This window comes from Enterobacter sp. CPE_E1241 (assembly GCF_045618265.1).
In the GTDB taxonomy this organism is placed as follows: Bacteria; Pseudomonadota; Gammaproteobacteria; order Enterobacterales; family Enterobacteriaceae; genus Enterobacter; species Enterobacter adelaidei.
On the sequence record NZ_JBIWYV010000001.1, the window covers coordinates 1,823,242 to 1,880,079 of the forward strand.

Below are 56,838 nucleotides of genomic sequence, written 5' to 3' on the forward strand. Positions count from 1 at the left end.
TCTTATGTCTCCGGGTTGTTGACGCTAGCCCTGGCTGTGGTGACTGTCGTCGGGATGCTGGCAGCACCCTGGGTGATTATGGTAACCGCGCCTGGTTTTGCCGATACGGCAGATAAATTTGCCCTCACCTCACAGCTTCTGCGCATTACCTTCCCTTATATTCTGTTGATCTCGCTGGCCTCGCTGGTGGGGGCAATACTGAACACCTGGAACCGTTTCTCCGTTCCGGCATTTGCGCCGACGTTTCTTAACGTCAGCATGATCGGCTTTGCCCTGTTCGCCGCACCGCATTTCAATCCGCCGGTACTGGCGCTGGCATGGGCGGTGACCGTGGGTGGCGTGCTGCAGCTGGCTTATCAGCTGCCGCATCTAAAAAAAATAGGCATGCTGGTGCTGCCGCGTATCAATCTCAAAGATGCCGGTGCAATGCGTGTTATTAAGCAGATGGGACCTGCGATCCTTGGCGTCTCCGTCAGCCAGATCTCGCTTATTATCAATACCATTTTTGCTTCTTTCCTGGTGTCCGGCTCGGTCTCCTGGATGTACTACGCTGACCGTCTGATGGAGTTTCCGTCCGGGGTGCTGGGGGTAGCGCTGGGGACAATCCTGCTGCCGTCGCTGTCGAAGAGTTTTGCCAGTGGCAATCACGATGAGTACTGTCGGTTGATGGACTGGGGGTTACGTCTTTGCTTCCTGCTGGCGCTGCCAAGCGCGGTGGCGCTGGGTATTCTGGCCAAACCGCTGACGGTCTCGCTCTTCCAGTACGGGAAATTCACCGCGTTTGATGCCGCCATGACGCAGCGCGCCCTGGTTGCCTACTCGGTTGGTTTGATGGGGCTGATCGTCGTCAAGGTGCTGGCCCCGGGCTTCTACTCGCGTCAGGACATCAAAACACCGGTGAAAATTGCGATTGTGACGCTGATTATGACCCAGCTGATGAACCTGGCGTTTATTGGTCCGCTGAAGCATGCGGGCTTGTCATTGTCTATCGGTCTGGCCGCTTGTCTGAATGCCGGGCTGTTGTACTGGCAACTCCGCAAGCAGGATATCTTCACGCCGCAGCCGGGTTGGTCACGTTTCCTTGTGCGACTGATCGTCGCGGTGCTGGTGATGTCTGCAGCGCTGCTCGGCATGATGTACGTGATGCCGGAGTGGTCCCAGGGAACCATGCCATACCGTCTGATGCGGCTGATGGCCGTGGTGGTGGTTGGCGTGGTGGCTTACTTTGCCACGCTCGCCGTGTTGGGGTTCAAGGTGAAAGAATTCACCCGTCGTACGGCATAAACGCCAAAAGGGGAGTTCACCTTATGGTGCTCCCCACTGCATGATTTGTCGCTGCTGCTTCAAATCGAAATCTTTTTTACACCCGCAATACGTGCAGTAGCAGTCTGACCATCCGCACCGTACAGTCCGGTTTCTTTATGCGGTTTCAACACCTCAAGCGCTTGCTGATTACGCTCTATCTGACCTTCAAGCAGCCAGCCGTTATGCTGGTTAAGATCGCGCAGGTGTCGCGTTTTTTCAGTAATGGTCTGCCAACGCTCAACAATATCGTCATTTGCACTGCGCTTAGGATCTTGCTCAGCGCGGCGTTGTTGCTCCAGATAATCCAGCGTTGCCAGAAGCGAACTCTTGTCTTCAGTAATCCGCTGCAACGCGCTGCCGTTAATGTGACCGGAAGAGAGATGCTGTTGCTCTGCGTCCATTACCGTTTTCAGGTCGTTCAGGACAACCGTCATTTGATCCAGTATTTCTGACAGTCGACTCATACGGTTAGTTACTCTGTAAGAAACTCTGTGCTTCCTGAATCAGGGCATCAGCGATTTTGCTGGTGTCCATTTTCAGTTCACCGTTACGAATTGCCGCTTTCAGCGTTTCAACACGTTCCATATTGATATCGTTGCTGCCTGGCTGCATCAGTTTTGCCTGAGCATCACTCAGGGTTACGCTGGTGCTGTTAGACGTTGACGGTTTTTCCAGACGCGCTTTCTGCGCTGGCGTGTCATTCGTTTCGCGAGGTTGTACAGCGCTTACCGGCTTCAGGGCTGATGTACGATCAATGCTCATAGTGTTGTCCTCATCGAGGGTTCGCGGCGTTTGCGCCTGACATCATCATTAGTTGAATATTTATCGGCAAGCGGCGCGAAATCTTTAAAAAGATTATAGGTTAATCAGAATATTCCCATCAGAATCGACGGTTCCGCTAACCACCTGGCCTGAGGTCATTCTGACGCGGACGTTTTGTGCCACCGCAGCATTGTTTAACGCTTTCCCTTCGCTGTTGATACTAAAGCCATCTCCGTTGGCCACCACCATCACCTGCTGACCTGCTTTTATCCGCCATGCCTGGCGCAACATTGAGAGCTGTATCGGCTGGCCTGGGGCGACATCGCGCAGACTGACAGCGTCCTGCGCCTGGTTAATTTCCAGCATCGTGCGTGGCGGCAACTGATCCAGACGGCCGCGTTTTAACGTCACGCTGTTTGTCTGCAGCACGCTGCCGCGCGCAATGGGCACGGCGGCGACAACATAATTGCCCGTCGCCTGAACTGCAACCTGTAAATAGCGTTTTTCGTTGGCGCAGCGTGCCAGCACGTTCACATTCCCCCAGAGCTTTGTGAACCCCACCACGCTGAATGAAGGCTGATCACACGTAGGGTAGAGATTCGGTGGCGTGCGTACGGTAACAGTGACGTCATCGCTAAAACCCGCCAGCTTTTCAGCGAAAAAAGCCGTCAGTTGATCCTGTAAGCCTTCAGCCTGCACCAGAGGGCTAAACAGCAAGAAAGTTGCCACCAGACCACGTTTTAACGTTTGCATCGCAAGTTCCACCGTTTCCAGAATTGAGTGAATTCTACCTGCAGTGGTTTTGCATCAACGGAATAAATAGCGACGCATTTTGCGCTTATTCCGTCGATAGGGGAGACCGGGTGAGATTTAAGCTGTGAACTGAAATTTTGCCATCAGCGGAGGAGACATGCTCGATAAACTCGACGCCGCGTTACGTTTTCAGCAGGAAGCGCTCAATTTACGCGCCCAGCGGCAGGAGATTTTAGCCGCCAACATCGCCAACGCCGATACCCCAGGGTATCAGGCGCGCGATATTGATTTTTCCAGTGAACTCAAAAAGGTGATGGAGCGTGGACGTGCCGAAGGAACGGGTGTTGCACTCGCCATGACATCCTCGCGCCATATTCCTGCTCAGGCGATGACCGCGCCAACGACCGATTTACTCTATCGCATTCCCGATCAGCCTTCACTCGACGGCAACACCGTGGATATGGACCGGGAGCGTACGCAGTTTGCCGATAACAGCCTGAAATACCAGACGGGACTGACCCTACTCGGCGGACAAATCAAAGGCATGATGAACGTCCTGCAGGGGGGCAACTGATAGATGGCCTTGCTGAATATTTTTGATATCGCCGGTTCGGCGTTAACCGCGCAGTCCAAACGTCTGAACGTGGCTGCCAGTAACCTGGCGAACGCCGACAGCGTGACTGGACCAGACGGCCAGCCTTATCGTGCCAAACAGGTTGTCTTCCAGGTTGATGCGGCGCCTGGCGCGGCAACGGGCGGCGTGAAAGTGTCTGATGTGGTAGAGAGCCAGGCACCGGATAAGCTGGTGTTTGAGCCCGGCAACCCACTCGCGGATGCTAACGGATACGTGAAAATGCCTAACGTGGATGTGGTGGGTGAGATGGTGAACTCCATGTCGGCTTCCCGTAGTTACCAGGCCAACGTCGAAGTGCTTAATACCGTGAAGAGCATGATGCTCAAAACACTCACTCTCGGCCAGTAAAGGAGACATGCATGTCCATCGCCGTAAATGTGAATGATCCTACGAACTCGGGTGTTAACAACACAAAGAGTACGACGGGTTCTAACTCCCTCACCGGGAGCAATGCCGCCGATCTTCAGGGCAGCTTTCTGACGCTGCTGGTGGCGCAGCTTAAGAACCAGGATCCCACTAACCCGATGCAGAACAACGAACTGACCACGCAGCTTGCGCAGATCAGCACCGTTAGCGGCATTGAGAAACTGAACACCACCCTCGGTTCCGTCTCTGGTCAGATTGGTAGCAGCCAGTCTCTGCAGGCCGCGAGCCTGATTGGTCATGGGGTAATGATCCCGGGCACCACCATTCTGGCGGGCTCCAGCACCACCGAAGGCAACACCACAACGACCACCACACCGTTTGGTGTTGAGCTCCAGCAGGCGGCTGAGAAGGTCACCGCCACGATCACGGATTCCACTGGCGCGGTTGTCCGTACCATTGATATCGGCGAGCTGAAGGCGGGCGTTCACACCTTTACCTGGGACGGCACCCTGACCGACGGTACTAAAGCACCAAACGGTTCCTACAAAGTGGCAATCAGCGCCAGCAACGGGACAACCCAGCTGGTGGCGCAGCCGCTGCAGTTCGCGCTGGTCCAGGGCGTAATTAAAGGAAGCGACGGCAACAAACTGGATTTGGGTACCTCAGGTACCACCACACTCGACGAAGTTCGGCAGATTATCTAAGCCTTAACACTTATCAGGAGTAAGTCATGGCCTTTTCTCAAGCGGTCAGCGGCCTGAATGCTGCGGCCACCAACCTGGACGTCATTGGCAACAACATCGCCAACTCCGCGACCTATGGTTTTAAATCCGGTTCTGCTTCCTTTGCAGACATGTTTGCCGGTTCCAAAGTCGGCCTGGGCGTCAAAGTTGCGGGCATCACTCAGGACTTTACCGACGGCACCACCACCAACACCGGTCGTGGTCTGGACGTCGCCATCAGCCAGAACGGTTTCTTCCGTATGGTTGATTCCAACGGCTCTGTGTTCTACAGCCGTAACGGCCAGTTCAAGCTGGACGAAAACCGCACGCTGGTTAACATGCAGGGCATGCAGCTGACGGGCTACCCGGTAGCGGGTACGCCGCCAACCGTTCAGACCGGTGCGAACCCACAGGCGATTACTATCCCGAATACCCTGATGGCGGCGAAATCGACCACCACCGCGACGCAGCAGATCAACCTAAACTCAACCGATCCTGTTCAAACTGCCCCGTTCGATGCGACTAACCCGGATACCTACAACAAAAAAGGGACCGTGACCGTCTTCGACAGCCAGGGTAACGCCCATAACATGTATGTCTACTACGTTAAGACAGCCAACAATAAATGGGATCTTTACACTCAGGACGGCAGCGTTGCGGGTTCTACAGCAGCGAAAGCGGCGCAGATGAACTTTGATGCGAACGGTAACCTGGCGGGTGTCTATAACTACGACGCTGCGGGTGTGCTGAGCGCAACGCCAAACGCAACCCCTGCAATCAACATCACCACCGGTTCTGTCAGCGGTGCGACGGCGGCGACTTTCTCCCTGAGCTTCCAGAACTCCATGCAGCAGAACACCGGTGCGAACAGCGTGGTGGCAACCAATCAGAACGGCTACAAGCCTGGCGACCTGGTGAGCTACCAGATCAACGACGATGGCACCGTGGTGGGTAGTTACTCTAACGAACAGTCTCAGGTTCTGGGTCAGATCGTACTGGCAAACTTTGCCAACAACGAAGGTCTGAAATCGGAAGGTGATAACGTCTGGTCTGCCAGCCAGTCCTCCGGCGTGGCGCTGCTGGGTACCGCGGGTACCGGTAACTTCGGCAAGCTGACCAACGGCGCGCTGGAAGCCTCCAACGTGGATATGAGTAAAGAACTGGTGAACATGATCGTCGCGCAGCGTAACTATCAGTCGAACGCGCAGACCATCAAAACCCAGGACCAGATCCTCAACACGCTGGTTAACCTGCGTTAAGCGGCTAACGGGAAAGCGCAATGGATCACGCAATATATACCGCGATGGGCGCGGCAAGTCAGACGCTCAACCAGCAAGCCGTTACGGCCAGCAACCTGGCAAACGCCTCGACACCGGGTTTTCGTGCCCAGCTTAATGCGCTGCGCGCGGTGCCGGTAGAAGGACTGTCTCTGCCAACACGTACGCTGGTCACGGCATCTACCCCTGGCGCAGATATGACGCCAGGGCAGATGGATTACACGTCACGCCCGCTGGATGTTGCCCTGCAGCAGGACGGCTGGCTGGCGGTGCAAACGGCAGACGGCAGCGAAGGCTATACCCGTAACGGCAATATCCAGGTGAGCGCGACGGGCCAACTGACGATTCAGGGTCATCCGGTGATGGGGGAAGCGGGTCCGCTGACCGTGCCGGAAGGCTCGGAGCTGACTATCGCCGCGGACGGCACCATTTCGGCGCTGAACCCGGGCGATCCGGCCAATACCGTTGCGCCCGTTGGTCGTCTGAAGCTGGTTAAGGCGGAAGGCAAAGAGGTGCAGCGCGGCGATGACGGCATGTTCCGTCTGACCCAGGCGGCTCAGGCGACGCGTGGTGCCACGTTACAGGCCGATCCGAGCATCCGCGTGATGTCCGGCGTTCTGGAAGGCAGCAACGTTAAGCCGGTAGCCGCCATGAGCGACATGATTGCCAGCGCCCGTCGTTTTGAAATGCAGATGAAGATCATCAGCAGCGTGGATGAAAACGCGGGCAAGGCTAACCAACTTCTGGCTATGAGTTAACAGGACTCCTTATGATCAGTTCTTTATGGATCGCGAAAACTGGCCTGGACGCCCAGCAAACCAATATGGACGTGATTGCCAACAACCTGGCAAACGTGAGCACCAATGGTTTCAAGCGTCAGCGCGCCGTTTTCGAAGATTTGCTTTATCAAACCATCCGCCAGCCGGGTGCACAGTCTTCTGAACAGACGACGCTGCCGTCGGGTTTGCAGATCGGTACCGGCGTTCGTCCGGTAGCCACCGAGCGTCTGCACAGCCAGGGCAACCTGTCTCAGACCAACAACAGTAAAGACGTGGCGATCAAAGGCCAAGGCTTCTTCCAGGTGCAGCTGCCTGACGGTACCTCTGCCTATACCCGCGACGGTTCGTTCCAGGTCGATCAGAACGGCCAGCTGGTCACGGCGGGCGGCTTCCAGGTTCAGCCTGCGATTACCATCCCGGCGAACGCCCTGAGCATCACCATCGGACGTGACGGTGTGGTCAGCGTGACCCAGCAGGGACAGGCCGCGCCGGTTCAGGTCGGGCAGCTCAACCTGACCACCTTCATGAACGATACTGGTCTGGAAAGCATTGGTGAGAACCTCTACACCGAGACGCAATCCTCCGGTACGCCAAATGAGAGCACCCCGGGCCTGAACGGCGCGGGCCTGCTGTATCAGGGCTATGTTGAAACCTCCAACGTGAACGTGGCGGAAGAGCTGGTGAATATGATCCAGGTCCAGCGCGCGTATGAAATTAACAGTAAAGCAGTGTCGACGACCGACCAGATGCTGCAGAAACTGACGCAACTCTAAGGTGTAGCCCGGTGCGGTAAACGCCGCGCCGGCTCCCTGTTTTCGAAGATGAAGGCAATGCAAAAAAACGCGGCGTTTCGTTATCCGATACTGACTGTTCTGGCTGTCACCCTCAGCGGGTGTGCCTGGATCCCGTCTAAACCTTTGGTCCAGGGTGCGACGACTGCCCAACCCGTTCCTGGCCCCGCGCCAGTGGTAAACGGCTCCATTTTCCAGACCGCGCAGCCGATTAATTACGGCTATCAGCCGCTGTTTGAAGATCGCCGCCCGCGTAACGTCGGCGATACATTGACCATTGTGCTGCAGGAAAACGTCAGCGCGAGCAAGAGCTCGTCGGCGAACGCCAGCCGCGATGGCAAAACTAATTTTGGCTTCGATACCGTGCCACGCTATCTCGAAGGGTTGTTCGGCAACGCGCGTGCTGATGTGAACGCGTCCGGCGGCAATACCTTTAACGGTAAAGGCGGCGCGAACGCCAGCAACACCTTCAGCGGCACGCTGACGGTCACGGTTGACCAGGTTCTGGTTAACGGCAACTTGCACGTTGTGGGTGAAAAACAGATCGCCATCAACCAGGGCACTGAATTCATTCGTTTCTCGGGCGTGGTTAACCCTCGCACGATCAGCGGCACCAACACCGTTCCGTCCACCCAGGTGGCGGATGCGCGCATTGAGTACGTCGGTAACGGCTACATCAACGAAGCGCAAAATATGGGTTGGCTGCAGCGCTTCTTCCTTAATTTATCGCCGATGTAAGCGAGGTGACCCATGTTTAAATCGATCTTCGCCGTGGCGCTGGCGCTGGTGGCAACGTTTGCCCAGGCTGACCGTATTCGCGATCTCACCAGCGTTCAGGGCGTACGCGAAAACTCCCTGATTGGCTATGGCCTGGTGGTCGGTCTGGATGGCACGGGTGACCAGACTACCCAGACGCCTTTCACCACTCAGAGTTTAAACAACATGCTTTCCCAGCTCGGTATTACGGTCCCGGCGGGAACCAACATGCAGCTGAAAAATGTGGCCGCCGTTATGGTTACCGCGTCCTACCCGGCGTTTGCGCGTCAGGGACAGACCATTGACGTGGTGGTCTCCTCAATGGGTAACGCCAAAAGCCTGCGTGGCGGTACGCTGCTGATGACTCCGCTGAAAGGCGTTGACAGCCAGGTCTATGCGCTGGCGCAGGGGAACATTCTGGTTGGCGGTGCGGGTGCATCCGCAGGCGGAAGCAGCGTGCAGGTGAACCAGTTGAACGGCGGACGTATCACTAACGGTGCCATCATTGAGCGTGAGTTGCCGACTCAGTTTGGCGCAGGCAACACCATCAACCTGCAGCTCAATAACGAAGACTTCACCATGGCGCAGCAAATTGCCGATACCATCAACCGCAGCCGCGGTTACGGTAATGCAACGGCACTGGATGCGCGCACCGTGCAGATCCGTACCTCAACGGGTAGCAGCAACCAGGTGCGCATGCTGGCAGATATCCAGAATATGGAAGTGAATGTTCCAGTGCAGGATGCGAAGGTGATCATTAACTCCCGTACGGGCTCGGTGGTGATGAACCGGGAAGTTTCTCTGGACAGTTGTGCCGTGGCGCAGGGTAACCTCTCCGTGACGGTGAACCGCTCCGCGAACGTGAGTCAGCCAAATACGCCATTTGGTGGTGGCCAGACGGTGGTGACACCGCAAACGCAGATTGATCTGCGCCAGAGCGGCGGGTCGTTGCAGAGCGTTCGCTCCAGCGCCAACCTGAACAGCGTGGTGCGTGCTCTGAACGCCCTGGGTGCAACGCCGATGGATCTGATGTCCATCCTGCAATCCATGCAAAGCGCGGGCTGTCTGCGCGCCAAACTGGAAATCATCTAATGCTGACCGATAGCAAACTGTTGACCAGTGCCGCCTGGGACGCCCAGTCGCTCAACGAACTGAAAACCAAAGCAGGTAAAGACCCGGCGGCGAATATCCGCCCGGTTGCCCGCCAGGTGGAAGGGATGTTTGTACAGATGATGTTGAAAAGCATGCGTGAAACCCTGCCGAAAGACGGGATGTTCAGCAGCGATTCAACGCGTCTTTACACCAGCATGTATGACCAGCAGATTGCGCAGCAGATGACTGCCGGTAAAGGTCTCGGTCTGGCTGACATGATTGTGAAACAGACCGACGCCGCGCAAGGTATTCAGCCGCAAGAGCAGACGCAGCAAGTGCCGATGAAGTTCGACCTGGAAACGGTGACCAGTTATCAGAACCAGGCGCTGACGCAGATGGTGCGTAAGGCGATCCCGAAAACAACGGGGGGCGGTGATGAACCCGTCTCCGGTGACAGCAAAGACTTCCTGGCGCAGCTTTCTCTGCCTGCGCGACTTGCCAGTGAACAGAGCGGTGTTCCACACCACCTGATTCTGGCACAGGCCGCGCTGGAGTCGGGCTGGGGTCAGCGCCAGATCCGCAAGGAGAACGGTGAGCCGAGCTTTAACATCTTCGGCGTGAAGGCGACTTCCGGCTGGAAGGGACCAACCACGGAGATCACGACCACCGAATACGAGAACGGTGCGGCGGTGAAGGTCAAAGCAAAATTCCGCGTTTACAGCTCTTATCTGGAAGCGTTGTCCGATTATGTCGGCCTGCTGAGCCGAAATCCGCGTTATACCGCCGTTACCCAGGCGGCGACGGCGGAGCAGGGGGCTCAGGCTCTGCAAAATGCAGGTTATGCGACCGATCCGAACTATGCGCGTAAGCTCACCAGCATGATCCAGCAGCTGAAATCCATGGGCGAGAAGGTCAGCAAAGCCTATAGCACAGATATTGAAAATCTGTTCTGAAAGTTCTCAAGTCCCGGTGGAGGTTGCCGATAACCTTCATCAGGACTCGTGTCTGAACGTATAAAAGGAACCCCCATGTCCAGTTTGATTAACAGCGCCATGAGTGGCCTCAGTGCTGCGCAGTCGGCACTCAATACCGTCAGTAATAATATTTCAAGCTATAACGTGGCAGGTTACACCCGCCAGACCACGGTGCTGGGCGCGTCTAACAGCACGCTGACCGGCGGTGGCTGGGTGGGTAACGGGGTTTATGTCTCCGGTGTCCAGCGTGAGTATGACGCTTTCATCACCAACCAGTTGCGTGCCGCGCAAACGCAGAGCAGCGGCCTGACGACGCGCTATCAGCAGATGTCAAAAATCGACGATGTGCTGTCCGATACGACCAACTCGCTCTCTACGACGTTGCAGGACTTCTTCAAGAGTCTGCAAACGCTGGTAAGTAACGCGGAAGATCCGGCTGCACGCCAGACGGTGCTGGGAAAAGCAGATGGTCTGGTCAATCAGTTTAAAACCAACGATCAGTATCTCCGCGATCAGGATTCTCAGGTAAATACTGCAATTTCGACCAGCGTTTCTCAGATCAACAACTACGCCAAACAGATTGCGAATCTGAACGATCAGATTTCCCGTCTGACTGGTGTTGGTGCGGGTGCATCCCCTAACGATCTGCTCGACCAGCGCGATCAGCTCGTCAGTGAGCTGAACAAAATCGTAGGTGTGGAAGTTTCTGTTCAGGATGGTGGCACGTTTAACATCTCTTTCGGCAACGGTTACAGCCTGGTGCAGGGCAGCAAAGCCAACCAGCTGGCGGCCGTTAAGTCCAGCGCAGATCCGGCTCGTACGACCGTGGCTTACGTCGACGACGTTGCGGGTAATATTGAGATCCCGGAAAAAATGATTACGACCGGCTCTTTAGGTGGTTTGCTGACATTCCGTAATGAAGATCTGGATAAAGCCCGTAACACACTGAACCAAATGGCACTGGCCTTTGCCGATGCAATGAACACGCAGCATGAAGCCGGTTTTGATGCAAATGGTGATGCGGGCGGTAAGCTGTTCGACTTCGGTTCTCCGGCGGTTCTGTCCAATAGCAAGAATGGCGGTTCGGCCGTTGTTACAGCTTCTGTAACGGACAGCAAACAAGTCCAGGCGACAGACTATAAACTGCAATTTAATGGCACCGACTGGACGGTCACCCGTACCTCCGATAAAACCAGCTTTACGATGAGCCCGGATGCAAGCGGCAATCTGTCGTTTGACGGTCTTAACGTCAATGTGAGCGGCACAGCAAACACCAAAGACAGTTTCATTGTGAAGCCTGTTTCCAACGTCATCATGAACATGGATCTGGCAATCAGTGACGAGTCCAAACTGGCGATGGCATCTGTGCAGAACGGCGGTGAGAGTGACAACCGTAACGGTCAAAAACTGCTTGATCTGCAAAACGCCAAAGTGGTGGGTGGAAACAAAACATTCAACGATGCATACGCTTCTCTCGTCAGTACCGTCGGGAGCTCAACGGCGTCACTGAAAGTGAGCAGCCAGACGAAAGCGAATGTGGAAACACAGTTAACTAAGCAGCAGCAGTCCATCTCAGGGGTAAACCTCGACGAAGAGTATGGCAATTTGCAGCGTTATCAGCAGTATTACCTGGCCAATGCACAGGTTCTACAAACTGCCAGTACGCTCTTCGATGCAATTATCAATATTCGCTAAGGTTGAGGTGAAAAATGCGTATTAGCACCCAGATGATGTACGATCAGAACATGCGGGGGATCACCGACTCTCAAAGCAAGTGGCTGAACTACGGCGAGCAAATGTCCACCGGAAAGCGCGTCAATCGTCCGTCGGACGATCCTATCGCGGCGTCGCAGGCAATTGTTCTGTCTCAGGCTCAGGCCCAGAATAGCCAATTCGATCTTGCGCGTACCTTTGCAACGCAGAAAGTATCACTTGAGGAGAGTGTCCTTTCTCAGGTTACAACGGCCATTCAGAGCGCTCAGGAAAAAGTTGTTTATGCGAGGAACGGGACATTAAGTGACAGCGATCGGGCATCGCTGGCGACGGATCTGCAAGGGATCCGCGATCAGCTTATGAACCTGGCCAACAGCACTGACGGTAATGGACGATATATCTTCGCAGGTTATAAGACGGATAATGTCGCGTTTGACCAAACCAGCGGCGATTATATCGGTGGTACTACCCCGATTAACCAGCAGGTGGATTCTGCGCGAAACATGCAGATCAGCCACACTGGCACAGAGGTTTTCGCCACGTTTACCAGCAATGCAACACCGGAGCCGGGTGGTGGAACGCCGGAAAAGAATTTGTTCAAGATACTGGATAATGCTATCACCTCGTTGAACACACCCGTCGGTGACGATCAAACTAAGGTGGATCAGGAGAATGCAGCTATTGATGCTGCAAACCGGGGGTTGCGTAACTCACTTGATAATGTATTAACCGTGCGGGCCGATTTGGGTACCAAGCTTAACGAACTGGATAAACTGAACACGCTGAGTAATGACCGTTCGCTCTCTCAAACTTCGCAAATGAGCGATCTTGTGGACGTTGACTGGAATGCGGCAATTTCCTCTTACACCATGCAGCAGGCGGCCTTGCAGGCGTCTTATAAAGCGTTTAGCGATATGCAGGGCATGTCTCTGTTCCAGCTGAACAAATAACATCTTGACCTCTTGGAACATGTCTTGAAACTGGGCATGTTTTAATGCCCAATCCTTCTGGATTGGGCATTTTTTTATGCAACTTCTGCTGGTGTGGAGGCGACTCGAGCGCTTTCAACCAGACGGATCCCCAGCGCAATGACGCCACAGACGGTTGCCAGAGCGGCCACGCCCGTCCAGCCTGCCAGCGAGTAAATATTACTGCCTAAGGCGGAACCCAGTGCCATGCCGATAAAGATAACGGTAAAGAGCAGAGCATTAAGGCGTCCCCGGGCCTGTGGTTCAAGGCTGTAGACCAGATTCTGATGGGCCACCAGACTGGACTGCAGACCCAGATCGAACCCAACGGCGGAGACAGCGATCAGAATCAGCTGCCCGTGAATTCCCAAAGCAGGCATCAGGAACATAAGGGCAAACGAGACGGTCACAAGTAATGCGCCAAGCTGTGTGACTTTTCCGGCTCCCAGTTTATCTGCCAGCCCACCCGCCAGCGGGGCGGCTAATGCACCTGCTGCACCCGCAATACCAAAACCACCGGCTACGGCACTACCCAGGTGATAACGCTCCAGAAGCATAACCGCCAGCGTGGACCAGAAGGCGCTAAAGGCAATCGAGAGAAAACCCTGTGCCAGCGCTGCACGGCGCAATGCCGGATAACGACGCCACAGATGTTCCATAGAACGCATCAGCGCGGGGTAGCTCAGCGTGGAGTGAATGGCGAAACGGGGAAGTACAATCCACATCATCACCCCGATAAACGCAATGCTCACCGCAGCCAGTTGGTACATGACGCGCCAGCCAAAGGCTTCTCCCACCACGCCGCTAACAGTTCTCGACAACAAGATGCCCATCAGTAGCCCCGTCATTACCGTACCCACGGTTTTACCCAGCTTCCCTTCCGGCGCGAGAATAGCCGCCGCCGGAACGATATCTTGTGCCATGGTGGCGGCCATGCCGATAAGTAAACTTGCCAGCAACAAGGAATGGAGTTGCCCGGTCAGGCTACAGCCCAGCAGGAACAGCGCCAGCGCCGCACTTTTAATCAGGATTAACGTCCTGCGGTCATGACGATCGCCCAGTGGAAGCAGGAACAGAATGCCGAGCGCATAACCTGCCTGAGTTAAGGTTGGTACTAACCCCATGCCTTCAATGCTCAGATGAAGATCGGCACCCATTAGCGGAAGAAGGGGCTGTGCGTAATAGATGGATGCCACGCTAAAGCCAGCGCCCAGCGCCAGCATGAAAATTACCCAGCGGCTGGCTGCGTGGGGGGAAGTCGTTGTGTTCATAAGATGTTCCTCATTCGTCGTGTGGGGCTATTTTTTATCAGTCTGCCTTGCGAGGGTAGCCAGCCCGGTGGTAAAACGCTTATACGTTAAACGTATGTCAGGGAGGTGTATGAAACGAGTTGAGCGTTTAGACAGAGTGGAATTGATGCGAACGTTTGTTCGTATCGTTGAAACCGGGTCGTTATCAGCAGCGGCAAGGCAGCTTTCAACCACTCAGGCCACGGTTAGCCGACGTTTGCAGTCTCTGGAGACCCTGCTGGGGGCTCGCTTGCTGCTGCGTACAACCCATGCGACCCGACTTACTGACGATGGTGAGCGCTGCTATCAACACGCCCGGCGCGTGATTGACAGCTGGCTGGCACTTGAGGATGAAGTCGGACAGGCTGAAGATGAACCGGTGGGGGTATTACGGGTGCGTGCACCGCACGCTTTCGGGCAGGATCAGTTTCTGAAGCCATTAACCGAATTTTTGCATCGTTATCCGCAGTTGTCCGTTGAGTGGATGTTGCATGACAGGTCGGTAGATTTCCTGAGTGACAACATTGATTGCGCGATCCGAGTAGGGGCTTAGGTCGATCCGGCGACGGTATCAGTGCAACTGGCAGAGGTGCCGCGCTCCGTCGTGGCATCCCCGGTACTGCTGGCGCGTTTTCCGGAGGTCAAAACGCCAGAGGATTTGCAGGCACTTCCCTGGATCGCCATCAGTACCTTTTATCAGCGACATATAGAGTTATTTGACGGCTCGGCACAACCAATGCGTATCGCCATTACGCCGCGTCTCAGTACTGACAGTTTGTACGTGGCGCGCAATACGGTATTAACCGGGCTGGGTGTCGCGATGGTCTCCAGCTGGACGGTGAAAGAGGATATTGAGGAAGGGCGCCTGATTCATCTTCTTCCTGAGTGGCAACCTGCGGCTCTGCCAGTCCATCTGGTTTATCCCTGGTCGCGATACTATCCGGCGCGTTTACGTCGTTTTCTTGAGATGATGAAGCAGGTGATGCCGGACATTGCCGGAATGAGAAAGCCTGTAAACAAGCAATAAAAAAGCCGACCCGGAGGTCGGCTTTTTACTTGATGCCGTTACTCGACAGAGCGCGGGCGAGTCGCCGGTGCAGTCGCCTGATGCGTTGCACTGTGACCACCTGCTGAGCCTTTGCCTTCGAAGTTGAAAGCAGGGCGTACCCAGTCACTGTGACGCGGAGTTTCAGGCACGTACTCAGGTGCCGGAGCGCGCGTCATAGGAGCTGTCGCCACGTGGGCAGAAGCTGGCGCAGACACAACCGGCTCCGGTTTCACCTCAGGTGCTTTCACTTCTTCGGCTGCACGAACAGGTTCAGCGACAATCTCAACATCCTGAACCACATTTTCAGTGACGGTTTCGGCCACGATTTCAGCGGAATCTTCAACAGCAGCTGCAGGTTGTACTTCTTCCACAACCTCTTCTGCCACTACGGTATCTTCTTCAGCGATCAGCTGCGGTGCAGCATCAACCGGGGTGGCAATCACTTCCGGATGCGTGGTTTCTACCGTCACGGCATGCGGGGTTTCAACCTCAATAGCTTGCGGTTCAACCACGATGGCTGCTTCAGCTACGGCTTCTTCCACTGCTGCGACTGGCGCAATCAACTCTTCTGTCACCACCTGTTGTTCCACAACCTGCTCCGGACGAGCGACCGGGTAGCGGATCCAGACTTTACCGGATGCCATTTCAGGTGATGCGCATGCCACGGCTAATGGCATTGGAGACTGAGCAGGGTAACGCTCGTCACGATAACGACGGCGACGCTGCCCGCTGACGCGCAGATGGCGTGGAGAACGACGTGAACGGCGAGGCATACCGGCATTATCGCGGTTTTCACCGTTTTCATCCTGCTCAACCGTGTTTTCTACCACAGCAGGCAGGTCAACTTTTGCCAGTTGGGTACCGGTTGCGCTCTCGCTTGTTTCAGCGGCGACTATGGCTGACTCTTCGGTAGCTTCGGTGGCGAAGCGAACTTTCTGAGTAAGCTGGCGCTGCTTGCGACGCGGCATAACCTGAGTCCGTTCTTCCTGCTCACTGTCCTGCTGTTCAACAGGCTCTTCGCGGTTCAGGTTTTTGACTTCCTGCTGCGCCTGACGTTTCTCGTCGTTACGACGACGGTTACGCTCGCGACGTGGCTGCTGGTCGTCACGCTGTTTGCTCTTCTCAGACTCATCGCCCGCCTGCTGGCGAATTTCACGATCTTCAACATTTTGCTGTTGTTTCTCGCGACGGTTGCGACGGTTGTCTTCGCGTTGTTCACGGCCTTCACCGTTGTCTGAACGGTTGTCACGACGCTCGCTGCGGTCATTACGGTCGTTGCGGTCATTACGATCGCGGCGATTGTTCTGACGCTTACGACGGTCCTGCTGACGCTCAGGCTTGGTCGCTTTAGGCTCTTCTTTCGGTTGCTCTGGTTGAGCTTCCTCGCCGGCAAACATTTTCTTCAACGCGCCAAAGAAGCGGCTCAGAAGACCTGGTTGATCCGGTTGGGTTTTTTCCACTGTGGCTGCTGATTTCTGTGCCGCAGGTTTTGCAGCAGGTTTTTCCAGCGCCGTTTCAGGTGGTGCTTCAGGCATGATAAAGGTGGCTAACGCAGGTTGCTCAGGCAATTTGCGCTCGGCAGGCTCTTCATCGGAAGGCAGAGCCATCTCTTCTTCATGCAGCTTCGGCAGCAGGTAGCTGAGCGTGGTTGTCTCTTCGCCTTTACGGACACGCAGCACGTGATAGTGCGGGGTTTCCATCTGATCGTTTGGCACGATAATGCAGCGAACACCACCTTGACGTGCTTCGATGGCACTAACCGCTGCACGTTTTTCGTTCAGCAGGTAGGACGCAATTGGCACAGGCACAATGGCATGAACCTCTTTGGTGTTCTCTTTCAGCGCTTCTTCTTCGATCAGACGCAGGATAGAGAGGGACAGAGATTCGTTATCACGGACGGTACCGGTGCCGGAGCAGCGCGGGCAGACGTGATGGCTGGATTCACCCAGTGACGGGCTCAGACGCTGACGGGACATCTCCAGCAAACCGAAACGCGAGATATGGCTAATCTGGATGCGCGCACGGTCCTGACGCACCGCTTCACGCAGACGGTTTTCAACCGCGCGCTGGTGACGAACCGGGGTCATGTCGATGAAGTCGATAACAATCAGACCACCCAGGTCGCGCAGGCGGAGCTGGCGGGCGATTTCATCAGCGGCTTCAAGGTTGGTATTGAAGGCAGTCTCTTCGATGTCGCCGCCGCGTGTTGCACGCGCGGAGTTGATATCGATAGCGGTCAGCGCTTCAGTGGTATCAATAACGATAGAACCACCGGATGGCAGACGCACTTCACGCTGGAACGCTGACTCAATCTGGGATTCAATCTGATAGTGGCTGAACAGCGGGATTTCACCGGTGTACAGTTTGATTTTGCTGGTGAAATCCGGACGACCCAATGCGGCAATGTGCTGGCGCGCCAGCTCAAGCACTTTCGGGTTATCGATCAGAATCTCACCGATGTCCTGACGCAGGTAATCACGGAAGGCACGCACGATAACGTTGCTTTCCTGGTGGATCAGGAATGGAGCAGGGCGGCTTTCCGCTGCTTTCTGGATGGCTTCCCAGTGCTTCAGACGGAAACTCAGGTCCCACTGCAATGCTTCGGCTGATTTACCTACGCCTGCAGTACGCACGATAAGCCCCATGCCATCAGGCAATTCGAGACTAGCCAGCGCTTCTTTCAGCTCGGTACGGTCATCACCTTCGATACGGCGAGAGATACCACCCGCGCGCGGGTTGTTTGGCATCAGAACCAGATAGCTCCCTGCCAGGCTGATAAAGGTAGTCAGTGCGGCGCCTTTATTGCCACGCTCTTCTTTATCAATCTGAACGATAACTTCCTGACCTTCACGCAGAACATCTTTGATGTTTGGACGGCCATGGGAGTTGTAGTTTGCAGGGAAATATTCGCGGGCGATTTCTTTCAGAGGGAGAAAACCGTGACGCTCAGCACCGTAATCGACAAATGCAGCTTCAAGGCTTGGTTCAATGCGGGTGATTTTACCTTTGTAAATGTTCGCTTTTTTCTGTTCGTGTCCAGGACTTTCGATATCCAGATCGTACAGGCGCTGCCCATCCACAAGGGCGACACGCAACTCTTCTTGCTGAGTTGCGTTGATTAACATTCTTTTCATCGTAACTTACTCGTTATTCTTACATTGACGACAAAGCTGCGGGCAAGGTGACGCTTTCCGGGGTATGAACCGATGGCCTCGTGTCTATTCACGTCGCCAACCTCACGGTTGTCGCTCGCTTAAGAGGCGCAGAGTGTCGGTTGCCTGTATTTCATACGGAAACACAGCGCAATTATCAGGGGAATTGCCTGGGTAGAACTCTCCAGAGAACAATCCTTATACCGGGAAGTACTGCAACCCGCAGCCCGCTAACTGCCTGAAAGATCAATACGTCTTACGCCATTGCTGCGTGGATGATCGGTCAGACAAAATTGGTCATTCCGTCAACATCCTTACAAAACCTGGATTAAACACGGAAAACGGATTCATTATTCCACTGCTCGCCGGGTTATAGCAAGATGACTTTTACCAATTATCACCCGGTTACTCACAGTTTCTTCACTTCTGAATGGTGATTGGTTTAATAACCACCAAATCGGTTGCGTGAAACGGGGGGACAGGCCGGATAAAAGTAAATATAAGCATAGAAAAATGAGTGGCGCTAATGGCTGACGATATTTAGAATCGCCAACCATGAAAACAGAGACTCCAGCCGTAAAAATGGTTGCCATCGCCGAAGATGAAGCGGGGCAACGTATCGACAACTTTTTGCGCACTCAACTGAAAGGTGTGCCAAAGAGTATGATCTACCGTATCTTGCGTAAGGGTGAGGTGCGGGTTAATAAAAAGCGCGTGAAACCTGAGTATAAGCTCGAAGCTGGCGATGAAGTGCGTATTCCGCCAGTGCGCGTTGCAGAACGTGAAGAAGAGGTCGTTTCACCTAAGCTACAAAAAGTCGCGGCCCTGAGCGATGTGATCCTTTATGAGGATGACTACATTCTGGTGCTAAATAAACCGTCAGGTACTGCTGTTCATGGTGGTAGCGGTCTGAGCTTCGGCGTGATTGAAGGGCTGCGAGCCCTGCGTCCGGAGGCGCGTTTCCTCGAACTGGTGCACCGCCTTGACCGTGACACGTCCGGCGTACTGCTGGTGGCGAAAAAACGCTCTGCACTACGTTCTTTACATGAGCAATTGCGTGAAAAAGGGATGCAGAAAGATTATCTGGCGCTGGTTCGCGGTCAGTGGCAGTCCCATGTGAAAGTGGTGCAGGCGCCATTGCTGAAAAACATTCTGCAAAGCGGCGAGCGTATTGTCCGCGTGAGCCAGGAAGGGAAACCGTCAGAGACGCGTTTCAAAGTCGAAGAGCGCTATGAGTTTGCCACACTGGTGCGCTGCAGTCCGGTGACCGGTCGTACCCACCAGATCCGCGTGCATACCCAGTTTGCAGGCCATCCTATCGCGTTTGATGATCGCTATGGCGATCGGGAGTTCGATAAGCAGCTGGCGGGCACGGGGCTGTCTCGTCTGTTCCTGCATGCGGCAGCGCTGAAGTTTACTCATCCAAATACGGGCGAAACCATCCGTATTGAAGCACCGCTGGATGACCAGTTAAAGCGCTGTCTGAAGGTTCTGCGCGGCTGATTTTGCCTGGTGCCCTCTCTCTGTGGGGGGCACCAGGACGCAATGGTTTTATCACGACGTCAGCGGATTACACGCTTCTCGCCTTAACATCTGACACAAGGCAATCAGCGGTAACCCAACCAGCGTGTTCGGGTCTCGACCTTCGAGTTTGTCGAACAGCGCAATCCCCAATCCTTCACTTTTAAAGCTCCCCGCACAGTTCAGCGGTCGCTCACGACGCACATAATCCACAATCTCTTGCTCGCTGAGATGGCGGAAGTGCACATCGAAAGGCTCGCACTCCGTTTGCAGATGGCCAGAGGCCGAGTTGTACAGCGCCAGGCCCGTATAAAAGGTGACGATATTACCGCGTGCGCTCATCAACTGCTGAATGGCATTCTCTTCGGTATGAGGTTTCCCGGTGATAACGCCGTCAAGCACGCAAACCTGATCGGAGCCTATAATCAAATGCGAAGGATAATGTGCGGCGAGCGATTGTGCTTTCTCCTTAGCAAGACGCGTCACCAGATGACGCGGTGATTCGCCAGGCTGTGGCGTCTCATCAACGTCTGGTGCAGCACATTCAAACGGGATCCCGAGCTTTTCCAGCAGCATTCGGCGGTAGGGAGAAGTGGAAGCAAGTACGAGATTTGGCATATTTTTATCACCAGATATAGCGTATCGATGCCAGCCATTTTAAACTACAGGCCGCAATGTGTGCGAATAATTGGCAAAAGGCAGCCCAGGTTGCCTTTTTCTTTGACTATATGACGTTACAAAGTTAATATGCGCGCCCTATGCAAAAGGTAAAATTACCCCTGACTCTTGATCCGGTTCGTACGGCTCAAAAACGCCTCGATTATGAAGGTATCTATACTTCCGATCAGGCCGAGCGTATTGCCGAATCCGTAGTCAGTGTGGACAGTGATGTAGAATGCTCCATGTCGTTCGCTATCGATAACCAGCGTCTCGCCGTTTTAACCGGTGATGCAAAGGTAACGGTAACGCTCGAGTGTCAGCGTTGCGGGAAACCGTTTGTACAGCATGTTCACACAACGTATTGTTTCAGTCCGGTTCGTTCTGACGAACAGGCTGAAGCACTCCCGGAAGCGTATGAGCCGATTGAGGTTAACGAATTCGGTGAAATCGATCTTCTGGCTCTGGTTGAAGATGAAATCATCCTCACCTTGCCAGTGGTTCCGGTGCATGATTCTGAACACTGTGAAGTGTCCGAGGCGGACATGGTCTTTGGGGAACTGCCTGATGAAGCGCAAAAACCAAACCCATTTGCCGTATTAGCCAGCTTAAAGCGTAAGTAATTGAGGAGTAAGGTCCATGGCCGTACAACAGAATAAACCAACCCGTTCCAAACGTGGCATGCGTCGTTCCCATGACGCGCTGACTGCAGTTACCAGCCTGTCTGTAGACAAGACTTCTGGTGAGAAACACCTGCGTCACCACATCACCGCTGACGGTTTCTACCGCGGCCGCAAGGTTATCACTAAGTAATCACGCGCAAGCGTGATGAAGCTTAGTGAGGATTTCCCCGTGCAAACGGGGAATTTACCGAACCAGGCTGCGACGATACCTTGACACGTCTAACCCTGGCGTTAGATGTCATGGGGGGAGATTTTGGCCCTTCTGTGACAGTGCCTGCAGCATTGCAGGCACTGAATTCTAATTCGCAACTCACACTTCTTTTAGTCGGCAATCCCGACACAATCACGCCATTACTTGCAAAAGCTGACTTTGAACAACGTTCGCGTCTGCAGATTATTCCTGCGCAGTCAGTTATTGCCAGTGATGCCCGGCCCTCGCAGGCGATTCGCAATAGCCGTGGTAGCTCAATGCGGATGGCGCTTGAGCTGGTGAAAGAAGGGCGAGCGCAGGCTTGCGTCAGTGCGGGAAATACCGGTGCGCTGATGGGGCTGTCGAAATTGTTGCTCAAGCCTATTGAGGGTATTGAGCGCCCGGCGCTGGTGACGGTATTACCGCATCAACAGAAGGGCAAGACAGTGGTGCTCGATTTGGGCGCGAATGTCGACTGTGATAGTACAATGCTGGCTCAGTTTGCCGTGATGGGTTCGGTGCTGGCAGAAGAAGTGGTCGGGATCAACAATCCCCGTGTTGCGTTACTGAACATTGGTGAAGAAGAGACCAAAGGCCTGGACAGCATTCGCGAAGCTGCAGAATTGCTCAAACAGGTTCCTTCCATCAACTATATTGGTTATCTCGAAGCCAATGAGTTGCTGACGGGTAAAACGGATGTTCTGGTGTGCGATGGTTTCACCGGAAACGTAACGTTAAAAACCATGGAAGGGGTCGTGCGCATGTTTCTTTCTCTGCTGAAATCTCAAGGAGAAGGCAAAAAAAGCGCCTGGTGGTTGATTTTATTGAAGCGTTGGTTACAAAAAAGCCTGACGCGGCGATTCAGTCACCTCAACCCCGACCAGTATAATGGCGCCTGTCTGTTAGGATTGCGCGGCATCGTGATTAAGAGTCATGGCGCCGCCAATCAGCGAGCATTTGCTGTCGCGATTGAACAGGCAGTGCAGGCGGTGCAGCGACAAGTCCCTCAGCGGATTGCCGCTCGCCTGGAATCTGTATTAGCTAAAAGTGACTGAGCGTACATGTATACGAAGATTTTAGGTACCGGCAGCTACCTGCCAAAACAAGTGCGTACCAACGCCGATCTGGAAAAAATGGTAGATACGTCTGACGAGTGGATTGTCACGCGCACAGGTATCCGTGAACGTCGTATCGCCGCGCCAGACGAAACCGTGTCCACCATGGGTTACGAAGCCGCACAGCGTGCTATCGAAATGGCGGGCATCGATAAAGAAGAGATTGGCCTGATCGTGGTCGCCACGACGTCAGCCACGCATGCTTTCCCAAGCGCGGCGTGCCAGGTGCAAAACATGCTCGGCATTAAGGGCTGTCCGGCGTTTGACGTCGCTGCTGCGTGTGCAGGTTTCACCTATGCCCTGAGCGTTGCCGATCAGTATGTAAAATCCGGTGCCGTGAAATATGCGCTGGTCATTGGCGCTGACGTGCTGGCGCGTACCTGCGATCCAACCGATCGCGGTACGATCATTATTTTTGGTGATGGTGCGGGTGCGGTACTGCTGGGCCAGTCCGAAGAGCCGGGCATCATCTCCACGCATCTGCATGCCGATGGAAGCTACGGTGAATTGCTGACGCTGCCTAACGCCGATCGCGTTAACCCGGATAACTCCATTTACCTGACAATGGCGGGTAATGAAGTCTTCAAGGTAGCGGTGACTGAGCTTGCGCACATTGTTGACGAGACGCTGGAAGCCAATAACCTTGAACGCACTGCACTCGACTGGCTGGTGCCGCATCAGGCGAACCTGCGAATCATCAGCGCGACCGCTAAAAAGCTGGGCATGTCGATGGATAACGTTGTGGTGACGCTGGATCGTCACGGCAACACCTCTGCGGCATCGGTACCGTGCGCATTTGATGAAGCGGTACGTGATGGACGAATTAAACGGGGCCAACTGGTCTTGCTTGAAGCCTTCGGTGGTGGGTTCACCTGGGGTTCCGCGCTGGTTCGTTTCTAGGATAAGGAATAAAAAATGACGCAATTTGCTTTTGTGTTCCCGGGCCAGGGATCTCAAACCGTTGGGATGTTGTCTGAAATGGCAGCAAACTATCCGGTAATTGAAGAGACTTTCCGTGAAGCTTCAGATGCACTGGGTTATGATCTGTGGGCACTGACTCAACAGGGGCCGGCTGAAGAACTGAACAAAACCTGGCAGACTCAGCCAGCGCTGCTGACTGCATCCGTTGCGCTGTGGCGTGTCTGGCAGCAGCAGGGCGGTAAAGCGCCAGCGCTGCTCGCGGGTCACAGCCTGGGTGAATACTCTGCGCTGGTGTGTGCCGGTGTGATCGCGTTTGCTGATGCGGTACGTCTGGTGGAACTGCGCGGTAAATTCATGCAGGAAGCCGTACCAGAAGGCACGGGTGGCATGTCTGCCATCATCGGCCTTGATGATGCCGCCATTGCGAAAGCCTGTGAAGAATCAGCCGAAGGTCAGGTCGTTTCTCCGGTTAACTTCAACTCGCCGGGCCAGGTGGTTATCGCCGGTCATAAAGAAGCGGTTGAACGTGCGGGTGCTGCCTGTAAAGCCGCGGGCGCGAAGCGTGCTCTGCCACTGCCAGTGAGCGTGCCGTCACACTGTGCGCTGATGAAGCCTGCTGCCGACAAACTGGCGGTTGAGCTGAAAAAAATTACGTTTAACGCACCGACAATTTCCGTTGTGAATAACGTCGATGTGAAATGCGAAACAGCGCCGGACGCTATCCGTGACGCGTTGATTCGCCAGCTCTACAGCCCGGTACAGTGGACCAAAACCGTTGAGTTTATGGCGTCACAGGGCGTTGAGCATCTGTATGAAGTCGGTCCAGGTAAAGTCCTCACCGGTCTGACAAAACGTATTGTTGACACCCTGACAGCTTCGGCGATTAACGAGCCAGAAGCGATGTCAGCGGCACTCTCGCAATAAAAGAGGAATACCATGAGTTTTGAAGGAAAAATCGCCCTGGTGACGGGTGCAAGCCGCGGTATCGGGCGTGCAATTGCTGAAACACTGGTTGCGCGCGGCGCGAAAGTGATTGGTACAGCAACCAGCGAGAATGGCGCTCAGGCCATCAGCGAATATCTGGGTGCAAACGGTAAAGGTCTGGTACTGAATGTGACTGAACCTGCATCCATCGAATCTGTTCTGGAAAATATTCGCGCAGAGTTCGGCGAAGTGGATATTCTGGTAAACAATGCCGGGATCACTCGTGATAACCTGTTAATGCGAATGAAAGACGACGAGTGGAACGATATTATCGAAACCAACCTGTCATCTGTATTCCGTCTGTCAAAAGCGGTAATGCGCGCTATGATGAAAAAGCGTCATGGTCGTATTATCACTGTCGGTTCTGTGGTTGGTACCATGGGAAATGCTGGTCAGGCTAACTACGCTGCGGCGAAAGCAGGTCTGATTGGTTTCAGTAAGTCGCTGGCGCGTGAAGTCGCGTCTCGCGGTATTACTGTGAACGTTGTTGCTCCGGGCTTTATTGAAACGGACATGACGCGTGCGCTGACTGAAGAACAGCGTGCGGGTACACTGGCAGCAGTTCCTGCAGGTCGCTTAGGTGACCCTAAAGAAATTGCCAGTGCGGTTGCATTTTTAGCCTCTGACGAAGCGGGTTACATCACTGGTGAGACCCTCCACGTCAACGGCGGGATGTATATGGTTTAATCACGATGAAAAATATTTGCGTTATTGTAGGGATTGGCCTCAAAATAACGTAAAATCGTGGTAAGAACTGCCGGGATTTAGTTGCAAATTTTTCAACATTTTATACACTACGAAAACCATCGCGAAAGCGAGTTTTGATAGGAAATTTAAGAGTATGAGCACTATCGAAGAACGCGTTAAGAAAATTATCGGCGAACAGCTGGGCGTTAAGCAGGAAGAAGTTGTGAACTCCGCTTCCTTCGTTGAAGACCTGGGCGCAGATTCTCTTGACACCGTTGAGCTGGTAATGGCTCTGGAAGAAGAGTTTGATACTGAGATTCCGGACGAAGAAGCTGAGAAAATCACCACCGTTCAGGCTGCCATTGATTACATCAACGGTCACCAGGCGTAAGTGAACATCTCCAGGCGGTCATTCGACCGCCTGAGTTTTATCTTTTTTGTCCCACGAATCCCTTTTTTATCCCTCCCTGGAGGACAAACGTGTCTAAGCGTCGTGTAGTTGTGACCGGACTTGGCATGTTGTCTCCTGTCGGCAATACCGTAGAGTCCACCTGGAAAGCTCTCCTTGCCGGTCAGAGCGGCATCAGCCTAATCGACCATTTCGATACTAGCGCCTATGCAACGAAATTTGCTGGCTTAGTAAAGGATTTTAACTGTGAAGAGATCATCTCGCGTAAAGAACAGCGCAAGATGGATGCCTTCATTCAATATGGAATTGTCGCTGGCGTTCAGGCCATGCAGGATTCTGGTCTTGAAATTACGGAAGAGAACGCAACCCGTATCGGTGCCGCTATTGGCTCCGGAATTGGCGGTCTTGGCCTGATTGAGGAAAACCATACATCTCTGATGAATGGTGGCCCGCGTAAGATCAGCCCGTTCTTTGTTCCGTCCACGATTGTTAACATGGTGGCGGGTCATCTGACCATCATGTTTGGCCTGCGTGGGCCAAGCATTTCTATCGCGACCGCATGTACGTCCGGCGTGCATAACATCGGCCAGGCCGCGCGTATCATTGCGTACGGCGATGCAGATGCTATGGTTGCGGGTGGTGCTGAAAAAGCCAGTACCCCGCTGGGTGTTGGTGGTTTCGGTGCCGCGCGTGCGCTGTCTACCCGCAACGATAATCCTCAGGCGGCAAGCCGTCCGTGGGATAAAGACCGTGATGGTTTCGTACTGGGTGATGGTGCGGGTATGCTCGTGCTGGAAGAGTACGAACATGCTAAAAAACGTGGCGCGAAAATTTATGCTGAAGTCGTTGGCTTTGGTATGAGTAGCGATGCTTACCACATGACGTCGCCTCCAGAGAACGGCGCAGGTGCTGCGCTGGCTATGGAGAACGCGATTCGCGACGCGGGTATTACCCCGGCACAAATTGGCTACGTAAACGCGCACGGTACTTCTACGCCAGCAGGCGATAAAGCGGAAGCTCAGGCTGTTAAGTCTATCTTCGGCGAGTCTGCCAGCCGCGTACTGGTGAGCTCCACGAAATCCATGACCGGCCACCTGTTGGGCGCGGCGGGTGCAGTAGAATCTATCTACTCCATTCTTGCCCTGCGCGATCAGGCCGTTCCGCCAACCATCAACCTGGATAACCCGGATGAAGGTTGCGATCTGGACTTCGTTCCTCACGAAGCGCGCCAGGTCAGTGGCATGGAGTACACCCTGTGTAACTCCTTCGGCTTTGGTGGTACGAATGGTTCCCTGATTTTTAAAAAGGTCTGAGCCTGACTGCCTGATGGCGATAAAAAGGTCCGCTTGTCGGACCTTTTTTATTCGGTTTTATCCCCTTGTCCGATGTTATTCACCTTGCCAGACTGTACGACCACGCATAAGGAACCAGTATGTTTCTAATCAATGGCCTTGAGCAGGACACGCTGCCTGCAAGCGACAGGGCGACTCAGTTTGGTGACGGCTGCTTCACCACGGCGCGCATTCATCATGGCGATGTCTGTTTACTTGCAGAGCATATCCGACGATTGCGGGGTGCCTGTGAAAAACTGCTGATCCCTTTCACGGACTGGGACACACTTGCCGGCGAGATGGCTCAACGGGCAAAAGGGCATTCCAGCGGCGTGCTGAAAGTGATCATCAGCCGTGGTAGTGGTGGCCGGGGTTACAGTGGCGCGAGCTGCCAGCATCCGGTGCGGATCCTCTCCGTTTCTGCATATCCTTCACATTATGAACGTTGGCGTCATGACGGTATCACGCTTGAATTAAGCCCGGTACGTCTTGGACGAAACCCTGCGCTTGCCGGAATAAAACACCTTAACCGTCTTGAGCAGGTCTTGATCCGCGCTCATCTTGACCAGTCAGACGCAGACGAGGCCCTGGTCCTTGACAGCGAAGGGTTCATTACTGAATGCTGTGCGGCTAATTTATTCTGGCGGCAGGGCAGCGATGTCTTTACGCCGAAGCTTGATCAGGCTGGCGTAAATGGCATTATGCGCCAGTTTTGTCTACAGCAACTGGCACACTCTGGTTTTCGCGTTGTCGAAGTTAACGCAGCTGAGAATGCGCTGATAACAGCAGAAGAGGTCGTTGTCTGTAATGCGTTAATGCCAGTTGTACCTGTTCGCGCCTGCGGCCAACATCGCTGGTCATCGCGCGAGCTGTATCATTTTTTAGCCCCGTTATGTGAGCAAACCAGAACGTCATGAAGAAAATGTTGCGCTTTATCCTGCTCCTGGTTGTTGTGCTGGCTATTGCTGGCGGAGTCGGAGTGTGGAAGGTTCGTCAGCTGGCGGACAGCAAGCTTCTGATCAAAGAAGAGACAATATTTACCCTTAAAGCAGGAACCGGACGGCTGGCGCTGGGTGAACAGCTTTACAGCGATAAAATCATTAACCGTCCGCGTGTCTTCCAGTGGCTATTGCGTATCGAACCTGAGCTGTCGCACTTCAAAGCCGGTACCTATCGTTTTACACCTGGCATGACCGTCAGAGACATGCTGCAACTGCTGGAAAGCGGTAAAGAGGCTCAATTCCCGCTGCGTTTTGTGGAAGGGATGCGCCTGAGCGATTATCTCAAACAGCTGCGTGACGCGCCGTATATCAAACATACGTTAAAAGACGATAGCTATCAGACGGTGGCTGACGCGCTGAAGTTTGAACACCCGGAATGGGTGGAAGGCTGGTTCTGGCCAGACACCTGGATGTACACGGCAGGCACCACCGATGTGGCGATTTTGAAGCGGGCACATAAAAAAATGGTCACCGCGGTGGATTCCGCCTGGGAAGGGCGAATGGAAGGGCTGCCATATAAAGATCAAAACCAGTTTGTCACGATGGCCTCAATCATAGAGAAAGAGACGGCCGTCGCGACCGAGCGCGATCGGGTTGCATCGGTGTTTATCAACCGTCTGCGCATCGGTATGCGTCTGCAAACCGACCCTACTGTCATCTACGGCATGGGAGAGAGTTATGCGGGTAAGATCTCGAGAAAAGATCTTGAGACGCCAACGGCGTATAATACCTACGTGATTAGCGGGTTACCGCCAGGCCCGATTGCCACACCAAGTGAAGCTTCTCTGCGTGCGGCCGCACATCCGGCTAAAACACCGTATCTCTATTTTGTGGCTGATGGAAAAGGGGGGCATACCTTTAACACCAACCTTGCCAGCCATAATCGCTCTGTTCAGGACTATCTGAAGGCACTTAAGGAAAAAAATGCGCAGTAAATACATTGTCATTGAGGGACTCGAAGGGGCGGGTAAAACCACCGCTCGCAACGTGGTGGTTGATACACTCAACGCGCTCGGCGTTGCGGACATGGTCTTTACCCGCGAGCCGGGCGGCACGCAGCTGGCTGAAAAGCTGCGTAGCCTGGTGCTGGATATTAAATCCGTTGGCGATGAAGTTATCACGGACAAAGCTGAAGTTTTGATGTTTTACGCTGCGCGCGTACAGTTGGTTGAGACGGTAATCAAACCCGCGCTGGCCGCTGGCAAGTGGGTAATCGGCGACCGTCACGATCTGTCTACTCAGGCGTATCAGGGGGGGGGGCGTGGTATTGACCAGACGATGCTGGCCACGCTGCGTAATGCCGTGCTCGGTGATTTTCGTCCCGATTTGACGCTCTATCTGGATGTGACCCCGGAAGTGGGGCTGAAACGTGCCCGTGCGCGCGGTGAACTGGACCGTATTGAGCAGGAATCTCTCGACTTCTTTAACCGCACTCGTGCGCGTTATCTGGAGCTGGCAGCGCAGGATAGTTCTATTCGCACTATTGATGCGACCCAATCTCTGGAAGAGGTTACCCGCTCTATTCAGCAAACCGTGACGCAGTGGCTTCGGGAGCAGCAGGCATGAAATGGTATCCATGGTTGCGCCCACACTTTGAACAGCTGATCAGCAGCTATCAGGCGGGTCGGGGGCATCATGCGTTACTGATTCAGGCGTTGCCAGGGATGGGGGATGATGCGTTGATTTATGCCATCACCCGTTTTCTGATGTGCCAGCAACCGGAAGGGCACAAGAGCTGTGGTAAATGCCGTGGCTGTCAGCTGATGCAGGCGGGCACGCATCCTGACTACTACACGCTTGAGCCTGAGAAGGGCAAAAACACGCTGGGTATTGATGCCGTGCGTGAAGTCAGTGAAAAATTGTACGAACACGCGCGACTGGGCGGCGCAAAAGTGGTCTGGCTTAAAGACGCCACACTGCTTACTGAGGCGGCAGCGAACGCACTCTTGAAAACCCTGGAAGAGCCGCCGGAAAAAACGTGGTTCTTCCTCTCTTGCCGTGACCCGGGACGATTACTGGCGACGCTGCGCAGTCGTTGTCGGCTTCATCACCTTGCAGTGCCTCAGGAATCGTGGGCGTTAAGCTGGCTGGAGCGAGAGGTGACAACGTCACAAAATGGTGCGCTGGCCGCATTGCGTCTGAGCAGCGGTGCGCCTGCTGCAGCTCTGGCACTGCTGCAACCTGATGTCTGGTCGCAGCGAGAGACGCTCTGTAAGGCAGTCGACTCTTCACTCAACAGCCATGACTGGCTAAGTTTGCTGCCTGCACTGAATAGCGATCAGGCCGTTGAACGTCTGCACTGGCTGGCCTCCTTACTTCTGGATGCACTCAAGATCCAGCAAGGTGCAATGCTGCTGACCAACCTGGATGTGTGGCCGCTGGTGAACACACTGGCAAACCGCCTCTCAGGTACGGTTCTGCACGCTATCCTTCATGAGGTTTGCCAGAGCCGTGAACAGCTTTTGACAGTCACTGGTCTTAATCGCGAGCTGTTACTGACCGACCAGTTACTGCGTATTGAACATTACCTGCAACCAGGCATCACACCGCCTGTTTCCCATCTCTGAGAGAGACATTATGTTTTTAGTCGACTCACACTGCCATCTTGATGGCCTGGATTATCAATCTCTGCATAAAAACGTCGATGACGTGCTGGCGAAAGCCGCCGCCCGCGATGTGAAATTCTGTCTTGCGGTAGCAACCACGCTGCCGGGCTACCGCTCCATGCGCGAGTTGGTGGGCGTTCGCGATAACGTGGTGTTCTCCTGTGGCGTGCATCCGTTGAATCAGGACGAGGCGTACGACGTTGAGGACTTACGTCGTCTGGCGGCGGAAGAGGGTGTTGTCGCGATGGGTGAGACAGGGCTGGACTATTTCTACACACCTGAAACTAAATCTCGCCAGCAGGAGTCCTTCCGCCATCATATCCGCATTGGCCGCGAACTTAACAAGCCGGTCATTGTTCATACCCGCGATGCGCGTGCCGATACGCTGGCGATCCTCCGGGAAGAAAACGTGACGGATTGTGGTGGCGTACTACACTGTTTCACAGAAGACAGAGAAACGGCGGGCAAACTGCTTGATTTGGGGTTTTATATTTCGTTTTCTGGGATCGTGACGTTCCGTAATGCAGAGCAGCTCCGTGATGCTGCGCGTTATGTTCCGCTCGATCGCATTCTGGTGGAAACAGACTCTCCTTATCTGGCACCGGTACCGCATCGCGGTAAAGAGAACCAGCCAGCCATGACGAGAGATGTAGCTGAGTACATGGCCGTGCTTAAAGGTGTCAGTATTGAAGAGCTGGCCCGCGTCACGACCGAAAACTTCTCTACGCTGTTCCATATCGACCCCGCCCGCCTGCAATCTGTTTGATACACCTGTTTTTTTTAGGCTCGTAATTAATAAATAAAACGAGTAAAGTTCACCGCCTCATTTGGGGCGGTGAGGGTGTTTTTAGACACATCCAGACATGCTTTTTGTAAATAACTGAAAGTTTTTCGACCGCCTTAAGCTGAAACGTGATAGCCGTCAAACAAACCCAGAGGGAATTATTTTACTCTGTGTAATAAATAAAGGGCGCTTAGATGTCCCGTCCACGGCACGGTACTCCCCCCGGGCCAATGCGTGAAAGCGTAAAAAAAAGCACAAATACTCAGGAGCACTCTCAATTATGTTTAAGAATGCATTTGCTAACCTGCAAAAGGTCGGTAAATCGCTGATGCTGCCAGTATCCGTACTGCCTATCGCAGGTATCCTGCTGGGTGTCGGTTCTGCAAACTTCAGCTGGCTGCCAGCCGTAGTATCCCATGTGATGGCCGAAGCAGGCGGTTCTGTCTTTGCTAACATGCCTCTGATCTTCGCGATCGGTGTGGCTCTGGGCTTCACTAATAACGACGGCGTTTCTGCGCTGGCAGCAGTTGTGGCCTACGGCATCATGGTGAAAACCATGGCTGTGGTTGCACCACTGGTTCTGCACTTACCTGCAGAAGAGATCGCTGCGAAACACCTGGCTGATACCGGTGTTCTGGGCGGTATCATCTCCGGTGCGATTGCGGCCTATATGTTTAACCGCTTCTATCGCATCAAGCTGCCTGAGTATCTGGGCTTCTTCGCGGGCAAGCGTTTCGTTCCGATCATCTCTGGTCTGGCAGCGATTTTCACTGGTGTGATCTTGTCCTTCATCTGGCCACCAATTGGTTCCGCGATTCAGGCATTCTCTCAGTGGGCGGCCTACCAGAACCCAGTTGTTGCGTTCGGTATCTACGGCTTCGTTGAACGCTGCCTGGTACCATTCGGTCTGCACCACATCTGGAACGTACCTTTCCAGATGCAGATTGGTGAATACACCAACGCGGCAGGCCAGGTATTCCACGGTGATATCCCACGCTACATGGCGGGTGACCCAACTGCAGGTAAACTGTCAGGTGGCTTCCTGTTCAAAATGTACGGTCTGCCAGCTGCCGCGATTGCTATCTGGCACTCTGCTAAGCCAGAGAACCGTGCAAAAGTGGGTGGTATCATGATCTCCGCAGCGTTGACCTCGTTCCTGACCGGTATCACCGAGCCGATCGAGTTCTCCTTCATGTTCGTTGCACCGATCCTGTACGTTATCCACGCGATTCTGGCGGGTCTGGCGTTCCCAATCTGTATCCTGCTGGGTATGCGTGACGGTACTTCCTTCTCTCACGGCCTGATCGACTTCATCGTTCTGTCCGGTAACAGCAGCAAACTGTGGCTGTTCCCAATCGTTGGTGCGTGCTATGCCGTTGTTTACTACACCATCTTCCGTGTGCTGATCAAAGCACTGGACCTGAAAACTCCAGGTCGTGAAGATGCAACAGAAGACAGCAAAGCAGGTGTAACCAGCGAAATGGCTCCGGCACTGGTTGCCGCGTTCGGCGGTAAAGAGAACATCACTAACCTGGACGCGTGCATCACCCGTCTGCGTGTGAGCGTTGCCGACGTCGCGAAAGTAGACCAGCCTGGCCTGAAAAAACTGGGTGCAGCAGGTGTTGTTGTGGCTGGTTCTGGTGTTCAGGCAATCTTCGGTACTAAATCCGATAACCTGAAAACCGAAATGGATGAGTACATCCGCGGCCACTAAGTTGTGACCAGGGGAGACTAAGGCAGCCGAATGGCTGCCTTTTTTATTGGTGCGGAATATGTCTTAAAAAACGTCTCTAAGGCGCGCAAGCGGTCACTCTTCATACAGCAGATGAACATTCGGGAAAGAAATCGGGGGAGAAGGTTGAAAGGACAGGAGAAACTCGCTCATACTCTTGCGTTATGTCACACGATCGTTGAGAGAGTGTGTTAACAGCGGATGCACCACGTCAGACTAAACACAAAAGGAAAAGGTCATGGCTGAAGAAACGATTTTCAGTAAAATTATCCGTCGCGAAATTCCTTCGGATATCGTCTATCAGGATGAACTGGTGACGGCTTTCCGGGACATTTCCCCTCAGGCACCGACTCACATCCTCATCATTCCTAATATTCTGATTCCAACCGTAAACGACGTAAAAGCCGAGCACGAACTGGCGTTAGGTCGTATGCTGACGGTGGCCGCGAAAATTGCTGAACAGGAAGGGATTGCTGAAGACGGCTACCGCCTGATCATGAACTGTAATCGTCATGGCGGCCAGGAAGTTTATCATATTCACATGCATCTGCTGGGTGGACGTCCTCTGGGACCGATGCTGGCACATAAAGGTCTTTGACATGCTTAAAGGGCGTATTGCAGCGCTGATACTGATGGTGATGATTGCGGGGTGCAGCTCGCGTCCGGCGATCCCCGTGAGTGATGAACAGACGCTGGTGATGGAATCTTCTGTGCTTGCTGCGGGCATTACGGCGCAACAACCTGCGTTGACCATCAGTGAAATCAACTCTTCTGCTTCCTCTACGCTCTTTAATGAAAGACATGAGCCTGTGACGGTTCATTACCGTTTTTTCTGGTATGACGTAAGAGGTCTTGAAATGCACCCGCTGGAGGCGCCGCGCAGCGTCACGATTCCGGCAAGGTCGTCGGTAACGCTCTATGGCAGCGCCAACTATCTGGGTGCACATAAGGTGAGACTTTATCTTTATCTGTAAGGGGTGAACCTTGATTAAAAATATGAGCCGTTATGCGCTCGTGACAGCTTTTGCTTTATTCCTCGCAGGGTGTGTGACCCGTACAGAGCAGCCTGCGCCTGTGGAAGAAGCTAAACCCGGGACTGAGCAGCCGACACAACCCACGCAGCCGGAGCCAACCGTGCCGTCTGTACCGTCAATCCCGTCGCAGCCGGGCCCGATTGAACATCCGGATCAGACGTCACAACCAGCGCCACGCGTGCGTCATTATGACTGGAACGGTGCGATGCAGCCGATGGTGGGAAAAATGCTGCAGGCTCAAGGCGTGACGGCAGGCAGTGTGTTGCTGGTGGATAGCGTGAACAACCGTACCAATGGTTCACTGAACGCGGGTGAAGCGACAGAGACGCTGCGCAATGCTCTGGCAAACAACGGTAAGTTTACGCTGGTCTCGGCTCAGCAGCTCGCGGTGGCTAAACAGCAACTGGGCCTGTCACCACAGGATAGTCTCGGTACCCGTAGCAAGGCGATCGGTATTGCCCGTAACGTAGGTGCACAGTACGTGTTGTACTCTAACGCCACCGGGAATGTGAATACGCCAGCTCTGCAGATGCAATTGATGCTGGTTCAGACAGGCGAAATTATCTGGTCAGGTAAAGGTGCCGTTACGCAGCAGTGAATTTACGCGTGAAGAGATCCTGACGCGTTATTTTCCCCAGTATCGCCTTATCGCGCCGCAGGCCCATTCCGGGCTTGGCGGCGCGAGTTGCATTATAGAGCGAGACGAACAACGGTTGGTATTGCGGCAGAACCATGATCCTTTCGCACCTGCTTCCCATTTTCGTCGTCAGTTTCGCGCCCTGAAGCGTCTTCCGTCGGATCTTGTGCCTAAACCCTGTTTTTTCCGGCAGGGCTGGATGGCTGTTGCGTATCTGGCGGGGAAGGTCAAAAGCGAGCTCCCGGACACCCCTGTGCTTGCGTCTATGTTGTATCATTTGCACCAGCAGCCGCGTCTGGGGTGGCGAATCGCACTGCTTCCATTGCTTGAGCACTACTGGCAGCAAGCCCTGCCAGACAGACGTACCCCAATGTGGCTTGCTCATCTTAAACGGCTGCGTAAAGCGGGTGAGCCACAGCCGATGCGGCTCTCTCCGTTGCATATGGATGTTCATATTGGGAACATTGTTCATACGTCAGCAGGAGCCAGGCTTATCGACTGGGAATATGCCGGAGACGGCGATGTGGCGCTTGAGCTGGCGGCAGTCTGGACAGAGAGTGAAGCCGCGCGGCAAAACCTCGTCCGAGACTACGCCAGGATGGCACATTTTGATGTTGAAGCGCTTGCGCGTCAGGTCAGGCGGTGGCGACCTTGGGTCGTGATGCTGATGGCTGGCTGGTTTGAAATGCGTTTGCAGCAGTCCAGAGACAAACAATTTATTGCGCTGGCAGACGATGCCTGGCGTCAGTTACAAACTAAAGGATAAGAGAGGTTGGTGTGGGTCCAGTCATGTTGGATGTAGAAGGGTTTGAACTGGATGCGGAAGAGCGTGAGATTCTGGCGCATCCGCAGGTGGGTGGTCTGATCCTGTTTACCCGCAACTATCACGATCCGGCACAGCTGCGTGAACTGGTGCGCCAGATCCGCGACGCATCGCGCAATCATCTGGTGGTGGCCGTCGATCAGGAAGGTGGACGCGTGCAGCGTTTTCGCGAAGGTTTTACCCGTCTGCCAGCAGCCCAGTCTTTTGCTGCGCTGCTGGGTACAGATGAGGGGGGAAAACTGGCGCAGGAAGCTGGCTGGCTGATGGCCAGTGAAATGATTGCCATGGATATCGACATTAGTTTTGCCCCGGTTCTGGACGTGGGACATATCAGCGCTGCCATTGGTGAACGCTCATATCATGAAGATCCACGTATTGCGCTGGCGATGGCGACCCGGTTTATCGACGGCATGCACGATGCGGGAATGAAAACCACCGGGAAACACTTCCCGGGCCACGGTGCAGTGACCGCGGACTCGCACAAAGAAACTCCGCGCGATCCGCGCCCGGAAGCGGAAATTCGAGCCAAAGATATGTCGGTGTTCCGCTCGCTTATCACCGATAACAAGCTGGACGCCATTATGCCAGCGCACGTGATTTACAGCGACGTCGACCCGCGTCCTGCCAGCGGCTCTTCGCACTGGCTGAAAACCGTTCTGCGTGAGGAGTTGGGGTTCAATGGCGTGATTTTCTCAGACGACTTGTCGATGGAAGGGGCCGCGATTATGGGCAGCTATGCGGAACGCGGTCAGGCGTCGCTGGATGCAGGTTGCGATATGATCCTGGTCTGCAATAATCGTAAAGGTGCCGTTAGCGTGCTGGATAACCTGTCGCCGATCAATGCACAGCGTGTTACACAATTGTATCATAAAGGTTCATTTAGCCGTCAGGAGTTGATGGATTCGGCCCGCTGGAAGGCGGTCAACGCCCGGCTTGAAGACCTGAATGAGCGCTGGCAGGCACATAAAGCCAGCCTGTAAACCCTCCCGGAAGGCGTAGCGTGGTGAGAAGACAATGATCATCTATTTACACGGTTTTGACTCAAACAGCCCTGGTAATCATGAGAAGGTGTTGCAACTGCAGTTTATTGATCCGGATGTTCGGCTGATCAGTTACAGCACGCGCCATCCGAAGCATGACATGCAACATCTTCTCAAAGAAGTGGACAAGATGTTGCAGCTCAACGTCGATGACCGTCCGTTGATTTGCGGTGTAGGACTGGGCGGCTACTGGGCGGAACGCATTGGCTTCCTGTGCGACATCCGCCAGGTGGTGTTCAATCCTAACCTTTTCCCGAACGAGAATATGGAAGGCAAAATTGACCGTCCGGAAGAGTACGTCGATATTGCGACCAAGTGCGTCAGCAATTTTCGTGAGAAAAACCGCGACCGCTGTCTGGTGATCCTTTCACGTAAAGATGAGGCGCTCAACAGCCATCGGGCTGCTGAACTGCTGCATCATTACTATGAAATTGTCTGGGACGAAGAACAGACGCACAAATTCAAAAACATCTCACCGCACCTGCAGCGTATCAAAGCGTTTAAAACGCTGGGTTAACCTCTCATCCGCAGGCACCAAAGCCCGGCCGCGAAAGCGTACCGGGCTTTCTTTTTGACTAGAATTGTCTACTTTTAAGCCATCAAAACTTGATGCATATCAATTTTGGTATGACCAATGCGCCTGACGTGGTATTCTCAATGCACCTGAATGGTTTCAGTACTGTAACCTGTTGTTAATTAAGGGTTATTTTTATAACTTTTAATTAACAATTGGTTAATAATTTGAGGGGGTCACGTTGACTACGCCATTGAAAAAGATAGTGATTGTAGGCGGTGGTGCTGGCGGGCTGGAGCTGGCTACACAGCTGGGCAAGAAGCTGGGTCGCGGTAAAAAAGCCAAAATTACGCTGGTAGATCGTAACCACAGCCACCTGTGGAAACCGTTGCTGCACGAAGTGGCAACCGGTTCTCTGGATGAGGGTGTGGATGCGCTCAGCTATCTGGCGCACGCGCGCAACCATCATTTCCAGTTCCAGCTGGGCTCGGTGGTGGATATCAACCGTGAAAGCAAAACCATCACCCTGGCAGAGCTGCGCGATGAAAAAGGGGAGCTGCTGGTTCCTGAGCGTAAACTGGCGTATGACACGCTGGTCATGGCGCTGGGCAGTACCTCCAACGACTTCAACACGCCAGGCGTGAAAGAGCACTGTATCTTCCTCGATAACCCGCACCAGGCGCGTCGTTTCCATCAGGAAATGCTGAACCTGTTCCTGAAGTACACCAGCAATTTGGGTGCGAACGGTAAAGTTAATATCGCCATTGTCGGCGGTGGTGCGACGGGCGTAGAGCTGTCTGCGGAACTGCACAATGCGGTGAAACAGCTGCACAGCTACGGTTACAAAGGGTTAACCAACGAAGCGCTGAACGTCACGCTGGTTGAAGCCGGTGAGCGCATTCTGCCTGCGCTGCCGCCACGTATTTCCGGTGCGGCGCACAATGAGCTCACCAAACTGGGCGTGCGGGTGCTGACGCAGACGATGGTGACCAGCGCAGACGAAGGTGGCTTGCACACCAAGGACGGCGAATACATCAAAGCGGATCTGATGGTCTGGGCAGCGGGTATCAAAGCACCTGACTTTATGAAAGATATCGGCGGCCTGGAAACGAACCGCATTAACCAGCTGGTGACGGAGCCGACGCTGCAAACTACACGTGATCCTGAAATTTTTGCTATCGGTGACTGTGCTTCCTGCGCGCGTCCTGAAGGTGGATTCGTGCCGCCGCGCGCCCAGGCTGCTCACCAGATGGCAAGCCTGGTGCTGCACAACATTCTGGCGCAGTACAAAGGCAAGCCATTGAAAGGCTATGTCTATAAAGACCACGGTTCTCTGGTATCGCTGTCAAACTTCTCTACCGTCGGCAGCCTGATGGGCAACCTGATGCGTGGCTCAATGATGGTAGAAGGGCGCATTGCCCGCTTCGTGTATATCTCCCTGTACCGTATGCACCAGATTGCGCTGCACGGCTACTTCAAAACCGGGCTGATGATGCTGGTGGGCAGAATCAACCGTGTGATCCGTCCGCGTCTTAAGCTGCACTAATCTTTCACTCCCTCCGGGTCCTCCGGAGGGAGTTTTTAGCATATCATGCTGCTCATCATAGATTGAGTGCTTAAGAGTTCTCCTAAATACAATATATCTCCTCTCAACGCCCCTTTTTTGATCCTTTATCTTATTGGCGAAGCCTTGTCTCCATTGCAAAATTGTTACCAATAGCAACAAAGGAGGAAGTCCCGTGAATAAATCAATGTTGGCGGGTATAGGGATTGGCGTCGCGGCTGCGTTAGGTGTGGCTGCCGTTGCCAGTCTCAACGTATTAGATCGCGGCCCGCAGTATGCACAGGTGGTTTCTGCTACACCGATTAAAGAAACCGTGAAAACCCCTCGTCAGGAGTGCCGCAACGTCTCCGTTACGCACCGTCGTCCGGTACAGGATGAAAACCGCATTGCCGGTTCTGTTCTGGGTGCGGTAGCGGGGGGCGTAATTGGTCACCAGTTTGGTGGTGGTCGGGGTAAAGATGTGGCGACCGTGGTCGGCGCGCTGGGCGGCGGCTATGCCGGTAACCAGGTGCAGGGCGCGATGCAGGATAATGATACCTACACTACGACTCAGCAACGCTGCAAAACCGTCTATGACAAGTCGGAAAAAATGCTGGGTTATGACGTGACGTACAAAATTGGCGATCAGCAGGGCAAAATCCGCATGGATAAAGATCCTGGCACACAAATTCCACTGGATGGAAATGGTCAGCTGGTTCTGAATAACAAAGTGTAAAAAAGATGTTCTCTGAATTTAGCTCCTCATGCGCTCAGGCTGAGGAGCTTTTTTTTTGCTTCAGATTTTGAGTAGTTCAGGCCACAGTCGTAGGGTGGTGTCGGTAATACTCTGCAGTTTTTCCAGCGTTGCGCCTTCACGTGCGCTTATCGACATCCCCTGCAAAATACAGCTCAGGTATTGCGCCAGTATCTGTGGATTGCAATGCGCGGGAATTTCACCACGCTGCTGACGCTGTGCCAGAAACGCACTTAGCGTCTCCTCCTGCATGGCATGACGCGACTTCACCGTTTTAGCGATCTCTTTAGAGGACGCCGCAAGGGTGGCAGAGGTGTTAATCATAAAGCAGCCCGCAGGCGTATCTTTACTGGTGAAGCAAGTGGCGACGGTAGTGAAAAAGTCCCGTAGCGCCTGTTCAACGCTTTTCTCTTCACAAAAAAGTTGGGCTTCGTGCTTCGCTGCAAAGCGCGAAATGTATCTGTCCAGCACTGCCCTGAACAGCCCCTCTTTATTGGTAAATTCGGCATACAGCGTCGGCGCTTTGGCTCCGGTAGCTTCTACCAGATCGGAAAGCGAAGTTGCTTCATACCCATGTTGCCAGAAGAGAGTCATGGCCTTATCAAGCGCTGCATCCCTGTCAAACACTTTTGGTCGGCCACGGCTTTTCTTCGCACAACTCGTGACATCGGTTGTCATTTGCCGTTGGTCCTCTGTTGGTTTGGTGAATGACCATTATAAAAATAAACGCAACCCACCACCAGTGCAGAATGCTTAAAAATAAATTAATCATATGCGTATGAAAAATAACGACTTTAAAAATAAGTTAATGCTTGTTATAAAATTATGTTGACGCGTGACCTGGATCACATTTATTATTTACCTATCGATCGTTAACTAAATGATTAACGACCTCCAAATTCATCTGCTAAAGGTAAACATCATGAAAAACGTAAAAACCCTCATCGCTGCTGCAGTCCTGAGTTCACTTTCATTCGCAAGCTTTGCAGCTGTACAGGTGCAATCCACCCCTGTAGATCAGCATAAAGTTGGCACTATCTCTGCGTCTGCCGGTACTAACCTGGGCTCCCTGGAAGATCAGCTGGCGCAAAAAGCACAAGAGATGGGTGCAAAATCTTACCGCATCACCTCTGTTACCGGTCCTAACACGCTGCACGGCACTGCTGTTATCTACAAATAAGCCCGGCTGAACCCTCATTTATGCCACTGCAATAAAAAAACGCCCTGCATGAGCAGGGCGTTTTTCTTATCTGTGCGTTTACATCGCCTGTGAAGCGACGTTGTGATGTCGGGTGACATCGGTTGGCATTCCCGACCGGGCCTCCATTGCGCGCTCCATGACTACGCCATCGGTGCTGGTATTCGTTTTAAAACTTACCATTGCGGCATTCAGGTTAATGGGCAATGTCTGCGGGTCATCGCCGATGTTTTTCGATAATGGCTGGTGAACTTCTACCAGTCGCACGCCACCCGGCTCTTCCGTGACTTTAATCGGCGTATTGATAATATTCACCTTGGTTCCCGGTGTGATGACGTTGAAAAGCGTCTTGATATCGTCATCACGCAGACGAATACAGCCGGAGCTGACGCGCATGCCGATGCCAAAGTCTGCATTCGTTCCATGCAACAGATAGACACCACCGTAAGCCGCCAGGCGAATCGCGTGGTGACCCATTGGGTTGTCAGGTCCTGCCGGGACAACAACCGGAAGGTCGATGCCCTGTGCTTTATAACGGGCACGAATATTAGCCGTGGGTGTCCAGGTTGGGTTAGCGCGCTTATCTGATACTGTGGTAACCATCGTTGGCGTCAGGGTATCACCGCCCAACTGACCAATACCGATAGGGTAGACAGTAACTTCATTCTTACCCGGTGGGTAATAGTAGAGACGTAACTCTGCCAGATTTATGACGATCCCCTCGCGCGGGGCGTCCGGCAGGATTGTTTGCAACGGGATGGTGAGTACGCTGCCCGCACGCGGTACATAAGGGTCCACGCCAGGGTTCGCCTGAAGAAGCGCCAGAAAACCGACGTTATATTTTTTAGCAATCGCTTCCAGTGAGCCACCATTGTTTTCAACCACATGAAAGCGGTTTTCCCCCACGACCTTGCTGCCCGGTGGTGGAAGTGGCCAGGTGTTTGCACGGGCAGGAAGCGCAACCGCGACGGTGGCTGCCAGCGCAAACAATGTTATCCAGCGAGTAAAACGCGAAGAGGTCATCATTACCATAGTCCATATAAATATTAAGGTTATTGTTTTATAAGGCGTTAATGATAATTATGGCGAATGGGTGTGTCGGGAAGATCGGGTGAAGTGCAAAGTGTTTGTAAATTCTCCCCCCGCTAGAGGGGGAGAATGGGTTAAGCGATCGCGTTCTCTTCCAGTTGACGCATAAAGTGACGCACCCAATCCATGCGGGTTTTGCGTTCCGTTAGCTCCTGGGTAAATTTCAGGCGCGTTGGACCATCAAGACGGAAATGTTGCGGCTGCTTTTGCAGCAGACCGATCAGCCACATCGGGTTGACGTGGTTCTTCTCGGCAAATTCAATCACGCCACCTTTTTCATTCCCTTCGAGCTTCCGAATACCGAGCTTCTGTGCCTGCTGACGCAGGCGTGCGATATCCAGCAGATTTCTCGCAGGGTCTGGCAGCAGGCCGAAGCGGTCGATCAGCTCAACCTTAATCTCTTCCAGTTCGTTCTCACTCTTCGCACTGGCGATGCGTTTATAGAACGACAGCCGGGTATTTACATCCGGAATGAAATCATCCGGCAGCAGGGAAGGCATACGCAATTCAACCTCGGTCTGCTGGCTGGTGAGATCTTCCAGCGACGGCTCGCGTCCGGCCTTCAGGGCATCGACCGCGTTTTCCAGCAATTCCATATACAGGGAGAAGCCGATGGTCTCCATGGAGCCGCTCTGGTCTTCACCCAGCAGTTCACCGGCACCACGGATCTCCAGGTCGTGTGTTGCCAGCGCAAAGCCTGCGCCAAGATCTTCCAGGGAGGCGATCGCTTCCAGACGCTTTTGGGCATCGGTGGTCATCGCTTTCGGATGCGGCGTTAACAACCAGGCGTAGGCCTGATGGTGTGAACGCCCGACGCGGCCGCGCAGCTGGTGGAGTTGCGCCAGACCAAAGTGATCGGCTCGTTCGATGATGATGGTATTCGCCGTCGGAATATCGATCCCGGTTTCAATGATGGTGGTACACACCAGGACGTTAAAGCGCTGGTGGTGGAAGTCGTTCATCACCCTTTCCAGCTCGCGCTCGCGCATCTGCCCGTGACCGATAGCAATGCGCGCTTCCGGTACCAGCTCCGCCAGCCTGTCCGCCGCTTTCTGGATATTTTCTACATCGTTGTAGAGGTAATAGACCTGTCCCCCACGCAGCACTTCACGCAGAATCGCTTCACGTACCACCAGATTATCGTACTCGCGGACAAAGGTTTTCACCGCCAGACGACGCGCCGGTGGGGTGGCAATAATCGACAGGTCGCGCATGCCGCTCATCGCCATGTTCAGGGTTCGCGGGATTGGCGTTGCGGTCAGAGTGAGGATATCGACATCGGCACGCATCGCTTTGATGCGCTCTTTATGACGCACCCCGAAGCGGTGCTCTTCATCGACGATCAGCAGCCCCAGGTCTTTCCACTTCACGTCGCTTTGCAGCAGCTTGTGGGTGCCGATCAGAATATCGATCTTGCCTTCACTTGCCTGTTCGAGGATCTGCGTCTGTTCTTTGGTGCTGCGAAAACGCGAGAGCATCTCGATGCGTACCGGCCAGTTGGCGAAGCGGTCGCGGAAGTTGTCGAAGTGCTGCTGAGCGAGCAGGGTGGTTGGCACCAGCACCGCTACCTGCTTGTTGTTTTCAACCGCAAGGAAGGCGGCGCGCATCGCCACTTCGGTTTTGCCGAAGCCTACGTCGCCACAGACTAAGCGGTCCATTGCCAGTGGCTGACACATGTCGCTCAGCACGGCGTTAATGGCCTGGGCCTGATCTGGCGTGGTTTCAAACGGGAAGCTGTCGCAGAACAGTTGATACTGTTCTTTATCATGTTTAAAGGCGAAGCCCTCTTTGGCCGCGCGTTGTGCATAGATATCCAGCAGCTCAGCCGCCACGTCACGCACTTTTTCCGCTGCTTTCTGGCGCGCGCGTGCCCAGGCATCGCCACCCAGCTTATGCAATGGCGCATTCTCTTCTGCGCCACCCGCGTAGCGGCTGATCAGATGCAGGGAAGAGACCGGAACATACAGTTTGGCGTCGTTCGCGTAGGTCAGCATCAGGTATTCACCTTTGATACCGCCTGCTTCTAGCGTGGTCATTCCCTGGTAACGCCCGACGCCATGCTCCAGGTGAACAATCGGCTGGCCCGGGTGTAGCTCGGCCAGGTTGCGAATCAGCGTGTCCGGGTTGATGGTACGACGGCTGTCCTGACGGCGACGTGCGACGCGCTCACCCAGCAGGTCGCTTTCACAAATCAGCGCCAGGTTATTGAGCGTATCAATAAACCCATGTTCGGCGGCGCCAATCATCAGATAACGACCGTTTCCGGTGGTTTCGCTCAGACGCAGGATACGCTTCGGCGCCACTTTAATGCGCCCCAGCAGCTCCCCGAGTGCTTCGCGACGGCCTTCACTTTCAACCGAGAACACCACCGGGCCGGTAAAGGATTCCAGAAACTTCCGCAGATTATCCAGCGGTGATTTCTGCTGCGCCTGAACGGCCAGATCTGGCAACGTCTGAAACGCGAGGTTGGTATTGGCGGCTTTGGCGGCAAGCGAATCGGTTTTAAGCTGCATACGCGGCCAACGCTTCAGCTCGGCGTTGAGTTCATCGGTTCGCAGCCAGAGCGCCTCCGGGGGCAACAGCGGGCGCATCGGGTCAACGCCGCGGCTTTCAAAGCGGGCGCGGGTTTCGTTTTCAAAGCGGCTGGCGCTGGCGTCGATATCTCCGGTGTTAACAATCAGCGTATTTGCCGGGAAGTAGCTAAACAGCGGAGGCAGGGGTTCATTGAAGAACAGCGGTTGCCAGTACTCAATACCTGCGGGCAGCGTACCTTTGCTGACCTGCTGATAAATATGTTCGGCATCGCGTTTGACGTCGAATTTATCGCGCCACTGGCTGCGGAACAGTTCGATAGCGGTTTTGTCCGTCGGGAACTCGTGGGCGGGCAGTAAATTGATAGATTCCACTTCTTCCAGCGTACGCTGCGTGTCAGCGTCAAACACGCGCAGGCTGTCGATTTCATCATCGAAAAAGTCCAGGCGATACGGTTGGTCACTCCCCATTGGATAGAGATCGAGTAACGCACCGCGCGTGGCGTATTCTCCGTGTTCCATCACCTGATCAACATGGCGATATCCGGCGCTGTCCAGCTGCACGCGCAGGGTGTCGCGGGACAGGCGCTGACCTTTTTTCATCACCAGCGCGTGACCGTGCAGATAGCTGTGCGGACAGACGCGCTGCATCAGGGTATTCACCGGTACAATCAGTACACCACGCTGCATGGTCGGGAGTTGATACAGCGTCGACAAACGCGAGGAGATGATTTCCTGATGTGGGGAGAAGCTGTCATAGGGCAGCGTTTCCCAGTCGGCCAGGCTGAACACCAGGCTATCGGTGAACTGGCGAATTTCGTCGTGCAGACGCAGGGCGTTTTGCATGTCCGGGGCAACCAGAATTACCGGGCCAGGATGACGCTCAGCGATTTCCGCTACCAGCGTGGCGCACGCCGCGCCCGTGAGTTCACCCAGCTGGCGCTGGTCACCCGCTTTGACAGGCAAGGAATAACGATAGTGTTCAGGCATGGCTATGTCAGAGTCTCTTATGGATATACCAACAGTATTGGGGCATATCACTGATACGCAATGTCTTTATTATCCTCGATCGTTTTGTATAAGCAAACCAGAACCGCACAGGGGGAAAATTCGCCCCAGCAGGGGCGAAGAGTGCCATCAACGGGAGGATGGCGACAGGCTCAGCGTTGACGGAGGGGAGAAGAAAACGTCCCCGAACAGCGCGGTGGAGAGTTTACGCACCCCGAGCCCGGCAAGTGTACAGATAAGCAGGCTGGCAAACGGGTAGATCAGAAGCAGACCCAACTCCGCCCAGACCGGCCACAAGGCACTATTCATCTCGCCAATCAGGAACAGGCTAAAGGCCTCGATTAAGATGCGGTGGGTGGTATAAATCGCGATCGTGTTTGAGCCAATCACGTTCAGCAAGTTGTCAGGATGCACGGCATAACGCTGCTCAAGGTTATAAAAAAGCTTCATGATCAACACAATCGACAACACAGAGAGCAGTAGCGGGACGTTAGCAAACCACAGCACCACGGAGACGGCGGCGAAAGCGCCAGTTGCCAGCCAGAGTCGGCGAAGGTTGACGCTTTTCATCCACGCCATCAGCTCTGCGCCATACCACGCCCCGAGGCTGTAGTAGATCATGTTGCGTACCACGCTGTTCATCCCCCACCACGGTAGCGGCAGGAAGTTGATCGCGATACTTGCCAGCGCCAGCAGCCCCAGTACCGGCAGCTTCCATCGGCTCAGCAGTTTACACAGCGTGAAGTACACCACCAGAGCATACAGATACCAGAGGCTGGTGCTGGCGGTGAGCATCCCCAGCACAAATCCTGAGAGCGAGTCGGCGTAGGCCGCATTCGATGATGTGGCGAGTTCACGCTCGGGTGCCAACCAGGCATTCATATGGGTCAGCGCCTGCCATTGCAGGATGCCCCACAGCGCCAGGACCCAGACAATGCTCCAGATCCGTTTGTCGAGACTGGTTCGCCAGTCCACCTCAGCAATATAACGACGGATCAGATAGCCGGAGATAAAGAAGAAGACCGGCATTCGGAACGGAGCGAGATAGAGGTTAAAATAGACCCAGCATTTGGCGAGAAGGCCGGAGAGCGGGTGTTGCAGCCCGATCAGATGCGGATAAAACGTGATAACCGAATGATAAATAACCACCAGGCAGATACACAGCCCTTTTATCTGGTTAATCCATAATGCTTTTTGCTTCATTGTTCGCCACTACCTTATTGCCATAAACGAACGAGCAATTGTTGTTAAACGACGCCTGGATGTAACGGGTAACAGTCTGTATCAGGAGCTTTTTCGGAAAAGGTGGAGGATGCAAGGCGAGTATTCAGACAATAGCACTCTGATTTATCTGAATTTTTCGGAAAAATGATTACCAAAGCTTACTGTTTCAGTCATTTACGCTTAACGGATTCGCTTATATACTCGTGGGTCTGCTATCAGCAAACAGACGGATTTCATGTACCAACCTGTCGCACTCTTCATAGGCTTACGTTACATGCGTGGGCGCGCCGCGGACCGCTTCGGTCGCTTTGTCTCCTGGCTTTCGACTATTGGCATTACGCTTGGCGTGATGGCTCTGGTGACGGTACTGTCCGTCATGAATGGCTTTGAACGCGAGCTGCAAAACAACATCCTGGGGCTGATGCCGCAGGCCGTTCTCTCATCAACCAACGGTTCGGTTAACCCGCAACAGCTGCCGGAAAGCGCAGCGAAGTTACAGGGTGTCACGCGCGTTGCGCCGTTAACCACAGGCGATGTGGTGCTGCAAAGCGCCCGCAGCGTGGCGGTCGGCGTGATGCTCGGGATTGACCCGGCGCAAAACGATCCGCTGACGCCGTATCTGGTTAACGTAAAACAGACCGATCTGGAAGCGGGTAAATACAACGTGATTCTGGGCGAACAGCTTGCCGGGCAGCTTGGCGTCAACCGCGGCGATCAGCTGCGTGTGATGGTGCCGTCTGCCAGCCAGTTCACGCCAATGGGGCGCTTGCCAAGCCAGCGCCTGTTCAACGTGATTGGTACCTTTGCCGCCAACAGCGAAGTCGATGGTTACCAGATGCTGGTTAATATCCAGGACGCTTCGCGCCTGATGCGCTACCCGGCAGGGAATATTACCGGCTGGCGCCTGTGGCTCGACGCACCGTTGAAAGTTGATACCCTCAGCCAGCAAAAACTGCCGGAAGGGACCAAATGGCAGGACTGGCGTGAGCGTAAAGGCGAACTGTTCCAGGCCGTACGCATGGAAAAAAATATGATGGGGCTGCTGCTGAGCCTGATCGTGGCCGTTGCCGCGTTTAACATCATTACCTCACTGGGACTGATGGTGATGGAGAAACAGGGTGAAGTCGCTATTCTGCAAACCCAGGGACTCACGCCGCGCCAGATCATGGCGGTCTTTATGGTACAGGGTGCTAGCGCCGGGATTATCGGCGCGCTGCTTGGGGCAGTGCTGGGTGCACTGCTTGCCAGCCAGCTTAACAACTTAATGCCGATCATCGGTGCGTTGCTCGATGGTGCGGCGCTGCCTGTGGCGATTGAGCCGCTGCAGGTGATCGGAATTGCGCTGGCCGCGATGGCGATTGCGCTGCTTTCTACGCTTTATCCTTCCTGGCGCGCTGCCGCCACTCAACCCGCTGAGGCTTTACGTTATGAATAAGATCCTGTTGCAATGCGACAACCTGTCCAAACGCTATCAGGAAGGCACTGTGCAGACTGACGTGCTGCACAATGTGAGCTTTAGCGTGGGAGAAGGCGAGATGATGGCGATTGTCGGTAGCTCTGGTTCCGGCAAAAGTACCTTATTACACCTGCTGGGCGGGCTGGATACCCCAACCAGCGGAGACGTGATTTTCTCCGGCAAGCCGATGAGCAAAATGTCCTCAGCGGCGAAGGCCGAGTTACGTAACCGTGAGCTCGGTTTTATCTACCAGTTCCATCACCTGCTGCCGGACTTCACGGCGCTGGAAAACGTGGCGATGCCGCTGCTGATTGGCAAAAAGAAACCGGCAGAAATTAACGCCCGCGCCAGCGACATGCTGAAAGCGGTAGGGCTGGGCCATCGCGGTAACCATCGTCCCTCTGAGCTTTCCGGCGGCGAGCGCCAGCGCGTGGCGATTGCCCGTGCGCTGGTCAACAACCCGCGTCTGGTGCTGGCGGATGAGCCTACCGGTAACCTGGACGCGCGCAATGCGGACAGTATTTTCCAGCTTCTGGGCGAGCTGAACGCCTCGCAGGGCACCGCATTTCTGGTGGTGACCCACGACCTGCAGCTGGCAAAACGCATGGGACGCCAGCTTGAGATGCGTGACGGTCATCTGAACGCCGAGCTGACCCTGATGGGAGCGGAGTAATGGCTTCACCGTTATCGTTACTCATTGGGCTACGTTTTAGCCGCGGTCGCCGTCGCGGTGGCATGGTATCGCTTATTTCGGTGATTTCCACCGTGGGCATTGCGCTGGGTGTCGCCGTGCTGATTGTGGGGCTGAGCGCCATGAACGGCTTTGAGCGCGAACTCAACAACCGCATTCTGGCGGTGGTACCGCACGGGGAGATCGAGCCGGTTAACCAACCGTGGAACAACTGGAGCGATGCCCTGACCAAAGTGGAAAAAGTGCCGGGCATTGCCGCCGCCGCCCCCTACATTAACTTTACCGGGCTGGTGGAGAGCGGGGTAAACCTGCGCGCCATTCAGGTAAAAGGGGTAAACCCGGCGCAGGAGGAGCGTCTGAGCGCACTGCCGAAGTATGTACAGAACGGCGCATGGGCGAACTTTAAGGCCGGTGAGCAGCAGATCATCATGGGTAAAGGCGTTGCCGATGCTCTGAAAGTGAAGCAGGGCGACTGGGTGTCAATCATGATCCCGAACGCCAGTGCCGACCACAAACTGCAGCAGCCTAAACGCGTGCGTCTTCATGTCACCGGTATTCTTCAGCTGAGCGGCCAGCTAGACCACAGCTTTGCGATGGTGCCGATGGAAGATGCGCGTCAGTATCTCGATATGGGCGACAGCGTGACGGGCATTGCCATTAAGGTTAACGACGTCTTTAACGCCAACAAACTGGTACGTGACGCAGGCGGTGTGACCAATAACTATGTCTACATCAAAAGCTGGATCGGCACTTACGGGTATATGTACCGTGATATCCAGATGATCCGCGCCATTATGTACCTGGCGATGGTGCTGGTGATTGGTGTCGCGTGCTTTAACATTGTCTCGACGCTGGTGATGGCGGTCAAAGACAAGAGTGGCGATATTGCTGTGCTGCGCACCTTAGGCGCAAAAGACGGTCTTATCCGCGCCATCTTTGTCTGGTACGGTTTGCTGGCGGGGCTATTCGGTAGCCTGTGCGGCGTGGTGATTGGTGTGGTGGTTTCTCTGCAACTTACGCCGATTATCAACGGCATTGAAAAACTTATTGGTCACCAGTTCCTGTCGGGTGATATCTATTTTATTGACTTCCTGCCGTCTGAACTGCACTGGCTGGACGTTTTTTATGTGCTGGTGACAGCACTTTTACTGAGTCTGCTGGCAAGCTGGTATCCGGCGCGTCGCGCAAGCCGAATTGATCCGGCGAGGGTACTAAGTGGCCAGTAATTACGTCATGATGTAGCGGTTTTGAGGCCGCTATGTCAGAAAGAGGAATGCATTATGTATTATGGATTTGATATTGGCGGCACCAAGATTGCGCTCGGCGTGTTTGATAAAGATCTCAAACTGCAGTGGGAAACCCGCGTTCCCACGCCGCGCAAAAGCTACGACGAATTTTTAACCGCCATTGCCGCGCTGGTGGCGCAGGCGGATGAACGTTTCGGCGTGAAAGGCAGCGTCGGCATTGGTATTCCGGGCATGCCCGAAACCGACGACGGTACGCTTTACGCGGCCAACGTGCCTGCCGCCAGCGGTAAACCGCTGCGCGCCGATCTCTCTGCTCTCCTTGAACGCGACGTGCGTTTAGACAATGATGCCAACTGCTTTGCGCTCTCGGAAGCCTGGGACGAAGAATTTACACAGTATCCCCTGGTGATGGGGCTGATCCTCGGCACCGGCGTTGGTGGTGGGATCATTTTCAACGGTAAGCCCATCACCGGGCGCAGCTACATCACAGGCGAGTTCGGCCATATCCGTCTGCCGGTGGATGCGCTTGATGTGGTGGGGCGTGATTTCCCGCTGACCCGTTGCGGCTGCGGTCAGCACGGCTGTATTGAGAACTACCTGTCAGGCCGCGGGTTTGCATGGCTTTACGAACACTTCTATCATCAGAAACTTGAAGCTCCTCAAATCATTACCCTGTGGGAGCAAGGGGATGCGCAGGCGCGTGAGCACGTTGAGCGCTATCTGGATCTGCTGGCGGTGTGTCTGGGAAACATTCTCACCATCGTCGACCCGGACCTGCTGGTGATCGGGGGAGGGCTTTCAAACTTTACCGCGATTACGGAACGGTTGTCCGGGCGTTTGCCCCGACATTTATTGCCGGTTGCCCGCGTGCCGCGTATTGAACGCGCGCGACACGGGGACGCAGGAGGCATGCGCGGAGCCGCATTCCTTCATCTCACCGATTAGTTTACGAGGTTTCTATGCTGTCGCGTCGCCAGGGTCGACTCAGCCGTTTTCGCAAAAACAAACGCCGCTTACGTGAGCGCTTGCGCCAGCGGATCTTTTTCAGAGACAGAATGATGCCAGAAGCGATGGATAAACCCAGAGTGGTGGTGCTGACTGGCGCGGGGATCTCCGCCGAGTCAGGAATTCGAACCTTCCGCGCGGCGGACGGGCTGTGGGAAGAGCACCGCGTGGAGGATGTGGCCACGCCGGAAGGCTTTGCCCGCGACCCGGATCTCGTGCAGGCGTTTTACAACGCCCGCCGTCGCCAGCTTCAGCAGCCAGAGATTGCGCCGAACGCGGCGCATCTGGCGCTGGCGAAGCTGGAAGAGGCGCTGGGCGATCGCTTTCTGCTGATTACGCAGAATATCGACAACCTGCATGAGCGGGCCGGTAACCACAACATCATCCATATGCACGGTGAGCTGCTGAAAGTTCGCTGTGCCTGGAGCGGTCAGGTGCTGGACTGGAAAGAGGACGTGCTGCCAGAGGATAAATGCCACTGCTGTCAGTTCCCCGCGCGGCTGCGTCCGCATGTGGTCTGGTTTGGTGAGATGCCGCTGGGGATGGATGAGATCTACAGTGCGTTGGCGATGGCAGATGTGTTTATCGCTATTGGCACGTCAGGCCATGTCTACCCGGCAGCGGGGTTTGTTCACGAGGCGCGGCTGCATGGCGCGCATACGGTCGAACTGAACCTGGAGCCAAGCCAGGTGGGAAGCGAGTTTGAAGAGAAGCACTATGGCCTGGCAAGTACGGTCGTACCGGAATTTGTCGACAAGCTGCTGAAAGGGCTGTAATCCAAAAAGGCACCCGTTTCCGGGTGCCTTTTTGTTATGAATTAAAGAACGCCAGCGTTTTCTCCAGCGACTTAGCCTGTTCGTCCAGCGAGAGGGCAGCCGCAGAGATTTGCTGAACCAGAGAAGCATTCTGCTGGGTCGTACTGTCCATTTGATTGACGGCAGTGCTCACCTGGCTAATTCCCCGATTCTGCTCGTCCAGGGCCTGAACCATATCGTTGATCACCAGATGGACATGCGATACGGCCTCGATGACCTGTTTCATCATGACCCCCGTCTCATTGACCAGCTCAACGCCTTTGCTGACGCGACCTGACGACTCGGCGATCAGCTGAGAGATCTCTTTAGCCGCGTTAGCGCTGCGCTGGGCAAGATTGCGGACTTCACCTGCCACTACCGCAAAACCGCGCCCCTGTTCGCCAGCCCGGGCCGCTTCAACGGCAGCATTCAGCGCCAGGATATTGGTCTGGAAAGCAATGCCATCGACGATGCTGTTAATCTCGCCGATCTTACGTGCGCTCTCATCAATCTCTCCAATTACAACGACCACGTCGTTCACCAGTGTTTCCCCGTGCCCGGCGAGCGTGGCGGCGCGGTCGGTCAACGTTGTCGCCTTATGCGCATTATCGGCATTGTTCTTCACCGTGACCGAAATCTCTTCCATGCTGGCGGCTGTTTCAACAATCGCTGCCGCCTGTTCTTCGGTACGTGAAGCGAGATCAAGATTACCCGCCGAAATTTCGCTGGTGCCGCCGTGTACGGAATGGCTGGCTTCGCTGATATTGTCGACGATGCGCTTGAGCTGCATCTGCATAGTGTGCAGCGCGTAAAAAATACTGCTGGTATCCCCGGGACGAACCGGGATGGTATTGTTCAGATCCCCTTGGGCAACAGCCAGGGCGATCCCCGCGGCATCTGCCGGTTCGCCTCCAACCGGACGGTCAACTTTACGGGTAAATATCTGTGCCATCACCAGACTGACGGCAACGATGCTTAACACCATCAGGATGATAGCTTTCAGTAAAAATGCCCTTGCTTCGGCCATCACTTCGCTGACCGGTGTGACAATAGCCAGTTTCCACGGTGTCTGACTGTTGCCGATAACAATGTCCTGCCAGGTGATAAACACTTCTTCTTTCAGTAGCGGATCGTCCGCCCGGATGACGTCATTACCGGCAATCTTGCCCGCGTAAGGCTTGCCTGTGGCACGTTTGTCCGGACTGGAAACCACGTTATTACCCGCGGAGAGGAGCAGGGCGTAACCAGTGCCGTTCCACGGTTTAATCGCCCCGATCATCGACTGCAGCGTGGCAAGCGAGAAGTCAGAGGTGACTGATCCCAGGAACTGACCATCACGCATGATGGGCGCGGCAATTGAGGTAAGCATCACGTCCACGCCGTTGTAGGGATAAATATAAGGTTCGATGATCACATCTTTATGACGCTGCTTCGGCAGCAAATAATAATCGCCGCTGCCCGGCGATTCGAAATCCGTCAGCAAGTGCAATGCGGGTTTGCCGGTGGCGTCGCGGTCGACGTAGCGGGCGTAACGCCCGGCAGGGTCTTCACCGCTCTGCCCGGCAAAAGTGGCGTCTTTGTCGTCGAAAGCGTTGGGTTCAAAGGCCATCGACATGGAGAGAAACTGTGGGTGAGCCGAGAGATAATGGGTGAGCAACTGATTGAGGCTCTGACGATCGGTTACGCCCGCCTCGTGCAGCGCCAGAGCGCTGTTACCCATATCCCGGGCGGCTGACAGGGCGGAATCCAGCTGTTTGCTGACCTGCAAAGACTGCACTTCGGCAATTTGTCGGATATGTTTTTTGGCCAGAATGTCTTGCTGTGCCATCCACTGCCACATCATAAACCCGATCGTTGCGGTAAAACCCACCGTCACGGTGAGGAAAATGGACAATAGCATCAACGTCTTGACTCTCATTTTTTGTTTTCGGACCATGGCGTCTTTCATTCTCATCTCCCGTAATGTTGTGCATGTCGGGCAGGCACACATTACTTATCGGATATATCGCCTCCTTTCTGTAGAGTACCAGGTATATTTAATTTAAATTTCAGGATTTCAAATCCTGTTAGTTAGTGTGGATGCTTTTATTTTGTGCATTCAATCAAAATAGTACTCGATAATGCTCGTTATCGTCGTGTAGAAAGAGGATGCTAATAAATATAAAGTTGTAGAGGAGGATGGGATATGTACGGATTTATCGCGCGACAACCCATTTTTAATCCTGATATGAATACGGTAGCTTATGAGCTGCTTTTCAGAGATGGGATGACAAACCGTTTTCCGGATGTGTCGGCGGAATATGCCACCTCCAGAATGATATCCGACCAGTTTTTATGTGTGCCCTCTCAGCGCATCGCCGGGGCGCATGTGTCGTTTATTAATTTTCCTTCCAGGATGGTCATTGACCGCAGTGGAGAGGCGCTTGATAAAGAGAAAGTGGTCATTGAGATCCTGGAGGATGCTGTTCCAGGGGAAGAACTATTGCTGGCTGTCAGGGAAATGCATGCGCACGGATACCACTTCGCACTTGATGATTTCACCCTTGCTCCGGAGTGGGATGCTTTTTTACCCTATATTTCAATACTGAAATTCGATGTCAGAAATTATTCCTTAGCGCAAATTAAACAGTATCTGAATGAACGTAAACACCTGACCGGACATATTAAATATCTCGCTGAAAAAATTGAGACTAAAGAGGAATTCAAACTCTACCGGGATGAAGGTTTTTCTCTTTTTCAGGGATATTTTTTCTGCCGTCCGGAGGTGATTAAATATAAAAGATTATCGCAAAATCAGCTGGCTATTTTCCGTCTGCAAATGGAAGTGGGACGCAATAAACCTGATTTTCGGATCATCGAGTCGTTGATAAAAACCGATCTCACCTTGTCGTATAAAATCATGCGCTATATGAAGCACACCGCATTTAAACATGTCGGCGCCTGTAATTTCAGTAAGTTAACCCTGAGTGAAGTGCTCAGATATCTCGGGGAAAACCAGCTCAGGCGGTTTGTTGCCGTCGTGGTCCTGGCGAGTGCGGGGAATGATACCGTCAGCGAGCTTTACCCGTTGAGCATGATGCGCGGAAAGTTCTGTGAACTGATTGCAGAGAAGATGAACGAACCGACGCTGGCTGAAAATGCCTTCATGTGCGGTCTGTTTTCACTGCTTGATACCCTCCTTGAACTGCCGATGGCTGAGTTGATGAAGCAAATCGCGGTGCCACAGAGTGTGAGCAATGCACTGTGCCATCATGAAGGGCAGTTATCGGATATGGTTACGCTTTGCCGTTATTATGAGCAGCAGCGGTGGGACGATGCGACCAGGGTTCGTCAGGCGCTCGGGCTGTCAGATGAGGATGTGGTAGAGGCAATGCGAAGGGCAACACTCTGGGCGGGGGAGAATGCCGTGAGTTAAACGCTTCCTCACGCCGTACAGACGGCGTGAGGAAGAACGCGGTGTGTTTATCTGCCCGCTTTCAATCTCTGGTAGTACTCCTCGTAAAGGCGGCTGGCGTCACCGACATCGTTTTGCCATTCACCTTTGCTGATGGTTTCGGCATCCGGGTAGAGCGACTTATCATTAGCCACTTCAGGCTTCAGCAGTTTGCGTGCGGCCAGGTTGGGTGTCGGATAGCCAATCGTCTCAGCAACCTGTTTAGCCACGTCCGGGCGCAGCAGGAAGTTAATCAGCTTCAGAGCACCATCCACGTTTTTCGCATTGGCAGGAATTGCGAGACTATCCATCCAGAAGATACCGCCTTCTTTCGGCCAGACCACCTCAAGCGGCGTACCGGCCTGGCGGGCGACATACGCTGAGCCGTTCCAGACCATGCCCAGGTTCACTTCACCTTCCATATACGGGTTTGCCGGGTTATCAGAGTTGAAGGCCGCCACGTTAGGCATCAGCTTTTTCAGCTCGGTATACGCCGCTTCAATCTCTTTTGGATCCGTCGTGTTGCCAGAGTAGCCCAGCTTGCGGAGCGCAACCTGGAATACTTCGCGTGCGTCGTCGGTTAACAACAGGCTACCTTTATACTCCGGTTTCCACAGATCGGCCCAGCTAGTCACCGATTTCGGATCGACGGCCTCGCTGTTAACGCCAATCGCAGTTGCTCCCCAGATATATGGAATGGAGTAGTCGTTATTTGGGTCGAACGGCTTGTTGAGCATCTCAGGATCGAGGTTTGAAAAATTGGTTAGCTTCGTTTTATCGATCTTCTGGATCATGCCCTCTTTGCGCATTTTATCGACAAAGTAGGTGGAAGGAACCACCAGATCGTACGCGCCGTCTTTGTAGGTTTTGAGCTTGGCGTACATGGTTTCATTCGATTCGTAGGTCGAGTAGATAACCTTGATGCCCGTCTCTTTGGTGAACTGTTCCAGCAGGCCCGGCGGCACATATTCGGTCCAGTTATAGAAGTAGAGCGTTTTGCTGTCATCAGCGTGTGCCGCACCCATGCCAAGCACCAGCGCCGCAGCGGCGAGCATTTTTTTCATTTCATTGTCCCCTGAGATTTTGTTTTATCACGAGCAATAACCTGGCTGGCGATCACCAGAACCAGCGAAAACACCAGCAGAATGGTCGCCAGCGCGTTCACCTCAGGTGAAACGCCGACTTTTACCATCGAATAGATTTTCAACGGCAGAATTTCATAACTCGGCCCGGTCACAAAGGAGGAGACGACAACGTCATCCATCGACAGGGTAAAGCTGAGCAGCCATCCAGCCGCCACGGCGGGCATCGCCAGCGGCAGGATGATTTTGCGCAGGATGGTCATCTCGCTGGCGCCCAGATCTTTCGCCGCCTCCAGCATGCGCACGTCAAAACCTTTCAGGCGCGCAAAGACGGTCACCACCACAAACGGCAGGCAGAAGGTAATATGGGAAAACAGCAGTGACCAGAAGCCAAGCTGAACGCCCAGCAGCATAAACAGCACCAGTAGCGAAATCGCCATGACGATATCGGGTGACATCATCACCACAAATAGCATGCCGCTGACGAACGGTTTGCCGCGAAAGCGATAGCGGTAGAGCGCCACGGCGGTAAGGGAGCCAATCAGCGTCGCGAAGGTGGCGGAGAAAATCGCCATCGTCAGCGAGTGCTGAGCGGCCTGCAGCAGGCTGTCGTTGTTCATCAGCAGGCTGTACCAGTTGGTGGTAAACCCCTGCCAGTTAATCCCGAAGCGCGAGCTGTTAAACGAGTTCACGATCAAAATGATAATCGGGATATAAAGGTAAGCGTAAATGG

55 protein-coding genes and 1 pseudogene (2 of these 56 cut by a window edge) are annotated in these 56,838 nt (G+C 54.1%); 43 read left to right on the top strand and 13 right to left on the bottom strand.

The genetic code is table 11. From position 1 onward, the window contains the following. On the top strand, window positions 1-1,284 hold the 3' portion of the coding sequence (gene murJ / locus ACJ9Y9_RS08815) for a murein biosynthesis integral membrane protein MurJ (RefSeq protein WP_028019069.1). Its footprint begins 252 nt before the window's first position; the window shows 1,284 of its 1,536 coding nt (coding positions 253-1,536); its start codon lies off the left edge, out of view; its stop codon occupies window positions 1,282-1,284. A gap of 59 nt (window positions 1,285-1,343) precedes the next feature. On the opposite strand, the gene flgN is transcribed toward murJ, so the two are convergent. From flgN to flgA, 3 genes are all read right to left on the bottom strand, one after another. Then, entirely contained in the window at window positions 1,344-1,769 is a 426-nt protein-coding gene (gene flgN, locus ACJ9Y9_RS08820) for a flagella biosynthesis chaperone FlgN (RefSeq protein WP_028019068.1), read from the bottom strand. Window positions 1,770-1,773: 4 nt separating this feature from the next. Further along, window positions 1,774-2,067, bottom strand: coding sequence for a flagellar biosynthesis anti-sigma factor FlgM (flgM, locus tag ACJ9Y9_RS08825; protein ID WP_028019067.1), 294 nt, complete (start codon window positions 2,065-2,067; stop codon window positions 1,774-1,776). Window positions 2,068-2,160: 93 nt separating this feature from the next. Beyond that, window positions 2,161-2,820, bottom strand: coding sequence for a flagellar basal body P-ring formation chaperone FlgA (gene flgA, locus ACJ9Y9_RS08830; protein WP_028019066.1), 660 nt, complete (start codon window positions 2,818-2,820; stop codon window positions 2,161-2,163). Between the two features lie 157 nt (window positions 2,821-2,977). Between flgA and flgB the strand changes: the two genes are divergently transcribed. The 11 genes from flgB (at window position 2,978) to flgL (ending at window position 12,874) form a co-directional block, all read left to right on the top strand. After that, window positions 2,978-3,394 carry a flagellar basal body rod protein FlgB gene (flgB, locus tag ACJ9Y9_RS08835; protein ID WP_028019065.1) on the top strand — a complete coding sequence of 139 codons (417 nt, stop codon included), beginning with the start codon at window positions 2,978-2,980 and terminating at the stop codon, window positions 3,392-3,394. A gap of 3 nt (window positions 3,395-3,397) precedes the next feature. Continuing rightward, window positions 3,398-3,802 carry a flagellar basal body rod protein FlgC gene (gene flgC / locus ACJ9Y9_RS08840; protein ID WP_028019064.1) on the top strand — a complete coding sequence of 135 codons (405 nt, stop codon included), beginning with the start codon at window positions 3,398-3,400 and terminating at the stop codon, window positions 3,800-3,802. An 11-nt stretch (window positions 3,803-3,813) separates the two neighbouring features. Continuing rightward, window positions 3,814-4,524, top strand: a complete 711-nt coding sequence (flgD, locus tag ACJ9Y9_RS08845; protein WP_028019063.1) for a flagellar hook assembly protein FlgD — start codon at window positions 3,814-3,816, stop codon at window positions 4,522-4,524. Window positions 4,525-4,550: 26 nt separating this feature from the next. Next, complete coding sequence (gene flgE / locus ACJ9Y9_RS08850) at window positions 4,551-5,801, top strand: flagellar hook protein FlgE (protein ID WP_028019062.1); 1,251 nt, start codon at window positions 4,551-4,553, stop codon at window positions 5,799-5,801. Window positions 5,802-5,821: 20 nt separating this feature from the next. Continuing rightward, on the top strand, window positions 5,822-6,577 hold the full coding sequence (locus ACJ9Y9_RS08855; protein ID WP_023311138.1) for a flagellar basal body rod protein FlgF: 756 nt from the start codon (window positions 5,822-5,824) through the stop codon (window positions 6,575-6,577). Window positions 6,578-6,588: 11 nt separating this feature from the next. Continuing rightward, complete coding sequence (flgG, locus tag ACJ9Y9_RS08860) at window positions 6,589-7,371, top strand: flagellar basal-body rod protein FlgG (protein WP_008500810.1); 783 nt, start codon at window positions 6,589-6,591, stop codon at window positions 7,369-7,371. Between the two features lie 57 nt (window positions 7,372-7,428). Continuing rightward, window positions 7,429-8,127 carry a flagellar basal body L-ring protein FlgH gene (gene flgH, locus ACJ9Y9_RS08865; protein ID WP_032666985.1) on the top strand — a complete coding sequence of 233 codons (699 nt, stop codon included), beginning with the start codon at window positions 7,429-7,431 and terminating at the stop codon, window positions 8,125-8,127. 12 nt (window positions 8,128-8,139) lie between these two features. Then, window positions 8,140-9,237, top strand: coding sequence for a flagellar basal body P-ring protein FlgI (locus tag ACJ9Y9_RS08870; protein WP_028019060.1), 1,098 nt, complete (start codon window positions 8,140-8,142; stop codon window positions 9,235-9,237). Next, window positions 9,237-10,190, top strand: coding sequence for a flagellar assembly peptidoglycan hydrolase FlgJ (gene flgJ / locus ACJ9Y9_RS08875; RefSeq protein ID WP_028019059.1), 954 nt, complete (start codon window positions 9,237-9,239; stop codon window positions 10,188-10,190). Before ACJ9Y9_RS08870 ends, flgJ begins: the two co-directional genes overlap by 1 nt. A 75-nt stretch (window positions 10,191-10,265) precedes the next feature. After that, a complete protein-coding gene (gene flgK / locus ACJ9Y9_RS08880; RefSeq protein WP_028021374.1) occupies window positions 10,266-11,906 on the top strand; it encodes a flagellar hook-associated protein FlgK in 1,641 nt (546 codons plus the stop codon). Between the two features lie 14 nt (window positions 11,907-11,920). After that, window positions 11,921-12,874: a flagellar hook-associated protein FlgL gene (gene flgL, locus ACJ9Y9_RS08885; protein ID WP_028019057.1), complete on the top strand. Its 954-nt coding sequence runs from the start codon at window positions 11,921-11,923 to the stop codon at window positions 12,872-12,874. A gap of 74 nt (window positions 12,875-12,948) precedes the next feature. Here the strand turns inward: flgL and ACJ9Y9_RS08890 are convergent, their stop codons facing one another. Continuing rightward, the gene (locus tag ACJ9Y9_RS08890) at window positions 12,949-14,163 is read right to left on the bottom strand and encodes an MFS transporter (protein ID WP_028019056.1); all 1,215 of its coding nucleotides are present in this window, start codon (window positions 14,161-14,163) and stop codon (window positions 12,949-12,951) included. A gap of 109 nt (window positions 14,164-14,272) precedes the next feature. Here ACJ9Y9_RS08890 and ACJ9Y9_RS08895 point away from each other — a divergent pair. Beyond that, window positions 14,273-15,208: pseudogene (locus tag ACJ9Y9_RS08895) on the top strand (LysR family transcriptional regulator). Window positions 15,209-15,246: 38 nt separating this feature from the next. Here ACJ9Y9_RS08895 and rne read toward each other — a convergent pair. After that, window positions 15,247-18,363: a ribonuclease E gene (gene rne, locus ACJ9Y9_RS08900; protein ID WP_028019054.1), complete on the bottom strand. Its 3,117-nt coding sequence runs from the start codon at window positions 18,361-18,363 to the stop codon at window positions 15,247-15,249. A 573-nt stretch (window positions 18,364-18,936) separates the two neighbouring features. Between rne and rluC the strand changes: the two genes are divergently transcribed. Next, window positions 18,937-19,884 (top strand): 23S rRNA pseudouridine(955/2504/2580) synthase RluC, encoded by a 948-nt coding sequence (gene rluC, locus ACJ9Y9_RS08905; RefSeq protein WP_028019053.1) that lies wholly within the window; start codon window positions 18,937-18,939, stop codon window positions 19,882-19,884. A gap of 51 nt (window positions 19,885-19,935) precedes the next feature. Here the strand turns inward: rluC and ACJ9Y9_RS08910 are convergent, their stop codons facing one another. After that, window positions 19,936-20,520 (bottom strand): nucleoside triphosphate pyrophosphatase, encoded by a 585-nt coding sequence (locus ACJ9Y9_RS08910; protein WP_028019052.1) that lies wholly within the window; start codon window positions 20,518-20,520, stop codon window positions 19,936-19,938. 140 nt (window positions 20,521-20,660) lie between these two features. Between ACJ9Y9_RS08910 and yceD the strand changes: the two genes are divergently transcribed. The 22 genes from yceD (at window position 20,661) to ACJ9Y9_RS09020 (ending at window position 39,329) form a co-directional block, all read left to right on the top strand. Beyond that, window positions 20,661-21,182 (top strand): 23S rRNA accumulation protein YceD, encoded by a 522-nt coding sequence (yceD, locus tag ACJ9Y9_RS08915; protein ID WP_014883375.1) that lies wholly within the window; start codon window positions 20,661-20,663, stop codon window positions 21,180-21,182. 16 nt (window positions 21,183-21,198) lie between these two features. Further along, window positions 21,199-21,372 (top strand): 50S ribosomal protein L32, encoded by a 174-nt coding sequence (rpmF, locus tag ACJ9Y9_RS08920; RefSeq protein WP_003857964.1) that lies wholly within the window; start codon window positions 21,199-21,201, stop codon window positions 21,370-21,372. 80 nt (window positions 21,373-21,452) lie between these two features. Further along, on the top strand, window positions 21,453-22,487 hold the full coding sequence (gene plsX, locus ACJ9Y9_RS08925; RefSeq protein WP_028019051.1) for a phosphate acyltransferase PlsX: 1,035 nt from the start codon (window positions 21,453-21,455) through the stop codon (window positions 22,485-22,487). Window positions 22,488-22,493: 6 nt separating this feature from the next. Further along, complete coding sequence (locus ACJ9Y9_RS08930; protein ID WP_028019050.1) at window positions 22,494-23,447, top strand: beta-ketoacyl-ACP synthase III; 954 nt, start codon at window positions 22,494-22,496, stop codon at window positions 23,445-23,447. Between the two features lie 15 nt (window positions 23,448-23,462). Next, window positions 23,463-24,392 (top strand): ACP S-malonyltransferase, encoded by a 930-nt coding sequence (fabD, locus tag ACJ9Y9_RS08935; RefSeq protein WP_028019049.1) that lies wholly within the window; start codon window positions 23,463-23,465, stop codon window positions 24,390-24,392. Between the two features lie 12 nt (window positions 24,393-24,404). After that, entirely contained in the window at window positions 24,405-25,139 is a 735-nt protein-coding gene (fabG, locus tag ACJ9Y9_RS08940) for a 3-oxoacyl-ACP reductase FabG (RefSeq protein ID WP_028019048.1), read from the top strand. Window positions 25,140-25,293: 154 nt separating this feature from the next. Further along, on the top strand, window positions 25,294-25,530 hold the full coding sequence (gene acpP, locus ACJ9Y9_RS08945) for an acyl carrier protein (protein WP_003857954.1): 237 nt from the start codon (window positions 25,294-25,296) through the stop codon (window positions 25,528-25,530). Window positions 25,531-25,619: 89 nt separating this feature from the next. Next, on the top strand, window positions 25,620-26,861 hold the full coding sequence (gene fabF / locus ACJ9Y9_RS08950) for a beta-ketoacyl-ACP synthase II (protein WP_008500794.1): 1,242 nt from the start codon (window positions 25,620-25,622) through the stop codon (window positions 26,859-26,861). A gap of 119 nt (window positions 26,862-26,980) precedes the next feature. Further along, complete coding sequence (gene pabC / locus ACJ9Y9_RS08955; RefSeq protein WP_028019047.1) at window positions 26,981-27,796, top strand: aminodeoxychorismate lyase; 816 nt, start codon at window positions 26,981-26,983, stop codon at window positions 27,794-27,796. Beyond that, the gene (yceG, locus tag ACJ9Y9_RS08960; protein ID WP_028019046.1) at window positions 27,793-28,815 is read left to right on the top strand and encodes a cell division protein YceG; all 1,023 of its coding nucleotides are present in this window, start codon (window positions 27,793-27,795) and stop codon (window positions 28,813-28,815) included. Before pabC ends, yceG begins: the two co-directional genes overlap by 4 nt. Next, on the top strand, window positions 28,805-29,446 hold the full coding sequence (gene tmk / locus ACJ9Y9_RS08965; protein WP_028019045.1) for a dTMP kinase: 642 nt from the start codon (window positions 28,805-28,807) through the stop codon (window positions 29,444-29,446). The genes yceG and tmk overlap by 11 nt, the downstream gene beginning before the upstream one ends. Next, complete coding sequence (gene holB / locus ACJ9Y9_RS08970) at window positions 29,443-30,447, top strand: DNA polymerase III subunit delta' (RefSeq protein ID WP_028019044.1); 1,005 nt, start codon at window positions 29,443-29,445, stop codon at window positions 30,445-30,447. Before tmk ends, holB begins: the two co-directional genes overlap by 4 nt. Window positions 30,448-30,457: 10 nt before the next feature. After that, window positions 30,458-31,252 carry a metal-dependent hydrolase gene (locus tag ACJ9Y9_RS08975; RefSeq protein ID WP_028019043.1) on the top strand — a complete coding sequence of 265 codons (795 nt, stop codon included), beginning with the start codon at window positions 30,458-30,460 and terminating at the stop codon, window positions 31,250-31,252. Window positions 31,253-31,550: 298 nt separating this feature from the next. Then, on the top strand, window positions 31,551-32,984 hold the full coding sequence (ptsG, locus tag ACJ9Y9_RS08980; RefSeq protein WP_028019042.1) for a PTS glucose transporter subunit IIBC: 1,434 nt from the start codon (window positions 31,551-31,553) through the stop codon (window positions 32,982-32,984). Between the two features lie 256 nt (window positions 32,985-33,240). Continuing rightward, window positions 33,241-33,600 carry a purine nucleoside phosphoramidase gene (gene hinT, locus ACJ9Y9_RS08985; RefSeq protein ID WP_028019040.1) on the top strand — a complete coding sequence of 120 codons (360 nt, stop codon included), beginning with the start codon at window positions 33,241-33,243 and terminating at the stop codon, window positions 33,598-33,600. A gap of 1 nt (window position 33,601) precedes the next feature. Continuing rightward, on the top strand, window positions 33,602-33,976 hold the full coding sequence (locus ACJ9Y9_RS08990) for a YcfL family protein (RefSeq protein ID WP_028019039.1): 375 nt from the start codon (window positions 33,602-33,604) through the stop codon (window positions 33,974-33,976). Between the two features lie 10 nt (window positions 33,977-33,986). Then, a complete protein-coding gene (lpoB, locus tag ACJ9Y9_RS08995; RefSeq protein WP_028019038.1) occupies window positions 33,987-34,634 on the top strand; it encodes a penicillin-binding protein activator LpoB in 648 nt (215 codons plus the stop codon). Further along, window positions 34,615-35,439: a thiamine kinase gene (gene thiK, locus ACJ9Y9_RS09000; protein WP_028019037.1), complete on the top strand. Its 825-nt coding sequence runs from the start codon at window positions 34,615-34,617 to the stop codon at window positions 35,437-35,439. The genes lpoB and thiK overlap by 20 nt, the downstream gene beginning before the upstream one ends. 11 nt (window positions 35,440-35,450) lie before the next feature. Next, window positions 35,451-36,476: a beta-N-acetylhexosaminidase gene (gene nagZ, locus ACJ9Y9_RS09005; protein WP_028019036.1), complete on the top strand. Its 1,026-nt coding sequence runs from the start codon at window positions 35,451-35,453 to the stop codon at window positions 36,474-36,476. Between the two features lie 34 nt (window positions 36,477-36,510). After that, window positions 36,511-37,053 carry an alpha/beta hydrolase YcfP gene (gene ycfP / locus ACJ9Y9_RS09010; RefSeq protein WP_028019035.1) on the top strand — a complete coding sequence of 181 codons (543 nt, stop codon included), beginning with the start codon at window positions 36,511-36,513 and terminating at the stop codon, window positions 37,051-37,053. A 238-nt stretch (window positions 37,054-37,291) separates the two neighbouring features. Next, on the top strand, window positions 37,292-38,596 hold the full coding sequence (locus tag ACJ9Y9_RS09015; RefSeq protein WP_028019034.1) for an NAD(P)/FAD-dependent oxidoreductase: 1,305 nt from the start codon (window positions 37,292-37,294) through the stop codon (window positions 38,594-38,596). Window positions 38,597-38,789: 193 nt separating this feature from the next. Beyond that, window positions 38,790-39,329: a glycine zipper 2TM domain-containing protein gene (locus tag ACJ9Y9_RS09020; RefSeq protein WP_008500779.1), complete on the top strand. Its 540-nt coding sequence runs from the start codon at window positions 38,790-38,792 to the stop codon at window positions 39,327-39,329. A gap of 60 nt (window positions 39,330-39,389) precedes the next feature. Here the strand turns inward: ACJ9Y9_RS09020 and ACJ9Y9_RS09025 are convergent, their stop codons facing one another. Further along, window positions 39,390-40,025 carry a TetR/AcrR family transcriptional regulator gene (locus ACJ9Y9_RS09025; RefSeq protein ID WP_028019033.1) on the bottom strand — a complete coding sequence of 212 codons (636 nt, stop codon included), beginning with the start codon at window positions 40,023-40,025 and terminating at the stop codon, window positions 39,390-39,392. A gap of 244 nt (window positions 40,026-40,269) precedes the next feature. Here ACJ9Y9_RS09025 and bhsA point away from each other — a divergent pair, with 244 nt between their 5' ends. Beyond that, window positions 40,270-40,527, top strand: a complete 258-nt coding sequence (gene bhsA / locus ACJ9Y9_RS09030) for a multiple stress resistance protein BhsA (RefSeq protein ID WP_008500777.1) — start codon at window positions 40,270-40,272, stop codon at window positions 40,525-40,527. Window positions 40,528-40,605: 78 nt separating this feature from the next. Here the strand turns inward: bhsA and ACJ9Y9_RS09035 are convergent, their stop codons facing one another. The 3 genes from ACJ9Y9_RS09035 to ACJ9Y9_RS09045 form a co-directional block, all read right to left on the bottom strand. Beyond that, window positions 40,606-41,571 (bottom strand): L,D-transpeptidase family protein, encoded by a 966-nt coding sequence (locus ACJ9Y9_RS09035; RefSeq protein WP_028019032.1) that lies wholly within the window; start codon window positions 41,569-41,571, stop codon window positions 40,606-40,608. Between the two features lie 137 nt (window positions 41,572-41,708). Next, complete coding sequence (mfd, locus tag ACJ9Y9_RS09040; protein ID WP_028019031.1) at window positions 41,709-45,155, bottom strand: transcription-repair coupling factor; 3,447 nt, start codon at window positions 45,153-45,155, stop codon at window positions 41,709-41,711. Window positions 45,156-45,302: 147 nt separating this feature from the next. Beyond that, window positions 45,303-46,376 (bottom strand): acyltransferase family protein, encoded by a 1,074-nt coding sequence (locus tag ACJ9Y9_RS09045; RefSeq protein ID WP_028019030.1) that lies wholly within the window; start codon window positions 46,374-46,376, stop codon window positions 45,303-45,305. Between the two features lie 256 nt (window positions 46,377-46,632). Between ACJ9Y9_RS09045 and lolC the strand changes: the two genes are divergently transcribed. Genes lolC through cobB form a run of 5 tightly spaced genes read left to right on the top strand, consistent with a single transcriptional unit; the run spans window position 46,633 to window position 51,572 of the window. Then, on the top strand, window positions 46,633-47,832 hold the full coding sequence (lolC, locus tag ACJ9Y9_RS09050) for a lipoprotein-releasing ABC transporter permease subunit LolC (protein ID WP_028019029.1): 1,200 nt from the start codon (window positions 46,633-46,635) through the stop codon (window positions 47,830-47,832). After that, entirely contained in the window at window positions 47,825-48,526 is a 702-nt protein-coding gene (lolD, locus tag ACJ9Y9_RS09055) for a lipoprotein-releasing ABC transporter ATP-binding protein LolD (protein WP_028019028.1), read from the top strand. The genes lolC and lolD overlap by 8 nt, the downstream gene beginning before the upstream one ends. Continuing rightward, window positions 48,526-49,770, top strand: a complete 1,245-nt coding sequence (gene lolE / locus ACJ9Y9_RS09060; protein WP_028019027.1) for a lipoprotein-releasing ABC transporter permease subunit LolE — start codon at window positions 48,526-48,528, stop codon at window positions 49,768-49,770. Before lolD ends, lolE begins: the two co-directional genes overlap by 1 nt. A gap of 54 nt (window positions 49,771-49,824) precedes the next feature. Then, window positions 49,825-50,736, top strand: a complete 912-nt coding sequence (gene nagK, locus ACJ9Y9_RS09065; protein WP_028019026.1) for an N-acetylglucosamine kinase — start codon at window positions 49,825-49,827, stop codon at window positions 50,734-50,736. Between the two features lie 14 nt (window positions 50,737-50,750). Then, window positions 50,751-51,572, top strand: a complete 822-nt coding sequence (cobB, locus tag ACJ9Y9_RS09070; protein ID WP_028019025.1) for a Sir2 family NAD+-dependent deacetylase — start codon at window positions 50,751-50,753, stop codon at window positions 51,570-51,572. A 34-nt stretch (window positions 51,573-51,606) separates the two neighbouring features. On the opposite strand, the gene ACJ9Y9_RS09075 is transcribed toward cobB, so the two are convergent. Further along, the gene (locus ACJ9Y9_RS09075) at window positions 51,607-53,538 is read right to left on the bottom strand and encodes a methyl-accepting chemotaxis protein (protein ID WP_028019024.1); all 1,932 of its coding nucleotides are present in this window, start codon (window positions 53,536-53,538) and stop codon (window positions 51,607-51,609) included. 237 nt (window positions 53,539-53,775) lie between these two features. Between ACJ9Y9_RS09075 and ACJ9Y9_RS09080 the strand changes: the two genes are divergently transcribed. Then, the gene (locus tag ACJ9Y9_RS09080) at window positions 53,776-55,005 is read left to right on the top strand and encodes an EAL and HDOD domain-containing protein (RefSeq protein WP_028019023.1); all 1,230 of its coding nucleotides are present in this window, start codon (window positions 53,776-53,778) and stop codon (window positions 55,003-55,005) included. A 47-nt stretch (window positions 55,006-55,052) separates the two neighbouring features. Here the strand turns inward: ACJ9Y9_RS09080 and potD are convergent, their stop codons facing one another. Together potD and potC are read right to left on the bottom strand one after the other, a co-directional pair. Next, window positions 55,053-56,087, bottom strand: coding sequence for a spermidine/putrescine ABC transporter substrate-binding protein PotD (gene potD / locus ACJ9Y9_RS09085; protein WP_028019022.1), 1,035 nt, complete (start codon window positions 56,085-56,087; stop codon window positions 55,053-55,055). Next, window positions 56,084-56,838: the 3' portion of a spermidine/putrescine ABC transporter permease PotC gene (potC, locus tag ACJ9Y9_RS09090; RefSeq protein ID WP_014169603.1), read on the bottom strand. It continues 37 nt past the right edge of the window; only the last 755 of its 792 coding nucleotides appear in the window; the start codon falls outside the window, past its right edge — the gene reads right to left on this strand; the stop codon is at window positions 56,084-56,086. The genes potD and potC overlap by 4 nt, the downstream gene beginning before the upstream one ends.

What these genes read in the sequence shown, in the direction of transcription:
- flgN (WP_028019068.1), bottom strand. Translation starts at nt 1,769, where the DNA reads ATGAGTCGACTGTCAGAAATACTGGATCAAATGACGGTTGTCCTGAAC.
- flgM (WP_028019067.1), bottom strand. Translation starts at nt 2,067, where the DNA reads ATGAGCATTGATCGTACATCAGCCCTGAAGCCGGTAAGCGCTGTACAA.
- flgA (WP_028019066.1), bottom strand. Translation starts at nt 2,820, where the DNA reads ATGCAAACGTTAAAACGTGGTCTGGTGGCAACTTTCTTGCTGTTTAGC.
- flgB (WP_028019065.1), top strand. Translation starts at nt 2,978, where the DNA reads ATGCTCGATAAACTCGACGCCGCGTTACGTTTTCAGCAGGAAGCGCTC.
- flgC (WP_028019064.1), top strand. Translation starts at nt 3,398, where the DNA reads ATGGCCTTGCTGAATATTTTTGATATCGCCGGTTCGGCGTTAACCGCG.
- flgD (WP_028019063.1), top strand. Translation starts at nt 3,814, where the DNA reads ATGTCCATCGCCGTAAATGTGAATGATCCTACGAACTCGGGTGTTAAC.
- flgE (WP_028019062.1), top strand. Translation starts at nt 4,551, where the DNA reads ATGGCCTTTTCTCAAGCGGTCAGCGGCCTGAATGCTGCGGCCACCAAC.
- ACJ9Y9_RS08855 (WP_023311138.1), top strand. Translation starts at nt 5,822, where the DNA reads ATGGATCACGCAATATATACCGCGATGGGCGCGGCAAGTCAGACGCTC.
- flgG (WP_008500810.1), top strand. Translation starts at nt 6,589, where the DNA reads ATGATCAGTTCTTTATGGATCGCGAAAACTGGCCTGGACGCCCAGCAA.
- flgH (WP_032666985.1), top strand. Translation starts at nt 7,429, where the DNA reads ATGCAAAAAAACGCGGCGTTTCGTTATCCGATACTGACTGTTCTGGCT.
- ACJ9Y9_RS08870 (WP_028019060.1), top strand. Translation starts at nt 8,140, where the DNA reads ATGTTTAAATCGATCTTCGCCGTGGCGCTGGCGCTGGTGGCAACGTTT.
- flgJ (WP_028019059.1), top strand. Translation starts at nt 9,237, where the DNA reads ATGCTGACCGATAGCAAACTGTTGACCAGTGCCGCCTGGGACGCCCAG.
- flgK (WP_028021374.1), top strand. Translation starts at nt 10,266, where the DNA reads ATGTCCAGTTTGATTAACAGCGCCATGAGTGGCCTCAGTGCTGCGCAG.
- flgL (WP_028019057.1), top strand. Translation starts at nt 11,921, where the DNA reads ATGCGTATTAGCACCCAGATGATGTACGATCAGAACATGCGGGGGATC.
- ACJ9Y9_RS08890 (WP_028019056.1), bottom strand. Translation starts at nt 14,163, where the DNA reads ATGAACACAACGACTTCCCCCCACGCAGCCAGCCGCTGGGTAATTTTC.
- rne (WP_028019054.1), bottom strand. Translation starts at nt 18,363, where the DNA reads ATGAAAAGAATGTTAATCAACGCAACTCAGCAAGAAGAGTTGCGTGTC.
- rluC (WP_028019053.1), top strand. Translation starts at nt 18,937, where the DNA reads ATGAAAACAGAGACTCCAGCCGTAAAAATGGTTGCCATCGCCGAAGAT.
- ACJ9Y9_RS08910 (WP_028019052.1), bottom strand. Translation starts at nt 20,520, where the DNA reads ATGCCAAATCTCGTACTTGCTTCCACTTCTCCCTACCGCCGAATGCTG.
- yceD (WP_014883375.1), top strand. Translation starts at nt 20,661, where the DNA reads ATGCAAAAGGTAAAATTACCCCTGACTCTTGATCCGGTTCGTACGGCT.
- rpmF (WP_003857964.1), top strand. Translation starts at nt 21,199, where the DNA reads ATGGCCGTACAACAGAATAAACCAACCCGTTCCAAACGTGGCATGCGT.
- ACJ9Y9_RS08930 (WP_028019050.1), top strand. Translation starts at nt 22,494, where the DNA reads ATGTATACGAAGATTTTAGGTACCGGCAGCTACCTGCCAAAACAAGTG.
- fabD (WP_028019049.1), top strand. Translation starts at nt 23,463, where the DNA reads ATGACGCAATTTGCTTTTGTGTTCCCGGGCCAGGGATCTCAAACCGTT.
- fabG (WP_028019048.1), top strand. Translation starts at nt 24,405, where the DNA reads ATGAGTTTTGAAGGAAAAATCGCCCTGGTGACGGGTGCAAGCCGCGGT.
- acpP (WP_003857954.1), top strand. Translation starts at nt 25,294, where the DNA reads ATGAGCACTATCGAAGAACGCGTTAAGAAAATTATCGGCGAACAGCTG.
- pabC (WP_028019047.1), top strand. Translation starts at nt 26,981, where the DNA reads ATGTTTCTAATCAATGGCCTTGAGCAGGACACGCTGCCTGCAAGCGAC.
- yceG (WP_028019046.1), top strand. Translation starts at nt 27,793, where the DNA reads ATGAAGAAAATGTTGCGCTTTATCCTGCTCCTGGTTGTTGTGCTGGCT.
- tmk (WP_028019045.1), top strand. Translation starts at nt 28,805, where the DNA reads ATGCGCAGTAAATACATTGTCATTGAGGGACTCGAAGGGGCGGGTAAA.
- holB (WP_028019044.1), top strand. Translation starts at nt 29,443, where the DNA reads ATGAAATGGTATCCATGGTTGCGCCCACACTTTGAACAGCTGATCAGC.
- ACJ9Y9_RS08975 (WP_028019043.1), top strand. Translation starts at nt 30,458, where the DNA reads ATGTTTTTAGTCGACTCACACTGCCATCTTGATGGCCTGGATTATCAA.
- ptsG (WP_028019042.1), top strand. Translation starts at nt 31,551, where the DNA reads ATGTTTAAGAATGCATTTGCTAACCTGCAAAAGGTCGGTAAATCGCTG.
- hinT (WP_028019040.1), top strand. Translation starts at nt 33,241, where the DNA reads ATGGCTGAAGAAACGATTTTCAGTAAAATTATCCGTCGCGAAATTCCT.
- ACJ9Y9_RS08990 (WP_028019039.1), top strand. Translation starts at nt 33,602, where the DNA reads ATGCTTAAAGGGCGTATTGCAGCGCTGATACTGATGGTGATGATTGCG.
- ycfP (WP_028019035.1), top strand. Translation starts at nt 36,511, where the DNA reads ATGATCATCTATTTACACGGTTTTGACTCAAACAGCCCTGGTAATCAT.
- ACJ9Y9_RS09025 (WP_028019033.1), bottom strand. Translation starts at nt 40,025, where the DNA reads ATGACAACCGATGTCACGAGTTGTGCGAAGAAAAGCCGTGGCCGACCA.
- bhsA (WP_008500777.1), top strand. Translation starts at nt 40,270, where the DNA reads ATGAAAAACGTAAAAACCCTCATCGCTGCTGCAGTCCTGAGTTCACTT.
- ACJ9Y9_RS09035 (WP_028019032.1), bottom strand. Translation starts at nt 41,571, where the DNA reads ATGATGACCTCTTCGCGTTTTACTCGCTGGATAACATTGTTTGCGCTG.
- mfd (WP_028019031.1), bottom strand. Translation starts at nt 45,155, where the DNA reads ATGCCTGAACACTATCGTTATTCCTTGCCTGTCAAAGCGGGTGACCAG.
- ACJ9Y9_RS09045 (WP_028019030.1), bottom strand. Translation starts at nt 46,376, where the DNA reads ATGAAGCAAAAAGCATTATGGATTAACCAGATAAAAGGGCTGTGTATC.
- lolC (WP_028019029.1), top strand. Translation starts at nt 46,633, where the DNA reads ATGTACCAACCTGTCGCACTCTTCATAGGCTTACGTTACATGCGTGGG.
- lolD (WP_028019028.1), top strand. Translation starts at nt 47,825, where the DNA reads ATGAATAAGATCCTGTTGCAATGCGACAACCTGTCCAAACGCTATCAG.
- lolE (WP_028019027.1), top strand. Translation starts at nt 48,526, where the DNA reads ATGGCTTCACCGTTATCGTTACTCATTGGGCTACGTTTTAGCCGCGGT.
- nagK (WP_028019026.1), top strand. Translation starts at nt 49,825, where the DNA reads ATGTATTATGGATTTGATATTGGCGGCACCAAGATTGCGCTCGGCGTG.
- cobB (WP_028019025.1), top strand. Translation starts at nt 50,751, where the DNA reads ATGCTGTCGCGTCGCCAGGGTCGACTCAGCCGTTTTCGCAAAAACAAA.
- ACJ9Y9_RS09075 (WP_028019024.1), bottom strand. Translation starts at nt 53,538, where the DNA reads ATGAAAGACGCCATGGTCCGAAAACAAAAAATGAGAGTCAAGACGTTG.
- ACJ9Y9_RS09080 (WP_028019023.1), top strand. Translation starts at nt 53,776, where the DNA reads ATGTACGGATTTATCGCGCGACAACCCATTTTTAATCCTGATATGAAT.
- potD (WP_028019022.1), bottom strand. Translation starts at nt 56,087, where the DNA reads ATGAAAAAAATGCTCGCCGCTGCGGCGCTGGTGCTTGGCATGGGTGCG.